Source organism: Paraburkholderia sp. GAS199 (assembly GCF_050436585.1).
Lineage (GTDB): Bacteria > Pseudomonadota > Gammaproteobacteria > Burkholderiales > Burkholderiaceae > Paraburkholderia.
The window spans coordinates 514057-571727 of the sequence record NZ_JBNDMM010000004.1; the positions used below are offsets into that span (position 1 = coordinate 514057).

A 57671-nucleotide genomic window follows, 5' to 3' on the forward strand; every position below is an offset into this window, starting at 1 on the left:
GAGTTCGGGCGGCGTCCGCGCGAAAATCAGAGCAATGGCACCGATCACGGCACGGTCGCGCCGCACTTCGTCACGGGCGGGCGTGTGCGGGGCGGCCTGTATGGCGTGGCGCCCGAACTCGCGCGGCTCGACGGCAATGGCAACCTGCCCGTGGGCGTCGATTTCCGGCAGCTTTACGCGACTGTGCTGGGACCGTGGTGGGGGCTGGACTCGTCGGCGATTCTGCAGCAGCGCTTCGAGCCTTTGCCGTTGCTGCGGGTGTAGCGTCTGTGCGCGCCGAGAGTTCTGCTGAACGGACGGGCGCCGGCACGGTCGCTCGAAAACAAAAAACCCCGTTAGTCAAAGACTTAACGGGGTTTTCCGCTGCAATCAGATGGTGCGAGGGAGGGGACTCGAACCCCGCCGCATACACGGTAAATCAAGGCTTTCCGGGGAGTGTGTCGTGTCACATCGCTGTCTAAATTGACACAGCCCTAAGCTTATCACGTGTCGGCGTCGGATGTTTGCTTAAGCAAAGCGCTTGTCGCGCCTGCGTCCGCTTTCGGCTTGCCAAGTCGGGAAAGCGCTTCGCTTGCCATATCCACTACTTTCCCAGCGAATCCAGGGACCGTCTTTGTCGCATCCTTAACGACGTCGGAAGATAGCAGTTCGTGCCACGGACTTCCGTGTGTAGCGGTCTCAACCAGCCGCAGCGGAAGCTCATCAAGGCGATTGAGCGCAGATGCGAGCAAACTCGCCTCTAGGTCGGTATCAATGCGTGCTGCTTCGCGTCGATACCCTTCGTAAGCCCGAGAGATTGACGCTTTGAATGCATAGTCCTCGGAAAGTCTAAAACGCTGCCCCACCTGTTTTGTCGCTAACCAAGCAAACCAAACAGGTGCCCCTACAGATAGCAGCGACAAGACTATATCGAGTGACAGTAGGCCGCCCTTGGTCGCCGGGTCTTTAATCAATTCCGACAATTGGTGCAGTTGTCTCGCTCCGAGAAGTCCACCCAACACAAGAGCTAGAACCAACCCGCCAACCCATGCCCACATAGACCTATCAAGCGTCTTTGAACGCTCCGCAAAAGCCGCTGCTAGCCCTTGGCTGGTTGCCGCTGAGTATGCGGACTCACATCGAGCAAGAACGGCGGCAGCCTCGTCTGCGTTTTCCTTAAGTTGGGTGCTGAGACCGTCAGCTTCCTCGCGAGCCGACGAAAGATGCGCTCGGTCCCTTTCCGATTCACGTAATAATTCTTGTACCTTTTGGCGGGACTCGGCCAAGGTCTCCAAGTCTGTCGGCAATTGATCGGCGGTGTTGTACGCGCTTTCGATGCGTTCCACCATGTCAGCAAGGGCCACAGACCTCGGCTCAAGACCTTTGACCCGCGCTTCCATCGCCCTTATTTGCGTTGCTAGACGCCTTACTGCCGCCGCATTTTCAAGGTTTGGATCATTAGTAAGTACTGGCAAAAGCGCACGCCGCAATCCGTCAAGCGTGAGCATATAGGCGGGAACACCTTGCGCGGGGCTTCCCCAAATGTTGGGAACGGTACTAGCCTTTAGAAACTGGAGTCGGCGAACGTAGTCGTTCAGTCTCGTTTCGTTATCCGCTACGGAATCCCCGCCTCGCTCGCGGATCATCGTCGCAATAGAGGCCGCTGCCTCCACTAATTCGGGCCGCGTTAGCGCCGCGAAACTCCAGTTCCCGTGCGCAATCCCAAACGGCTCATCATTTGGAATCGAACTTTTGACCTGTGCTGCCAGTTGATCTAACTCGACGCAAAGTGCCTCCAGAATCGCATGCATTTGGTACCCCCGGTTTAATGTTTTTAATCTCAGGCCGATTTGGGCGGCTCAGACAAACATTTTACAAGTAGACGTAAGTAATGCTGGAACTGAGGTCTGCAATACAAGTGGCCGCACAGTCTCTAGCTGATGAGGCGAAGCGTCATCAGGTCAAACGGGTCGTCCACGCGGTATTCGTCGCCGTCCCGCAACCCGAGCGCCAACGCCCCAACATCAAACCAGACTTCGCTGTCCGGGTGGTCTTTCCGAATGTTGCGGCGACGGCAACGAACACACCCGGACTCTTCGTCATACGCCCAGTCCGATCCGCAGAAGCCTTCGCCCATTAGTCGCTGATGGGTTTCCGTTCGAATTCGGACTGAGGCCGCAAGGTTTCGTAAAGGCACTAATGTCGTAGAGCCGGACCTGCGGAATTGCATTGCGGCATTGCGGCGACGGCGGGCGTTGAGGGCATCTCGCTTCTGCTGCGCTTCTCGCCGTTCGTCGCGCTCAGCCAAGTGCGCAGGGAATGCCTGAACCGATGGGAACCCTTCAGGTCTCCTGGCGGAAGCCCAGTGACTTCCCGGAATTTCAGAAACCATCTACCCGCGATGTCGCCTGGGGGATTTGCCCGCCCACAGAATGAGGGAAACGCTGGACCGGTCCCGCCTAAAGTGTTCGAGAGCCAAGCTGAGAACCAAGGGTTGTCCAAGAGGTGCTGCGCCAGCGGCGTAGTACGCTCCGACTCGGAATTCTTAATGTCCCCCGCTTCAACGGTGAACCGAAACGCAGTAAGGCCACTACGCCTGACAAAGTCTTCACGCCTTAATTGCGCCACTTCGCCAATACGTGCGCCCGTGTGAAGCAGTATGAGTAGAAGTGCTCTGCCGTCCTCGGCATCCACCTTCTGCCAGCGGGGGGTCTGGGCCATTTGGTCGGTGAATAGAGAACTGGAGAGCATCAGTTTCAACTCATCATCCGTCCACGGTTCGCGCTTTTGCGACCCTATCGTCTTGTCGAATGTGAGGTCGAAAGGGTTTGAGGCAAGGAGGTCGTCTTTCACCGCGACGTTCAGCATCGCCGTGATTGCTGCGGCAATGTTTGAGGCAGTCTTGCGCACGATCTTGCGCTCGGGGTCCAGCAGAAACCGAACGAACGCCGCCCCATTCGACTTGGTAAGGTCAGCCAGTGGCTTGACCCCGACCACCTGCTCAAACATCGTTACGGCCCTCGTCGCGCGTCGGATTGAGTCTTGTTTAGGCGTGTTGCGTGTAATCCAATTCGGGATCACATCACGCAGGGTAACGGGCTTCTCGGGCGCAATGACGGTCACGGGTTTCTTAGGCTCCACGGGCGTCGCTACGGCTTCCCCGCTGTCGCGGGCTTCCGCGCCTTCCCATGCCTTGAGGACCGCACGCATAACACGGGCGAGCGCCATGCGTGCTGACGGCTGCCCCCAATCTACAACAATGCCCAGCGACTTACAGGCTTGCTGCGCAGCGTGTTGTGCTGTGTCGAGTCGCCCCCTGCTCAGGTCGGCCCTGATGCCATAGACGATGGCGCGGTGGAGCGCCGCGAGGTGCTCGTATTGGGTATCTCCCAAGTAACTACCGATAGCATCCCAAGTCGTATTCCGCACCGGTACACCCGAAAGCCAGCCAGGCTTTGTTGGGCTTACTTGGCGCATCAATTGTGCAAACTCTTCGGGGTTGAAGCGCAGACCGTCGTCAAAGGCCAAGATGGTCCGCGTCTCACGGTCGCATATATAGGCGATGAGTTCGTCAGTGATCGGCGTGAATGGAGCGGGGCGCATGCCAGCCCGCTTGTCTTCAAACTGTCGCTTCAATTCCGCAATGACCGCGTGGGCCCTCGCTGCTGCTTCGTTGCGGTCTGAGGTCTTCAGGCTCGCCCGGTAAGCGTCCACGGCTAAGGAGCCGTCTTTGCGGCGCGGCCACAAGTGGCGTATGTCGTCAGGAATTCCGACGCGCAGGTGATAGACGGAACCGCGTAGGCGGACTCCGGTGGGTAGTGACGTCGGCATGGGTGGCATCTCGCTATTATTTCACAGCGAATTGACACACTCCAGAGACGCAGCCGGAAACGAGAAGGCCCGAAAAGCCTTATCAGCAAGGGAAACCCCAATGTCGACAAGCCTTCCGGGCCTTGATTTGTGGTGCGAGGGAGGGGACTCGAACCCCTACACCCTTGCGGGCGTCAGGACCTAAACCTGGTGCGTCTACCAATTTCGCCACCCTCGCAGCCGGGCTCGCCGTTACGCGAATTGCCCGATGTCCTGCATGCCTGCGAACACGTCGAATACCGCGTCCGAAAGCGTAAGCGCGAGATTCTAACCGATTGAATCGCGCTTGTCTGCATTTCACCGGCATCTCCGCGAGCGCCGTCGATGCTACAATTTTTGGCTATGCCGGCGCTCGCCGTGCACCCTCCACGCCAGCCCTCCCACATTTCAATCCCGTGAATTTCGACGAATACTGCCAGCAGAAAGCGGCGCCGCCCGGATCGAGCACTTACTATGCGCTCCGCCAGGCGCCGGCAGCAAGCCAGCCGCTGTTGACCGCACTGTTCGCGCTGCGCCGCGAGTTCGAAGAAACGGTCAAGGAAACGAGCGACCCGTCCATCGGTCGGACGAAACTCGCGTGGTGGCAGAACGAAATCGCGTCGCTGGCGGCGGGCACGCCTTCGCATCCGGTGTCGAAAGCATTGGCCGCCTATCTCGCCGACGTGCAAGCGGAGTCCCCGGCGTTGCAGGCCTTGCTCGCCGGCTACGAAACCGACCTCGACCAGGCGCGCTATCTCGACTATCCGAATCTGCGGCGCTACGTGCAAGGCGTGGGCGGCACCTTTGCGGCGCTCGTGGCGCGCGCGAGCGCGAAGGACAAAAACGCGGCCGCAGGCTGGGCCGCGCCGCTCGGTGACGCGCTGATGCTCGCGCAGTTCGTCGCCGAAACGGGCAACGACGCGCGCCACGGCCGCATTTATATTCCCGTCGACGAAATGCAGCGCTTCAAGGTGCCCGCCGCGGATCTGATCAACCGCAAATACACCGAGGCCTTTACGGAACTCATGCGCTTCGAGACGAAGCGCGCGCGCGACGCCGTGACCTCGGCGCGCGCCGCCATTCCGGCTGCCGAGCGCCGTTCACAGCGCACCTTGATCGCGCTTGCGGCACTTGCTCTCGCCTTGCTCGACGAAGTCGAACGCGACGGCTATCAGGTGCTGCATCAAAGCATCGCGCTGACGCCGGTGCGCAAACTGTGGATCGCCTGGCGCGCAAAATGACATGAACGCCGGAGCGGCGCATACGCCGCCCCGTCCCTCAGGCGTCCGGTGCCGGGGCTTGCGGTTCCGCGCCCGGCAATTCGGCTTGCGCGGCGCCTTCGAGAAAGCGGCGCGTCGAATCGAATGCCTGCAGCATCTGATCCGGCCACGGCGTTTGCAGCATGACCGCCTGATGGTTTTCGAATGCCGACGACAGCAGCTTCACCAGTTCGGGCGAGCGCAGATGACGCAGCAGCACGCTAACGGCAATCGCCGTTGCCTGACTTGCGCCGGCGGTCTGGAGTTCCGAGGCGGTGAGAGCCGCGACCTGTTTGTTGATGTCCACTGAAGCTTCCTTGAATAAAAAAACAGATAAATCGAGGCTTGGTGGCCCACCCGAATTCTGACATGCCCCGCGCGCCGCTGTGCGATCGACGACGCACCTCGGGCAGCCGGCACCCGTCATTTACATGGTATTCTGCGCGCCGATTTTCGCTCGTTTTTCGATACCTGGTCGACGCTTCATCCAGTTGAATTCCATCCGTGCCGTTAAACGGAAATCGCTATAAAAGACGATAAACAGGGGGATGCGATGCGCGTACTATTCACGCTGCTCGGTGCGGTGCTCGGCATGGTCGCCGCGCTGTCGAACGACTTCCCGGTGGGCATTGGCGCAGTCGCGGGCGCGGTGGCCGGCTTTGCGCTCGTCCGGTATCTGAGACGCAAACCGGATGCGTCGGCGCCCACCGTGCAGAGGGAGCCCGGCGCAGTGGATGGCGCCGGCGCACCGAAGCCGTCCGCCGATCTCAGCGTACGCGTCGCCTGGCTCGAACGCGAGATCGTGGCACTGCGCGAAGAAATTCGTCTGATGCGCTCGGGTGTCGCGGGACCGGCCGCCGCGGCCAGTGAGAATGCGCAGGCCGACGCACCCATAGGAGCAGGCACCGTCGCCGCTCCGGAACACTACGCGATAGCGCCGCAGGCCGCCGAAAGCGCGCATCAAACCGACGCCGTGCCGCGCATGCCGGTCTCTCCATCCGCACACGAACCGGACCTGCCGGCTCAACCCATTGCACCTCGCGGCCCGAACATCGGGCAACGTCTCTATCAGGCGGCGCGCGACTGGCTGGTCGGCGGCAACACGGTCGTGCGGGTCGGCATCATCGTGCTGTTCTTCGGTATCGCCTTCCTGCTCAAGTACGCGGCCGACAATAGCCTTCTGCCGATCGAATTGCGACTCGCCGGCGTCGCGCTCGCCGCCACGGTGCTGCTTGCGCTGGGCTGGCGCATCGGCGAGCGTCGACAGAACCAGCAAGCCTACGGACTCGTGCTGCAGGGCGGCGGCGTCGGCGCGCTGTATCTCACCGTGTTCGCGGCGACGCGGCTCTATCATCTGCTGCCCGTCGCCGCATCCTTGCCCATGATGATCGCGGTCTGCGCGTTGAGCGCGTTTCTGGCGGTCAGGCAAAACGCGGCGGCGCTGGCGTTCATGGGTAGCGCGGGCGGTTTTCTCGCGCCGCTCCTGCTCTCGACGGGCGGCGGCAGCCATGTGCTGCTGTTCGGCTACTACGCTTTGCTCAATGCCGGCATTCTCGCCATCGCCTGGTTCAAGGCGTGGCGTCCGCTGAATCTGCTCGGCTTCGTCTTTACGTTTTCGATCGGTGTGCTGTGGGGCGTGACGGCGTATCGGCCCGAGCTGTTCGCGAGCACCGAGCCGTTCCTGATTCTGTTCTTCCTGATGTACGTGGGCATCGCCTTGCTGTACGCCGTGCAGCGCGAACTCGCACTCCGCCATTACGTCGACGGCACGCTCATGTTCGGCACGCCGCTGGTCGTGATCGGCCTGCAGGCCGCGCTGATGAAAGGCACGGAGTTCGGCCTCGCGTGGAGCGCGGTGGCGTTCGCCGCTTTCTATCTCGCGATCGCCGCCTGGCTGCGGCGCGACCGGGCGCGCCTGCAGCTGTTGTTCGAAGCGACTCTCGCGCTCGCGATCATCTTCGCGACGCTCGCCGTGCCGCTCGCTTTCACCGGCCCAACCACCAGCGCCACCTGGGCCATCGAAGGCGCGGCCATCGTCTGGCTCGGCGTGCGTCAGCGGCGCCTGGTCGCGTTCGGTTTCGGTGTGCTGATGCAACTGGGCGCGGCCGGCGCGTTCGTTGTCGGCATGGTGCTGCCGTCCGGTGACGCGGCCGCGCTGCCGGTGCTCAACAGCGCCTACATCGCGACCGTGCTGATCGGCGTGGCCGGCATGTTCACGGGCTGGCGTCTGCATGGCCGCAGCGAGGCGCGTGCCTGGTATCCGTGGATGCCGGCGCTCGGCGCGGCCGCCGCGTTGTGGGGGCTCCTGTGGTGGATCGGCGGGGCGCTGAACGAGATCGACGTCTATACGTCGCGCCATGTCACCGGCGACCGCGCACACGCGCAGATTGCCGCCGTCGCGCTGTTTGCGCTGCTGACCGCATGGCTCGCGCACGGCGCGGCGCGCATGTTGCGGTGGCCGCTCGCGCAGTGGCCGGCCTTGGCGCTCGCACCGTGTCTCGCCTGGATGACGATCGGCTTGTACGCGCTGAACAGCGCGCCGCTTGCCGGCTACGGCTGGCTGGCAGCCGCGCTCGTCGCGGTGGGCGCTTACGTGCTGCTGTGGCGTCAGGAACAGGACGCCAGCGAGCGCGTGCTGGCGCCGCTGCATACGCTGATGTTCTGGACGGTCGGCGCGCTCGCCGCGCTCGAAGGTTTCTGGGGCCTGCGCGCGTACGTGCCCGAGGGCGCATGGAGCTGGAGCGCGTGGGCATACGGTTTCGGCGTGTTGCTGCTGTTGCTGGCAGGCGTCGGGCAACGCCTGCGCTGGCCAGTGGCGCGCTACCTGCGCGCCTATCAGTTGTGGGCCGCGGCGCCGCTGGCGGCGTTGCTGCTGGTGTGGAGCGTCGCCAGCGTGACCAGCGACGGCAGCGCCGCGCCACTCGTCTGGCTGCCGCTCGTGAATCCGCTCGACGTCGCGCAGATGCTGGTCTTCGTCGCCTGCGCGGTGTGGCTGCGACGCGTGCGCGAGCTGGACGTGCGCTGGCCATCACGGGCGTTCGAGGGCGTCATGCTGGCAACGCTGTTCCTATGGTTCAATGCATTGTTGCTGCGAACGTTGCATCATGGGTACGACGTGCCTTACCGGCTCGACGCCTTGTCGCACTCCATGCTCGTGCAGGCGTCGGTTTCGGTATTCTGGACGCTATGTGCGCTGGCCACGATGATCTGGGCGACGCGGCGCGCGCGCCGTTTCGTCTGGTTCGCGGGCGGCGGTCTGCTGGCGGCGACCGTGATCAAACTGTTCCTGTTTGACCTGTCGCACGTGACGGGCATCGAGCGGATCGTGTCGTTTATCGGTATTGGCGTGATGTTGCTGCTGGTCGGCTACTTCTCGCCTTTGCCCCCCAAGCTTGCGGTACTGGAAGTCGAGCAATGAAGCGTGTTCATCGTGTTCTGAATCTTGTCCTGATGGCGGCGCGGCGGCGTCTCGCGGCGGGTCTGCCTGCGTGTGTTGCGTGGGTCGGGCTGGCTGTCTGCGGGTGGAGCTTGCCCGTTCACGCCGCCACGGACGAGTTCGCGCAGCGTTTCACGTTCGACCTCGACAAAGGCGCCGCGTACTACAGCGTGACGCTGCCGGCCGTGGTCTACGCGGCCAGCCAGCGAGGCGATCTCGGCGACCTGCGCGTGCTGAACGGCGCAGGCGAGCCTGTGCCGTTCTCGCTCGACACGCCGCGCGAGCCGCCGCGCACGCGGCCCGTGCTGCGCAGCGTGCAATGGTTTCCGCTGCGACCGTCGAGTTCCGGCAACGGTGGTGCGACCGGCCGCAATGGCGTACCGCTCGGCGTGACGATCGCCGCCGACGGGTCGCTGCGCGCCACCGCCGCGCCGCCGGATCGCGAACAGCACGACACCGACCTGATCGACCTTGGCCGCATGACACCGGGCGCGGGCCAGCCGGACGCCTTGCTGGTCCATATTCGCGACGACAATTACCAGGGGCGCGTCTCGATCGAGTCGAGCGAAGACCTGCGTAACTGGCAAGCGGCCGGCGACGGTCAGCTGCTCAAGGTCACGTACAACGGCAGCACCTTGAGTCAGAACCGGGTCCCGCTGATCGGCTCGCCGGCGCGTTATCTGCGCGTCCATTGGCTCGACGGCGCGCCGTACATCGGCTCGCTCGAACTCGAAGTGCTCGCGGCGAACGCGGTCAGCACGCAACGCGAGGACGCGCAGCGCGAGTGGCGCGAAGGTGTCGTCGCGCGCAGCGGACCGAAACCCGGCGAATATTATTTCTCGACGGGCGGTCCTTATCCGGTCGATCGTCTGCGGCTGAACCTGCCGCAACCGAACACCGTCGCGCCGGCCGTGGTCTATTCGCGCGCGAGTCTCGATGCGCCGTGGCGGCAGGTCGGCAGCGCCACGCTGTACCGTCTGCACAATGGCGACGTGGAACAGAGCAATCCGCCGCTCGAACTCAAGGCCGATGTGGACCGGCAGTGGCGTGTGGTCGTCGATACGCGCAACGGCGGGTTGGGGGCGGGGGCGCTGACGGTTGCCGTGGGCTGGCGTCCGGCGACACTCACTTTCGTCGCGCGCGGGGACGCGCCGTTCACGCTGGCGGTGGGCAACGCCGGTCTGACGTCGACGGCGGTAAGCCGTGCTGATTTGCTGATGGGCGCGTCCGCGGCCGTGGTGCCCGCGCGTCTGGGCACGGCCCAGCCGGAAGAGCCGGACACCGGCGCGCTTTCGATGACCCGTCATCCGGAAGCGCTGCGCCGCTATCTGCTGTGGGCGGCTTTGCTGCTCGCGGTCGGCACGCTTGGCGCCATCGCGTGGCGGCTCGCGCGCGGTGCCCGGGCGCATGCGGCTCCGGCTGCGCAAGGCGCGCCGGGTGCGGGTGCAGGGGCGGGTTCCGGGGAAGGGGTTGCAGGTGTTGCTTCAGGTGCCGGTGCGGGCGCTGTTCCCAACACGGCGGTTGGTGCTTCGATCGCGACGGCAACCGCGCCGGCCGCCTCGACCGGGCCTCCAGCCGAGAGCAATGTACCGGGCAGCGGCAACGGCGGACCGGTTGCCGGCTAACTGTCGCGCGCGGCCATCGCGTCGATGATCTTGTCGAGCGCATGGCTGAAGGCGAGCTTTTCCTTTTCGTCGAGACAGTCGAACAGATCGCCGTTCCACTTGCGCGCGATCGGCATCACTTTCCGGTACAGCGCGCGTCCCTCGACGGTCAGCGACACCAGCACCACGCGGCCGTCTTCGGCACTCGGTTCGCGCTTCACCAATCCCTGTTTGATCAAAGCCTCGGCGGCACGGCTCGCCTGGCTTTTGTCGAGATTCGCGTGACGCGCGAGTTCCATGATCGAGAACGGGCCGAACGAACCCACCGAGGCAATCACACGGGCTTCCGGCAGCGTGACGCCGAGCCTGGCCTGATAGCGCTCGCCGATGCCACGTTCGGCGAGTTTGTTCAGGACATGCAGACGGTACGTGAGGAACTGCTCGAGACCGGCTTTGGCTGAGTCCTTCATGGTCTTCCCGTGATGAAAGATCGATCGTGGCGCTGTGATTGTTGCCGCAACCGTTGCGCCGGTCAACGCGCGCCGTACTTCAGGCGCGTGAGTTGTTCGGCTGCGTCGGCAAGCAGGCGCGCGGCGTCGCTGATGGCAACGTCGAGCGTGATCGGGCCGGGCGCCGGCGAGAAGCAACCGGCGAAATGCTCGGCGAGGCGCGGCAGGGCGGCGGAGTCGACCGCGCCGGACAGCAGCGTGGCCGGAACGCCCGCCGCGCGCGCGTGCTGGCAGGCGATGAAGGGCGCCTTGCCGTGCAGCGTTTGCACGTCCGAGCGGCCTTCGCCGGTGATCAGCCAGTTCGCACCTTCGAGCGCATCGTCGAGGCCGATTTGCCGCGCGACGGTTTCCGCGCCCGGCTCGAACTGTGCGCCCAGCATATGCAGCGCGAAGCCGAGTCCGCCGGCGGCGCCCGCGCCCGGCAGATCGCGCGCCTTGCGCCCAAGCGCGGCTTCGAGCAGGTCGGCGAAGCGGGCGAGCGCGGCGTCGATGCTCGCCACCTGGTCCGGTTTCACGCCTTTTTGCGGACCGAACACGGCTGTCGCGCCGTGTTCGCCGGTGAGCGGATTGTCGACGTCCGACATGCCGACGAACGATGTGTCCGCGAGCCGCGCATCGAGCCGCGACGCGTCGACGCGCGCCACGCGGCCGAGTTGCTCGGGCGTCGGTTCGAGTTCGTTGCCTTGCGCGTCGTACAGCTTCAGACCGAGGCCGCAGAGCAGGCCGGCGCCGCCGTCGTTCGTGCTGCTGCCGCCAAGGGCGACGAAAAAGCGCCGCACGCCGGCGTCGAGCAGCGCGCCGATCGCTTCGCCCATGCCGCGCGTGCTGCGCGATTCGACCGGCACGCCCATGCCCACCGCATCTGTAATGCCGACGATTTCCGCCGTTTCGACGATCGCGCTGCCGTCGGCCAGCAAGGCCGTCAGCGCATCGCGCACCGGACCGGCCGCGCCGCGCACGCTCAGCGTGCGACGTTCGCCGCCGCGCGTGAGCATGGCGTCGAGCGTGCCTTCGCCGCCGTCGGCCATCGGGCAGATGCGCACGTCCGCATCGGGCCGCGCCCGCTTGATGCCGGACGCGATTGCCTGCGCGACCTGCTCGGCGCTGAGCGAACCTTTGAAGGAGTCGGGAGCGATGACGACGACTGGCGAGGACGGCTGATTCGGCATGGTGTCTCTGAATGGTTGGAGTCGTGGCGAGGGCGGACGGCTGGCGCCTACACGTGCGCAGCCCCGGATGCGACCGTTAGCTTAGCAGCATGGCGGCGCGCGCTGAATATGTCGAAAGGCATAGCCGGCATCGCCCGGCGGCTGCAGCCGGGCCGCGACGCGCAAGCCGGCAAGCGGGAGCCCGTACGGTCCACAAAGATGTGGAAAATGGCCCCGAAACGCACTGGAAAACGGATAAAAGGACGGCAGATCACGGAATCCCGGCTAAGCGCGCAAATAGTTTGCTAAAATATTCGGCTCTTTGGACCCAACCGTGCTGCCGGCGGCCTGCAAGCCCGCGGCGCAGGCGCGCAATCGATGCCAAGCCAACGCCTCCTGTGCGTCAATGCGGCATCGAACGGCGGCGCGGAGAAGATAACTGATTCGCTCGAATAATTTTAGGACGATTGAAGCCATGGCTAACGTTGTTGAAAACCTCGGCAAGCTCGAACGCCGCGTAACGATTTCCCTGCCGAAGGATGCCGTGCAGAAGGAAGTGGACTCGCGTATCCGCCAACTCGCGAAGAACGTGCGCATGCCGGGTTTCCGCCCGGGCAAGGTGCCGCTGAAGATGGTGACGCAACAGTACTCGGGCCAGGTGGAAGCCGAGGTGCTGAGCGACAAGGTCGGCAAGGAATTTTTCGACATCAGCCGCGCAGAAAACCTGCGCGTTGCCGGTCAGCCGAGCTTCGCGCCGAAGGCCGACGCAACCGAAGGCGACTACGCGTTCGACGCAACGTTCGAGGTGTACCCGGAAGTGAAGCTGGGCGACGTCGCCACGGCTGAAATCGAGCGCACCACCACGACCATCAGCGAAGGCGAGATCGACCGCACGCTGGACATCCTGCGCAAGCAGCGCGTTCACTTCCACGCTCGCGGCGAATCCGGCGAGCACGGTGACGGCGGCGCAGACACGGCAGCCAAGGATGGCGATCGCGTCACGGTCGACTTCGTCGGCAAGATCGAAGGTGAAGTGTTCCAGGGCGGCAGCGCCGACGACTTCGCATTCGTGCTCGGCGAAGGCCGCATGCTGCCGGAATTCGAAAAGGCAGCGGCAGGCCTGAAGGTCGGCGAGTCGAAAGAATTCGACCTGGCTTTCCCGGCCGACTACCACGGCAAGGACGTCGCAGGTAAGACGGCTCAATTCACGATCACCATGAAGAAGATCGAGTGGCCGCACCTGCCGGAAATCGACGGCGAATTCGCGAAGTCGCTCGGTATCGAAGACGGCGATCTGACCAAGATGCGTGCCGAAATCAAGGATAACCTCGAGCGCGAAGCCAAGCGCCGCACGCAAGCCATCGTCAAAAACCAGGTGATGGACGCGCTGCTGAAGATTTCGGAACTGGACGTGCCGAACGCGTTGATCGAACAGGACCAGGAACGCCTCGTCGGTATGGCGCGTCAGGATCTGGAGCAACGTGGCGTGCCGAACGCCAAAGACGCACCCATCCCGGCTGAAATGTTCAAGGAACAGGCAGAGCGTCGCGTGAAGCTGGGTCTGGTGCTGGCCGAGCTGGTCAAGGCCAACGACCTGCAGGCAAAGCCGGAACAGATCCGCGCCGAAGTCGACGAGTTCGCAAAAAGCTACGAGGACCCGAAGGAAGTCGTCCGCTGGTATTATTCCAACCAGCAACGTCTGGCTGAAATGGAAGCGTACGTCGTTGAAGCAAACGTCGTCGATTTCGTCCTCGGCAAGGCCAAGGTGACGGACAAGGAAGTAAGCTTCGAAGAACTGGCAAGCGCAACGGCGCAAGCGTAAGCGTCGCTGCAACGGCGTGCCGGCTGTCGGAGCGACGGCCCGCACGCCGTTTTTTTGTGTAGTGAATGTGTATTGCGTTTTGCATGTCGTTGCGCGGCGCGTGTGCACTGGTCGCTCACTTGAAACCGGGCTCGTCGACCACACCTGTCTAGCATCTAATATTTAGAATATTTCCAGACAAGGATCCATTGCATGACCTTTCGCGCCCAAATGCTGGACACGTTGACCTCCCAGTCGTCCCGGGATCTCGAAGCGCAGGCGCTCGGACTGGTGCCGATCGTCGTGGAAACGAGCGGCCGGGGTGAGCGCTCGTATGACATCTACTCGCGCCTGCTGAAAGAGCGCATCGTGTTTCTGGTCGGCGAAGTGAACGACCAGACGGCGAATCTCGTCGTCGCGCAGATGCTGTTCCTCGAAAGCGAAAATCCGGACAAAGACATCAGTTTCTACATCAACAGCCCGGGCGGTTCGGTCTCGGCGGGCATGGCGATTTACGACACGATGCAATTCATCAAGCCGGACGTTTCCACGCTGTGCATGGGCCTCGCCGCCAGCATGGGCGCGTTCCTGCTCGCAGCCGGCGCCAAGGGCAAGCGTTTTGCTTTGCCTAACTCGCGCGTGATGATTCACCAGCCGCTGGGTGGCGCGCGTGGTCAGGCGTCGGACATCGAAATTCAGGCACGAGAAATTCTGTACCTGAAGGAGCGTCTGAATCACCTGCTCGCGCATCACACGGGTCAGCCCGTCGAGCGTATTGCACGCGATACCGACCGCGACAACTTCATGTCCGGCGACGATGCGCAAGCTTACGGTCTGGTCGATCAGGTGGCGCACAAGCGTCCTTGATCTGGTGCAGATTTGCCCCATAACGGGGCAAATCTCTCGCCGGGTCTTTGTGAAATAATCAAGAATCGTCCGAGCGCCTGCGGCAAACGCCGTTATCCTGGCTCAAGCTCTGCCGCGCCCAAACTGCGAGGCAGGGACAAACGGCGTATCATGTAATCGAGTGTCCGGAGGCTCACACATCTATGGCGGACAAGAAAGGTTCTAACAGCGAAAAGCTGTTGTATTGCTCGTTTTGCGGCAAGAGCCAGCATGAAGTGAAGAAGCTGATTGCCGGCCCGTCGGTGTTCATCTGCGATGAATGTATCGACCTGTGCAACGAAATCATTCGCGATGAGGCAGCTGGCGCGGGTATCGAGGCGGGCTTGTCCAAGTCCGATCTGCCAAGCCCGCAGGAAATCCGCGAAATTCTCGACCAGTACGTGATCGGTCAGGAACGCGCGAAGAAGATTCTCGCGGTCGCGGTGTACAACCACTACAAGCGCCTCAAGCATCTCGACAAGAAAGACGAGATCGAACTGTCGAAGAGCAACATCCTGCTGATCGGCCCGACCGGCTCCGGCAAGACCCTGCTCGCGCAGACGCTCGCCCGTCTTCTGAACGTCCCGTTCGTGATTGCCGACGCAACCACGCTGACGGAAGCCGGCTATGTCGGTGAAGACGTCGAGAACATCATTCAGAAGTTGCTGCAGAACTGCAACTACGAAGTCGACAAGGCCCAGCGCGGCATTGTCTATATCGACGAAATCGACAAGATCAGCCGCAAGTCCGACAACCCGTCCATCACCCGCGACGTATCGGGTGAGGGCGTGCAGCAGGCATTGCTGAAGCTGGTCGAAGGTACGATGGCGTCGGTGCCGCCGCAAGGCGGTCGCAAGCACCCGAATCAGGACTTCATCCAGGTCGACACCACGAACATTCTGTTCATCTGCGGTGGCGCATTCGACGGTCTCGAGAAGGTGATCGTCGATCGTACCGAGAAGACCGGTATCGGCTTTGGCGCAAGCGTGAAGAGCAAGCAGGACCGCGACGCCGGCGAAGTGCTGCGCGAAGTGGAACCGGAAGATCTGATCAAGTTCGGTCTGATTCCCGAACTGATCGGCCGTCTGCCGGTGGTTGCCACGCTCGGCAAGCTCGATGAAACGGCGCTGATGAAGATCCTCGTCGAACCGAAGAATGCGCTCGTGAAGCAGTATCACAAGCTGTTCAACATGGAACGCGTCGAGCTTGAAATTCGCCCGGCCGCGTTGCAGGCTGTGGCGCGTAAAGCCATTCGTCGCAAGACGGGTGCGCGTGGTCTGCGCTCCATCCTGGAACAGGCGTTGCTTGATGTGATGTACGACTTGCCGCAGATGAAAGGCGTTAGCAAGGTCATCATCGACGACAACGTTATTGACGGCGACGGCAAGCCGCTGCTGATCTACGAAGACGCGCCCAAGGTCGCGGGTTCGAACTGATCGGCTTCGGGAAATGCAAAAAAGCCGTTCATGGCGACGTGAACGGCTTTTTCGTTTATCGTGTGGTCAAGGAAGCTTGTTTTCACAATGGAGTCACTGAACCTTCGGAGTCACTGAACTTTTCCCACACGCGGAGGCTTGCAATCTTTTCTGCTGGCCTCACCTATCGAACGAACTGATTCCACTCATGGGGAAATGAAATGTCAGGAACCCAACTCCTTCCGCCGGAACGCATTACGCTCCCGCTGCTCCCGCTGCGTGACGTAGTCGTCTTCCCGCACATGGTGATTCCGCTCTTCGTAGGCCGCCCGAAGTCGATCAAGGCTCTCGAAGCAGCGATGGAAGGCGGCAAGCACATCATGCTCGTCGCCCAGAAAACGGCTGCGAAAGATGAGCCGACCGAAAAGGACATGTACGAAGTAGGGTGTATCGCCAACATCCTGCAAATGCTGAAGCTGCCGGACGGCACCGTGAAGGTGCTCGTCGAAGGCTTGCAGCGCGCGAAAACGCTTTCCATCGAAGAACAGGAAACGCAGTTCTCGTGCGAAGTCATGCCGCTCGAACCCGACCACGCCGACAGCGCTGAAACCGAAGCGTTGCGCCGCGCGATCGTGTCGCAGTTTGATCAGTATGTGAAGCTGAACAAGAAGATCCCTCCGGAGATCCTGACGTCGCTGTCGGGTATCGACGAAGCGGGTCGTCTGGCCGACACGATCGCGGCGCATCTGCCGCTCAAGCTCGACCAGAAGCAGCACATCCTTGAGATGTTCCCGGTCATCGAGCGTCTCGAGCATCTGCTCGCGCAACTCGAAGCCGAGATCGACATCCTGCAGGTCGAAAAGCGCATCCGTGGGCGTGTCAAGCGCCAGATGGAGAAGAGCCAGCGCGAGTACTACCTGAACGAGCAGGTCAAGGCGATCCAGAAGGAACTCGGCGAAGGCGAAGAAGGTGCGGATCTCGAAGAACTCGAGAAGCGCATCACGGCTGCCCGCATGCCGAAGGAAGCCAAGAAGAAGGCCGACGCCGAGCTGAAGAAGCTCAAGCTGATGTCGCCGATGTCGGCTGAAGCGACGGTCGTGCGCAACTACATCGATACGCTGATCGGCTTGCCGTGGCGCAAGAAGAGCAAGGTCAACAACGACCTCTCGAATGCGGAACGCGTGCTCGACGAAGACCACTTCGGCCTCGAGAAAGTGAAGGAACGCATTCTCGAGTATCTCGCGGTCCAGCAACGTGTCGACAAGGTCAAGGCGCCGATCCTGTGCCTCGTCGGGCCTCCGGGCGTTGGTAAGACGTCGCTGGGTCAGTCGATCGCTCGCGCTACGAACCGCAAGTTCGTGCGTATGGCGCTCGGCGGTGTGCGTGACGAAGCCGAGATTCGCGGCCATCGTCGTACGTACATCGGTTCGATGCCGGGCAAGATTCTGCAGAGCCTGACCAAGGTCGGCGTGCGCAATCCGCTCTTCCTGCTCGACGAAGTCGACAAGATGGGTCAGGATTTCCGCGGCGATCCGTCGTCGGCCTTGCTGGAAGTGCTCGATCCGGAACAGAACCACACGTTTGCTGATCATTACGTCGAAGTCGACTTCGATCTGTCGGACGTTATGTTCGTGGCAACGTCGAACTCGCTGAACATTCCGCCGCCGCTGCTCGACCGGATGGAAGTGATCCGCCTGTCGGGGTACACGGAAGACGAGAAGGTCAGCATCGCGCAACGTTATCTTTTGCCCAAGCAGAAGAAGAACAACGGCCTCAAGGATGGCGAGGTCGATGTGACGGAAATCGCGATCCGCGACATCATTCGTTATTACACGCGTGAAGCGGGCGTGCGTTCGCTCGAGCGTGAAGTGTCGAAGATCTGCCGCAAGGTCGTGAAGATGCTTCTGCTGAAGAAGGCGGAAGGCGCGGTGAAGGTCGACGGCAGCAACCTCGACACGTTCCTCGGCGTGCGCAAGTACGACTTCGGTCTGGCCGCCAAGGAAAATCAGGTTGGTCAGGTCACGGGTCTGGCGTGGACGGAAGTGGGCGGCGATCTGCTGACCATCGAAGCCGCAGTGATGCCGGGTAAGGGCAACGTGATTCGCACCGGTTCGCTCGGCGACGTGATGAAGGAATCGGTCGAGGCAGCACGCTCGGTGGTTCGTTCGCGCTCGCGCCGTCTCGGTATTAAGGACGAAGCCTTCGAGAAGCAGGACATTCACATCCACGTGCCGGAAGGCGCGACACCGAAAGACGGTCCGTCTGCCGGTATTGCGATGACCACCGCGCTGGTGTCGGTATTGACCGGTATTCCGGTGCGCGCCGACGTCGCGATGACGGGCGAAATCACGTTGCGTGGTGAAGTTCTGCCGATCGGCGGCCTGAAGGAAAAGCTGCTCGCGGCGCATCGCGGCGGTATCAAGCTGGTGCTGATTCCGGAAGAAAACGTTAAGGATCTGACGGAGATTCCGGACAACGTGAAGAACGCAATCGAAATCGTGCCGGTCCGCTGGATCGACAAGGTGCTCGAACTTGCGCTCGAACGTGTACCGCAGGCTTTGCCGGAAGAAGAGCCGAAGCCGGCAGCGCCGGTTGCAGCTGAACCCGGCAAGGACGGCGCAGCGACAGAAGTCGTCAAGCACTAAAGCGCTTCGTATCTAAAGCGTCTGCTGGAAAAAAACCCGCGGCTCAGGCCGCGGGTTTTTTCTTGGCTGGAACATGTCGAGTCATCGGGTCGCGTCTGATCTTCCCAACTTTTTTGAGCATTGCCTTCGGCAGATCATCAATGACTTGCTCGCGTCTTCGAGGCTGCAAGAATTGGTGACAATCGAGGCTTCGCGAAAGCGTCCGAATCAGGCTCAACCCCGCTTGACACAAGGGTTTCGGCCCATTCTAATGAGGCGGCTAGGCGTTACCCGCCAGCCGCGTGATATCAGGCGCTGAAAAGCGCCGTCACGATTGCCATAACATTCTCGGGGGTTAGGAATGAACAAGACGGAATTAATCGATCACATTGCACAGCAAGCGGACATTTCGAAGGCTGCGGCGGGCCGTGCATTGGATGCTGTGATCGGTGGCGTCAAGGGTACGTTGAAGAAGGGCGGTTCGGTTACGCTGGTTGGTTTCGGCACGTTCGCAGTCGGCAAGCGCACGGCACGCACCGGACGCAATCCGCGCACCGGCGCAGCAATCAAAATCAAGGCGGCCAAGGTTCCCAAATTTAGGCCTGGCAAAGCTCTGAAGGATGCGCTAAACTAATGGGCTTGCTGCTTGAGGAATTCAGGCAGTAAATGCAGAAGCACGCTGAATAGTGAAACGGGTGCTTAGCTCAGTTGGTAGAGCGGCGCCCTTACAAGGCGTAGGTCGGGAGTTCGAGCCTCTCAGCACCCACCAGTTTCAGATTCAGGTCAGTGTTTCGGCGCAGCGCAATTGCAGTATTAGGAGTGGTAGTTCAGTCGGTTAGAATACCGGCCTGTCACGCCGGGGGTCGCGGGTTCGAGTCCCGTCCACTCCGCCAGTATCCTCGAAAGGCGAACTCCGGTTCGCCTTTTTTATTGCCCGCTGTTGTAAGATCGGGCGTTCTGTTTTTGGCACCCCTTACGCATGCTCGATTTTTTCCGTAATCACAAACGCCTGATGATGTTCATGCTCATCCTCGTCATTGTGCCGGGGTTGGGTTTTGTCGGTATTCAAGGCTTCCGCGGCTTCTTTGACGAAAGCGCAAACGTCGCGAGCGTGAACGGCCACAAGATTACCCGTGCAGAGTATGACGACGCGATGCGTCAGCAACTCGATCGCGCTCGTCAGATGCTCGGCGCGCAGTTCGACATGAAGTCGTTCGATACGCCGGAACGTCGCAGCGAAATGCTCGACGGTCTCATCGAGCAGCGCGTGCTGGCCGATGAAACGCAGCGTCTGCATCTCACGGCTTCCGACGACGCAGTACGTCGCGTGCTGCTAAACGATCCGGTTATCTCGTCGCTGAAAAACGCCGACGGTTCGATCGACGTGGACCGCTACAAACAGTTGCTCGCCATGCAAGGCATGACGCCCGATCAGTACGACGAACGGGTTCGCTATAGCATCGCCACGCAGCAACTGCCGGCTTCCATTCAGGGCAGCGCATTCACGTCGAAGACGTTGGCGCAGCATCTCACCGAGTTGGCCGAGCAGCAGCGCGAAGTGCAGGGCATCGCGTTCCATCCGCGCGACTACGCAGCAAAAATCCAGCCGACCGACGCGCAACTGCAAGCCTATTACGACGCTCATCGCAACGAATTCGCGACGCCCGCGACGGCAAGCATCCAGTATCTGGTGCTGTCGCCGGCTACGTTGTCGGCTAACGTGCAGCCGAGCGACGCCGATCTGAAGAAGTACTACGACGACAACATCGCGCATTACCGCACGGATGGTCAGGTGCGCGCGAGCCACATCCTGATCGCCGCGCCGAAAGACGCGAGCGCCGCCGATAAAGCGAAGGCCAGGCAGAAGGCCGAAGACCTGCTCGCGCAGATCAAGGCGCATCCGGACCAGTTTGCGCAGATCGCCCAGCAGAATTCGCAGGATCCCGGTTCGGCGTCGAAGGGCGGTGACCTGGGTTACTTCGGGCGCGGCATGATCGCCGGCGGTCAGGCTTTCGACGACGCTGTTTTCGGCCTCAAGAAAGACGAAGTCAGCGGCATCGTGCAGACGGATTTCGGCTATCACATCGTCAAGGTGACGGACGTGAAGCCGGCGGTCACGAAGCCGTTCGACGAAGTGAAGGACCAGATCGCGAAGGACGTGAAAACGCAGCAGGCCGGCAAGGCATTCAGCGACGACTCGGAAGGCTTCACGTCGCTCGTCTATGAAAAAGCGAAGAGCTTGCAGCCGGCAGCCGACAAGTACAAGTTGCAAGTGCAGACCGCCACGGTCTCGCCGCAACCGGACCCGAAACTGCCGCCTGACAGCCCGTTGAACAATGCCAAGTTCCTTGCCGCGGTCTTTGCAAACGACTCGGTGACGGCGCGCAACAACACGCAAGCGGTCGACGTCGGCGGTAACACGCTGATCGCGGCGCACGTGACGGACTACAAGGCCGCGGCCGTGCCGTCGCTGGACGCGGTGAAAGACGCCGTGCGTCAGAAGGTGATCGCCGCGCAGTCGAACGAAGCGGCGCATAAGGACGGCATTGCCAAGCTGGCCGATTTCGAGAAGTCGAAATCGACGGCGGGATTCTCGTCGCCGCTGAAGGTGTCGCGCAACGACGCGCAAGGCGTTCCGCCCGCAGCACTGAGCGCAATCTACAAAGCGGATGCGCAAAAATTGCCGGCTTACGTGGGTGTCGACCTCGGCGACGACGGTTACGCGATCTATCGCGTGAATTCAGTCGTGGCAAGCGCGCCGACCGATCCGCAGCGTCTTGCGGCGGCGCAGCAGCAGATCGCGCAGGTCGAGTCGCAGTCTGAAGCCGAAGCCTACGTACAGGCAGTGCGCGCGCGCTCGAAGGTCAAATTCTTCGGCTCGCTGGACAGCAGCAATGCACAGGCAAGCGGCGACTAAGTTGCCGTGATAGGCCAGAAACAGAAAAGCCCCGCAATTGCGGGGCTTTTTTGTTTGACGGCGCGAATCTCACGCCGTCAAAGACTTGCTGCGGATGCGTCTTCGGAATGCCTTACAGGCAGCCGCTGATCGCGCCCGTGGCATCGCTGCCGGCACCGCCGTTGGCGCGGAAGCCAACCCAGGTGCCCTTACCGGAATACGACGGACGAACCACCGCGGCTGCGCCGTTAGGCGGTTGCTGGCCCGGAACGTAGACGTCCATGGCCTGGTCGTTGGCAAGCGTATCTTGCGAGACCACTTGCTGCTGCGAATTGTCGGCCCATTTCTGCGCGATGCAGGTTGCGACGGCCTTCGGGGGTTGCTGGCTTTGGCCGACCGACTGGACGCCAGCGGGCGGTTGAGCGGCGCAGGCGGAAATTGCCACGGTCAAAGCGATTAACGGTAGGTATTTCACGTTATCTCCTCAGAAGTCGCTCAAATTCGAGCTGGGGTCGCGGGATTTGGACAGTCTGATCGACGGTGCCGATCCGCGTCCCCCAATTACTGGAAACAGGCCGACGCGCGGTTAATGCGCAGAACCTGTTGTGCGAAGGAGTGGCTTGACGGCTGGCCACACGTTGTTGAGTAGCACTGGCTGTGCCTGCTGGGTCGGATGAATCTGATCGGCCTGAAACATGTCGGGTTTGTCGGCGATGCCGGCGAGCAGAAACGGCACCAGCGGCACGCGCAATTGCTGGGACAACTGGTCGTACACGCCATGGAACTTCTGCGTGTAGTCCGGGCCGTAATTAGGTGGTACATACATGCCCACCAGCACGACCTTCGCGTGACCTTGCTGGGCCTGCTCGATGATCGTGCGCAGGTTGTCTTCGGTCGTGGAGAGCGGCACGCCGCGCAGAGCGTCGTTGGCGCCCAGTTCGACGATCACGATGCTGGGCTTCAGACGTTGCATCAGGGCCGGCAGACGGGCGCGTCCGCCGCTCGTGGTGTCGCCGCTGATGCTTGCATTGGCGACGCTATAATCGATTCGCTCGTCGGTGAGACGCTGGCGCATCAGTGCAACCCAGCCGGTGTCGCGGGGCAGGCCGTACTCGGCCGAGATGCTGTCGCCGAGCACGACGATCACCGGCCTGGCTTGCTCGGGCGTGTTGGCTGCCCGCACGGCGAGGGGCAATGAAAAGAGGGTTGCGGCCAGCACGGCCGAGCCGATTGCCGTAGTCAGCGCCGTGGCGCGAGACCTGTCGGCGCGCATGTTCAACCTACGCTTCACCATGCTAAACAAAACTGATCCAGTCATTGAAGTGCGGGGCTTGTGTAAGAAGGTTAAGGATGCAACGGGCGAACTGACAATTCTCGACAACATCGATCTTGCCATCGAGGCAGGCAGCAGTGTGGCGATCGTCGGCGCGTCCGGCTCGGGCAAGTCTACGCTGCTCGGCTTGCTCGCAGGATTGGACAGCGCGAGCTCCGGCTCGGTTCGGTTGCTCGGGCGCGAACTCGGCGAGTTGAACGAAGACGAGCGCGCGGCGCTGCGCAGCGGCTCGGTGGGCTTTGTGTTCCAGTCGTTCCAGTTGATGCCGCATCTCACCGCGCTGGAGAACGTCACGTTGCCGCTCGAATTGCAAGGCGGCGTCGGTACGCGTGAGGCGGCCGAGCGGGCGCGCGGTTTTCTGGAGCAGGTGGGCCTGGGTCAACGCACGGGCCATTACCCCAAGCTGTTGTCCGGCGGCGAGCAGCAACGTGTCGCGCTTGCACGCGCCTTCGTCACGCATCCGGCCATTCTCTTTGCGGACGAACCCACGGGCAGTCTCGATGCCGCCACGGGCCATGCCGTCATCGATCTGATGTTCCAGATGAATCGCGCGAACGGCGCAACGCTCATTCTGGTCACGCACGATATCGAACTTGCGCGACGTTGCGATTCCACGGTCACGATCGAAGCAGGACGCCTCGCGTAAAAAAAGCGGACCGCAAGGGTCCGCTTTCTGTTTGCCCCGATCTACCTATCGGGGCGCGCGATCAGGCACATCGCGGCATCACTTCTTCAATGCCGCCCGTGCGCGCGCGATCAGCGCCGAGGTCGACGAGTCGTGCTTCTTTTCGTCGACGCTGGCGGCGGTCAGATCGGCCTCGACTACTTTGCCGAGAATCTTGCCGAGTTCCACGCCCCACTGATCGAACGGATTGATGTTCCACACCGACGCCTGCACCAGCACCTTGTGCTCGTACAGCGCGATCAATGCGCCCAGCGAGCGCGCGGTCAGCGCGTTCACGATCAGCGTGCTGGTGGGACGATTGCCCGGGAAAACCAGGTGCGGAGCAAGCTCGGGCTTGTCGGCGCCGGCCACTTTCTTCGCTTCCTCGAGCGTACGGCCGAGCATGAGCGCTTCGCTTTGCGCAAAGCAGTTGGCCAGCAGTTTGGCGTGATGGTTGGCGAGCGGATGCTCCGGCGTCAACACGGCAATGAAGTCGATCGGGACGATGGTCGGCCCCTGGTGCAGCATCTGGAAAAATGCATGCTGACCGTTCGTGCCCGGTTCGCCCCACGTCACGGCAGCCGTCGGATAGTCGACCATCGCGCCGTCGAGTCGCGCCGACTTGCCGTTGCTTTCCATCTCCAGTTGTTGCAGATACGACGGCAGGAAGTGCAGTGCTTCAGAGTACGGCGCGACGAGATAGCTTTGCGAGCCGAAGAAGTTGCGATACCAGATGCCGATCATGCCGAGCAGTACCGGCAGATTCTTCTCGAGCGGTGCGTCGCGGAAATGCTGATCCATCTCGTTGGCGCCGGCCAGCAGTTCGCCGAACTGCTGCGGTCCGATCGCGATCATGATCGACAGACCCACCGCCGACCACAGCGAGTAGCGGCCGCCGACCCAGTCCCACATCTCGAACACGTTCTCTTTGGCGATGCCGAACTTGACCACCTCGGCCGGATTCGCCGACACGCCCACGAAGTGCTTCGACAACGCGTTTTCCGGACAGCCTTTCTCGACGAACCAGTCGCGCAGCGAGCGCGCGTTGGTCATGGTTTCGAGCGTGGTGAACGTCTTGGAGACGATGATGGCGAGCGTTTCTTCCGGATCGATCTGCTGCAACACGTTGTACAGATCGGCGCCATCTACGTTCGAGACGAAATGCGTGGTGATCTCCGGCGTGGCGAGGTGATGCAACGCATGCACGACCATCTTCGGACCGAGGTCCGAACCGCCGATGCCGATATTCACGACGTAGCGGATGCGCTTGCCGGTGTAGCCCGTCCATTCGCCGCTGCGGACCTTGTCGGCGAAGGCGGCCATTTTGGCGCGTTCGGCCTGCACCTGCGCATGGAAAGGTGCTTTCGGGTCGGTGGCGCGCAGGGCCGTGTGCAACGCGGCGCGGCCTTCCGTCGGGTTGACGACCTCGCCCGCGAACATGGCGTCGCGGCGTTTTTCCACGCCGGCTTCGCGCGCGAGTTGCACGAGCAGCTTCAGGGTTTCGTCGGTGATGCGGTTCTTCGAGAAGTCGGCGGTGAGACCGCCACCTGCGAACGCGAAGCGTTCGGCGCGGGTGGGCGCGGGATCGTTCTCGGGGGCGAACCAGTCGCGCAGATGCGCATCGCGAATCTTCTCGTAATGCGTTTGCAGCGAGGACCAGGTGGGGAGCGAGTTCTGCGTCATAGCGTCCGTCTAACGAAGAGGCATGAGAAAGGCGTGCGCGTGAAGCGCGGCCGAGGATGATGCAACGATGCTGTTAGAGCGATGCCGCGCGGCCAGGTTCGCTGCAGATTGCGGCGAACGTCGCGAGCCGGTTCCGTGACGAACGGGCGTGCTGGAGTTCGTGGCAACCCGCGGCAGACAATGACGCGCGGCGCAGTCAACCAGTATAGCGGCCTTGCGTGACAGGCGGCAGCGGTTTGGACATCGCGCGCACAGTGTGGGACGCGCGGTCCGCTCAATCCACTGAAGGATAGAACAGCCGGTTGAGCAGCGTGCGGACCATGGGCGCGAGTTCGCCCGCGGTGAGACCGGCGGGGCCGTCGCCTTGCGCGCTCAGCGTGTCGGCGGCGAGGCCGTGCAGATACACGCCGGCGAGCGCGGCCTCGAACGGCGGCAGGTGCTGCGCGAGCAGTGCGCCGATGATGCCGCCGAGCACGTCGCCGGTGCCTCCGGTCGCGAGTGCCGCGTTGCCGGTCGGATTGACCACGAGGCGTCCGTCCGGGGCGGCGATGATCGTGCCCGTGCCTTTCAGCACGATGACACCCGCGAAGCGTGCCGCGAGCGCGCGTGCCGCGGCGAGACGGTCGCGCTGCACGCCGGGCGCGTCGGTGCCGAGCAGACGGGCGGCTTCGAGCGGATGCGGCGTCAGCACGCACGGATCGCCCTGCACGCCACGCGCTGTGACTGCGGCGGCGAGCGAGGGGTCTTTCGCGATCAGGTTCAGCGCGTCGGCGTCGAACAGTTTGGGGACGTCGAGCGGCAGCACGTCGTGCATGACCTGGGTGGCGCGCTCGCGATGACCCATGCCGCAGCCAACCGCCAGCGCGTCCATTTTGTCGAGCGGCAAAGCGTCGATAGCGTGCAGCATCAGTTCCGGATGCGGCGGATCGTAAGGCGGCGCGCCGTCGCCCAGCAGCGCGACGTGCACCTTGCCGGCGCCGGTGTAGAGCGCGGCGCGCGATGCCAGAATCGGCGCGCCGCACATGCCGGTGTCGCCGCCGACCACGGCGAGGCTGCCGAAGCTGCCCTTGTTGGTGGCGAAGTCGCGCGGCGGCAGGAACGCGGCGAAGAGTTCCGGCGCGTTGAGCTGGATGCCGGCGCGTGCGGTGCTGTCGATGCCGATCGGCGCCACGGTCACCGATCCGGCGAGATCGCGGCCTTGCGCGGTGAACAGGCCCGGTTTGGCGCCGATGAAGGTGAGGGTGTGGGTCGCCTTGACCGCATGGCCGTCGTTGCCGCTGACGCCGGCCGCCACCACCGTGCCGGTGTCGCCGTCGAGGCCGCTCGGAACGTCCAGCGCGAGGACGCCGCCTTTTCGCGGGCGCGTCGTGGCTCGTTGCGACAGTTGCCGCGCGACGCGGGCGAACACGCCTTCGAGCGGGCGCGCGAGGCCGATGCCGAACATACCGTCGACGAGACAGGTATAGTCGTCGAACGACGCGGGCGGTTCCGTCGCGATGACGACGCCCGCAGCGCGCGCCGTTTCGAGTGCCCAGCGGGCGTCGTCGGGTTTGACTTCGACCGGCATGCACAGCTCGACCGCGACGCCCGCCTCGTGCAGCAACCTGGCCAGGACGAGCGCGTCGCCGCCGTTGTTGCCGGGGCCGGCGATCAGCCAGACCTTATGTTTTGCGCGCTCGACCGAGGTGTCGCGGGTGATCTGTTCGAGCAGGAAGCTGGCGGCTGCCTCGCCCGCGCGCGACATCAGCGTATGGGGTGGCAGCGCCGCCGCCGCTTGCGTCTCGAGAATGCGCAGATCGGTTTGCGTGAGCAACGCAATAGCGCGGTTACGGGGAGACAGCAGCGTGGGCAGAGCAGGGAAGGCGGAGTCGGTCATGGCGGCCTGATGTCACCGTTGCACGGTGGGAGCATGTCGGAGCCACTATGTTAGTGCCGATGACGGTCGCGCGTGACGGCCGGACGGCAATGTGCGAGATAACAGCGGTTGTGGTGAATATGCCGGTGCAGGTCTGGCGCGAGTTCAGGTTGGGCGATTCACGCCACGTCCAGTTGCATCAGTCACGGTAAACGTGTCTGAGCGAGGATGCACGGGCCGCGCGCATGGCGCGCCCGGCCCGCCGTGCCTGAAGCGCTCAGAAGCGTTCAGAACCGGTCGGCGCGAAACGCGGCCAGCGTGTCCGCCGGCACATCCGGTGTGCGGCCCGACACGATTTCGGCGACCAATTTGCCCGCGCCGCATGCCACGCCCCAGCCCGCCGGACCATGACCCAGGTTCACGAAGAGCCGTGGATGCAGCGCGTTGCCGATCACGGGCAGGCCGTCCGGCGACAGCAGCTTGACGCCTTCCCAGGGCAGCGCCGCCGAAATGCGTGCGGCGCCCGGAATCCAGTCGTGGGTCGCCTGGCCGAGCAGCGCGAGGGCTTCTTTCGTCAGCGATTCGCCAAGCGGCTTGTCGATCTGGCTTGCACTTTGCAGCACGGCGCCGCCCGCGATGCGCAGGCGCTGGTTCATGCGGCTGATCGCGATCCGCTTGACCGCGTCGACAATGGCGACATGCGGCGCGCATTCCTCGTGCGCGATGGGCGCCACCAGGTTATGCAGACGCAGTGGATGCAGCGGCAGACGCAGACCCAGCCGTTCGAGCAGCGGCAGGCTGCCGTGGCCGGCCGCGACCACGACCGCGTCGCCATGAATCACATCGACTTCGCGGGAACGGGAAGCCGCGCCCGGACGCGGCGCCAGTTCCACCGAAGCGCGCTGGCCTTCGAGGCGTATGGACGAGACCTCGCAGCCGAACATGAACTGCACGCCGCCCTGGTTGTCGAGCGTCTGCTTGATGAGCTTGGCGAACAGCGGGCAATTGGCGGTGCGTTCCTGATCGAACAGGATGCCGCCGGCGAATTCCGGATCGGTCGGCACGGAGTGTTCGAAGGCCGCGCATTCGGCCGGCGTCAGCACGTGATGCGGCACTTCGTACTGACGCAGGATGTCCAGCGCCGGCTGCGTCTGTTCCCACTCGTGCGGCGAACGCACGAGGTAGAGCAGGCCGCTCGCCTGTTCGTATTCGAGCGCGAAACGCGCCTCCATGTCGGCCATCGCGTCGCGCGACAGCTCGATCAGCGGACGCAGCCGCGCGTACTGCCGCCCGAAAGCCTCGGGGTCCTGCAATTCGGTCAACTGTTTGATGAACTGGCGTGCCGGCCCATTGAAGCCGGGTTTGCTGATGACGCCGTTTTTCGCCGACTGTCGGCTCGCCATGAAGGTCGGGCCGAACCAGACGTCGAGCGGCGTGGGCAGCACGGTGCCGCCGTGGCCATAGGTTGCGCCTTGCGCGACGGTGGCGTGACGCTCGACGACGCATACCCGGTGACCGGCCGCGCGCAGTTGATAAGCGGTGGCGACGCCGACTATCCCGCCGCCAATGACGATGACATCCATGTTCTGATTCGATTTGCCGGCGGGACGCCGAGCTGCGCGTTCCCCGTCAAGCGTGGCATGCGGCGCGGTGGCCGTAACGGCCGGCCGATTCGCGCCGATCTGGTGAAAGGGCGAATGATAGCAGTCAAAGACGGCGCCCGGCCACGCAAGCGCGACCGCCGGGGCTTGCCGCGGCGCCCGGGCGAGCCGTCCGCGCAAGCCTCGCGGTCGCCCGAAAGCGCAGCGCCATGCCCGCTGGAGGCGCGTTCCCGGGTTATAATCTCGGACTTCCCTTCCGCCTCACGTCGCCTTCACGCGCGACTCATAGACGCAACGTCAAGTCCATGGCCCACTTCTCGTGTTTCCCCGGCGCTTCGGCCCTTTCCGATTTCCGTCAAACCCGCCTGCTCGACACGCTCACGCGCATCGACGCCAACATTACCGGCGTACGCGGGCAGTACCTGCACTTCGTCAACGCGCAGACTCCGCTGTCCGCGGAAGACAACGCCAAAATCGAAGCGCTGATGCATTACGGCGATCCGCTCGAAGAAACGAAAGAGCGCGGCACGGCTGAAACCTTCCTCGTGGTGCCGCGTTTCGGCACGGTGTCGCCGTGGGCCAGCAAGGCGACCGACATCGCCCATCTGTGCGGCCTCACGCAGGTGCGCCGTATCGAGCGCGGCGTCGAGTACACGGTCACGCTGAAAAGCGGCCTGCTCGGCGGCAAGAAGGCGCTCTCCGAAGAAGCGCGCGCGGCGGTCGTCGCGGCGCTGCACGACCGCATGACCGAGAGCGTGTCGCCTTCGCGCGATCACGCGCTGCATCTGTTCGACGAACTGCCGGCCAAGCCGCTGCAAACCGTCGACGTGCTGGGCAACGGCCGCGGCGCGCTGGAAACGGCGAACACGGAACTCGGCCTAGCGCTCGCGGAAGACGAAATCGAATACCTGGTGAACGCGTTCACCAAACTTGGCCGCAACCCGACCGACGTCGAACTGATGATGTTCGCGCAGGCCAACAGCGAGCACTGCCGTCACAAGATTTTCAACGCCGACTGGACCATCGACGGCGAGAAGCAGGACATCTCGCTGTTCAACATGATCCGCAACACCGAGAAGCTCAATCCGCAGGGCACGATCGTCGCGTACTCGGATAACTCGGCGATCATGGCCGGCGGCGTGGCCGAGCGCTGGTTCCCGCGTACGGCGGCCGAACTCGGCGAGCACGAACTGCCGGAACACTACCGTCGCAACGTCGAGCTCACGCACACCTTGATGAAGGTGGAAACGCACAATCACCCCACGGCCATTTCGCCGTTCCCGGGCGCCTCCACCGGCGCGGGCGGTGAAATCCGCGACGAAGGCGCAACCGGCCGCGGCGCGCGTCCGAAGGCGGGTCTGGCGGGCTTCACAGTGTCGAATCTGGAATTGCCGGACGGCGTCGAGGCATGGGAAAACGCGCGCGACGCCGCGCAACCACTTGCGCACCGCAATCCGAACGAGTCGCACGAAGCGTACGGCCGTCCCGATCGCATCGCGTCGCCGCTGCAGATCATGATCGACGGGCCGCTCGGCGGCGCCGCGTTCAACAACGAATTCGGCCGTCCGAATCTGGGCGGTTATTTCCGCGCTTACGAACAGAATGTCGCGGGTCTGGTGCGCGGCTATCACAAGCCGATCATGATCGCGGGCGGTATCGGCAACATCTCGGATCAGCACACTCACAAGCACGATCTGCCGGAAGGTTCGCTTCTGATCCAGATCGGCGGTCCCGGCATGCGCATCGGCATGGGCGGCGGTGCGGCAAGTTCCATGGCCACCGGCACGAACACCGCCGAACTCGACTTCGATTCGGTTCAGCGTGGCAATCCGGAAATCGAGCGCCGTGCGCAGGAAGTCATCAACGCGTGCTGGCAACTCGGCGAGAAGAATCCGATCCTGAGCATTCACGACGTCGGCGCGGGCGGTCTCTCGAACGCGTTCCCCGAAGTGGTGGACGGCGCGAGCAAGGGCGCGATCTTCGATCTGCGCAAGATCCAGCTCGAAGAGAGCGGTTTGTCACCGCGCGAAATCTGGTCGAACGAAGCGCAGGAGCGTTACGTGCTGGCCATCGCGCCGGCCGATCTGCCTGCCTTCGAAGCCATGTGCCAGCGCGAGCGTTGCCCGTTCGCGGTGGTCGGCACGGCCACGGCCGAGCGTCAGTTGAAGGTGCTCGATCCTGAAGCGGGCGAAGGCGTGGCTCACGAGCCGGTCGACATGCCGATGGAAGTGCTGCTCGGCAAGGCGCCGCGCATGCATCGCGATGTCACGCGCGTCGAGCAGAAGCTCGAGCCGGTGGACGTCACCAATATCTCGCTGCCGGAAGTGGCGGTGAGCGTGCTGCGTCATCCCACGGTGGCGAGCAAGTCGTTCCTCATCACCATCGGCGACCGCTCGGTGGGCGGCACCACCGCGCGTGACCAGATGGTCGGTCCGTGGCAGGTGCCGGTGGCGGACGTCGCCATCACCACGATGGACTACGCCGGTTTCCGCGGCGAGGCGATGACCATGGCCGAGCGCACGCCGCTCGCCGTGATCGACGCCCCCGCATCGGGCCGCATGGCGGTCGGCGAGGCGGTGACCAACATCGCGGCGGCGCCGATCGCGTCGCTGGACAAGCTGAAGCTGTCGGCGAACTGGATGGCCGCATGCGGCGCGCCGGGTGAAGACGCTGCCCTGTACGACACCGTCAAGGCGATCGGCATGGAACTGTGCCCGGCGCTCGGCATCAGCATTCCGGTCGGCAAGGACTCGCTGTCCATGCGTACCAAGTGGCAAGACCGCGGTGTCGCCAAGGAAGTGGTCGCGCCGGTCTCGCTCATCATTTCGGCGTTCGCGCCGGTCGAAGACGTGCGCCGTCACCTCACGCCGCAACTGCGTCGCGCAAGCGGCGCGGAAGGCGTGGGCGACTCCGTGCTAATCGCCATCGACCTCGGCCGCGGCAAGCATCGTCTGGGAGGTAGTATCCTCGCGCAGGTCACGCAACAGGTCGGCGACACGGTGCCCGACGTCGACGACGCCGAAGACCTCAAGCGCTTCTTCACCGCCATCCAGGCGCTCAACAGCGACGGCAAGCTGCTCGCTTACCACGACCGCTCCGACGGCGGCCTGTGGGCCACGGTGTGCGAAATGGCGTTCGCGGGTCACGTCGGCGTGTCGCTGAACGTCGACATGCTGGTGCTCGATCCGCATCACGAATCCGATTACGGCGACGCGAAAGACTGGGCCAAGCAGACCAGCGGCCGCCGCGAAGATCGCACCATCCGCGCGCTCTTCAACGAAGAACTGGGCGCGGTGATTCAGGTGCGCGCGGCCGAGCGCGATGTCGTACTGGCGGCGCTGCGCGAACACGGTTTGTCCACGTGCTCGCACGTGATCGGCAAGATCAACGACCGCGACACGATCGAAATCTACCGCGACGCGAAGAAGATCTACGAAGCGCCGCGCACGGAACTGCATCGCACTTGGAGCGAAGTGAGCTGGCGCATTTCGCGTCTGCGCGACAACCCGGCCTGTGCCGACGCCGAATACGACGCGCTGTCCGACGTGGCCGATCCGGGCATCTCGCCGGTCTTGAGCTTCGACCCGGCGGAAGACGTTGCCGCGCCGTTCGTCGGCAAGAGCGCGCGTCCGCGAGTGGCGATCCTGCGCGAACAGGGCGTGAATTCGCACCTCGAAACCGCTTACGCATTCGACCGCGCCGGCTTCGACGCGCACGACGTCCACATGAGCGACCTGCTGGCGGGCCGCGCCAACCTGGCGGACTTCGCCGGCGCGGTGGCTTGCGGCGGCTTCTCGTACGGCGACACGCTCGGTGCGGGCGAAGGCTGGGCGAAAGCCATCCGCTTCAATTCGCAACTCGCCGACATGTTCGCCGCGTTCTTCGGCCGCGAAGACACGTTCGCGTTGGGCATCTGCAACGGCTGCCAGATGATGAGCAGTCTCGCGTCCATGATTCCCGGCGCCGAAGCATGGCCGAAGTTCACGCGCAACAAGTCGGAGAAATTCGAGGCGCGTTTCTCGCTAGTGGAAGTGCAAAGCTCGCCGTCGATCTTCTTCGCCGGCATGGAAGGCTCGCGCATCCCGGTGGCCATTGCGCACGGCGAGGGCTTTGCCGACTTCTCGCAGCAGGGCGACGCGTCGAAGGTGGCGGTGGCAATGCGTTACGTCGATCACCGTGGTCAGGCAACCGAGCAGTATCCGTTCAACCCGAACGGATCGCCGCAGGGCATCACGTCGGTCACCACGCAAGACGGCCGCTTCACCGTGCTGATGCCGCACACCGAGCGCGTGCATCGCGCGGTGCAGATGAGCTGGCATCCGGAAGGCTGGGGCGAGGGCAGCACCGACGCAAGTCCGTGGATGCGCGTGTTCCAGAACGCGCGTCGCTGGCTGGGTTGATGGTTTGACGCGGCGGCTTGCCGCGCGATGACGCCTGCATCCTACGTGCAGTCATTCGCGCGGTAACCTGCCGAATAGCACAGCCGTTACCGCGGGCTGTTCTAACCGTTCCAACGACCACAGAAACAAAAAAACCGCCCTCGGGCGGTTTTTTTGTTTGCCGCGTAAAGAACGCTTACTGGATCTTGGCGTTCTTGCGCAGGCCTTCTTCGAAAGCTTGCAGCTTTTCCTGCTGGATCTGCTGCACGATCTGCGGACGCACCTGCTCCAGCGGCGGCGGCGTGATGTTGCGCACGTCGTCGACACGGATGATGTGCCAGCCGAATTGCGTGTGCACCGGCGTGTCGGTCATCTGGCCTTTCTGCAGATGCGTGGCGGCGTCGGCGAATTCAGGCACGTAGGCTTTCGGGTCCGACCAGTCGAGGTCGCCGCCGTTCTTGCCCGATCCCGGGTCTTTCGAGAACTGCTTGGCGAGGTCTTCGAAGCTCGCGCCGGCCTTGATCTTCGCGATCAGATCTTTCGCCTGCTGTTCGTTGTCGACGAGGATGTGGTGCAGGTGATATTCCTTGCCGCCCGCGTCCTTGATCAGCGCGTTGTAGCGCGCGGTGACTTCGGCGTCCGTCGGGGCGTTGTTCTTCACGAAGTCTTCGATCAGCGCGCGCAGCACGACGGTTTGTTGGGCGACGGCGACTTGCGCCTTGACGTCCGGGCGAGTCGGCAGACCGCGGCGCATCGCTTCCTGCATCAGGATTTCGCGATTCACGAGTTCTTCACGCACTGCCATTTGCAGTTGCGGCGTGTTCTGCTGGCCTTGATGAACCAGTTGATCGACCAGCGCGTCTGCGCGCGCTTTCGGAATCGGCGTGCCGTTCACGACGGCGATGTTCTGTGCGAATGCAGGAGCGGCCGCAAACGCAGCCAGCAATACCCAGAGGCGGGTTTTCTTCAAGGTCATCGAAAGGTTTCCTAGCGGGGCAACAAAGCGAATTCTTCGGGCGTATACGCCGTGATGGCAAGGGCGTGAATGCCGCGCTGCATGGCATCGGCCAGCGCATCATACACCATGCGATGCCGCGCCACGCGGGCCTTGCCGGCGAATGCGGCAGCGACAATCGTGACACTGAAATGACCGCCGGCGGAGGCGCCGGCGTGGCCTGCGTGCTGCGCGCTGTCGTCCGTGATCTGGATCGACGCGACCGGCGCGAGTGCTGCGGTGAGGCGCGCTTCGATCAGCGCGGCGCGCTCCGCCGTGGTGGCGTGCATGAATACGTCGCTCATCTCATTCTTCCTTCATGTACTTCGACAACCACAGACTCTGCCCGACGATGAACACGACGAGACAGCCGGTCGCGCCGAACAGCTTGAAATTGACCCACTGGTCGGTGGTGTAGTTGTAGGCCACGAACAGATTCACGAGACCCAGCAGCACGAAGAAGATCGCCCAGACGACGTTCAGCTTGCTCCAGATGGCGTGCGGCAGCGTGATCTGCTTGCCCATCATGGCTTCGATCAGGTTTTTGTTGAACGCCAGCTGCGAGACGATCAGCGCGACCGAAAATGCCCAGTACAGCACGGTCGGCTTCCATTTGATGAAGGTGTCGTTGTGCAGCACGAGCGTCGCGCCGCCGAACACGGTGACCACGCCGAGGCTGACCCACAGCATGGGATCGACCTTGCGATGGCGGAAGGCCACCCACGCGATCTGCACCAGCGTGGCGACGATCGCCACTGCCGTCGCCGTGAAAATGCCCCAGATCTTGAAGGCGACGAAGAACAGGATGATCGGAAACAGATCGAACAGGAATTTCATTTCTGGTCGGGAATTCGCAAAGTGAAGGGCGCCGCGAAGGCGCCCGGTGGCGTGCGTGCCGGAGAGTCGGTCGCGGCGGCTCGATGGCCGCCGGACCGGCGCTGCGTTACTTGGGCTCGAATTGTAACGCAGCCGAATTGATGCAGTACCGCAGGCCGGTGGGCGCCGGCCCGTCTTCGAAAACATGGCCCAGATGCGCGCCGCAGTTCTTGCATTGCACCTCGATGCGCAACATGCCGTGCGTGCGATCGGTTTTTTCGGCAATCACTTCGCCGTTGATCGGCTTGAAGTAGCTCGGCCAGCCGCAGCCGGCATCGAATTTGGTGTCCGATTCGAACAGCGGCGTGCCGCAGCACACGCAATCGTAAACGCCCCGGTCCCAGTGATCGTGATAACGGCCGGTGAACGGTCGCTCCGTGGCGGCGTGACGCGTCACCTGGTATTCGATGTCGGACAGCTGCTTGCGCCACTCGGCGTCGTCTTTCTGCACAGCGGGGGAGCCGGTGTTGAGATCGTCGGGCTTGTTCATGGTCGGATTCCTAAGGGGATACTGTGTCTCGGGATTGTTTGGAGAATGCGCTCGCCGTCACGAAGAGCAGCTCACTTCCAGCGAACTCGCCCAGTCCGGCGGCAAGCCCGCGTACGCCTCGTTTTCCGGCTGTTCGTCGAAGGGACGGCGCAGCACGGCGGCGAGCCGTTCCACTTCGGAGAAGTCTTTTTCTTTCGCGCGGCGGATCGCCGTTTCCGCCAGATGATTGCGAAGTACGAATTTGGGGTTCACACGGTTCATTGCAATGGCGCGCGCGGCGTCGTCGCGTGTTTCTTCGGACAGCCGCGCGCGGTAGTCGTTCACCCACGCATCGAACGCGGCGCGGTCGAGAAACAGGTCGCGCACCGGCGCGTCGCCGCTGGCGTCGTGCTTCGAAACACGGGCCAGATTGCGGAAGGTCAGGGTGAAATCCGCGCGATTGGCATGCATGACTTCGAACAAGCGGTTGACGAGCGTTTCGTCGCCCGCGCGTTCGGTGTCGAGGCCGAGTTTGGCGCGCATGCGTTTTTCGAGCGCGGGCGCGAAACGGTCCTTGAAGCCGCCGAGCACGCGTTGCGCGTCTTCGATGGATTTGTCGCCGCGCACGCTTTCCTCGTGCTTTTCGCCGATTAGCGGCAAGAGCCCTTGCGCGAGGCAGAAAAGGTTCCAGTAGGCGATCTGCGGCTGCATCTTGTAAGCGTAACGGCCCTGCGAATCCGAGTGATTGCAGATGTAGCCGGCGTCGAAGCCGTCCATGAAACCGAACGGACCGTAGTCGATGGTCAGACCGAGAATCGACATGTTGTCCGTATTCATCACGCCGTGGCAGAAACCCACGGCCTGCCATTCGACCATCAGATCGGCGCTCGACGCGACCGCCTCGCCGAGCAGCGCGAGATACGGGTCGTCGCTGTCGCGGCAATGCGGATAGAAACGGTCGATGACGTGATCGGCGAGCGAGCGCAGCGCGTCGACGCGATCGTTCGAATAGAAATGCTCGAAGTGGCCGAAGCGCACGAAGCTCGGCGCCACGCGCGTGACCACCGCGGCGGTTTCCACTTCCTCGCGCCGCACCGGCTGATCGGAACCGATCACGCACAGCGCGCGGGTGGTCGGAATGCCGAGGTGATGCATGGCTTCGGAGCACAGATATTCGCGGATCGACGAACGCAACACCGCGCGGCCGTCGCCCATGCGCGAATAGGGCGTGCGCCCGGCGCCTTTGAGCTGCAATTCCAGACGGCGGCCGTCGTGTTCGATTTCGCCGAGGCCGAGTGCGCGGCCGTCGCCGAGCTGGCCGGCCCACACGCCGAACTGGTGTCCCGAATACACGGAGGCATACGGCATGGCCGACGCCGGCCATTCGCGCGTGGCGTTGCCCGAAAACAGTTCGGCGAAGCCGGGGTCGTTCTGGATACCCGGCTCCAGACCGAGCAGCGCGGCTGTCTCCGAGGAAAAGCCGACCACGTACGGCGCGCCGAGCGGCGTGGCGGGCAGGCGCGTCAGAAACAGGTTGCCGAGCCGCGCGAACGCGTTTTCGGGCGGGCTGGCAAGCGCCTCGGAGAAGGCCGTCAAGGGCCCGGATAAGCCTGCAATGCTTGGGGAAAACGACATGTTGAGCGCCTCTGGATTAACCGATATTGTAAGTCCGCGCCCGCGGCCCTGCTGGCAGGCGGCCGGTGCGGCGCCGATTCCGGTGGCGGGTTTGACGACAACGACGCAAACAAGGCGAGGAGACCACGCTTTATGACGACGCCGCTGCTTGGCCAGATGATGGACGTGCCGCTCACCGTGTCTTCGCTGCTCGCGCATGCCGCGCGGCATTTCGGCGACACCGAGATCGTGTCGCGACGCATCGAAGGCGACGTGCATCGCTACACCTATCGCGACTGCGAAAAGCGCGCGAAACAACTGGCGCAGGCGCTGATCGCGCTCGGCGTCGAGCCCGGCGAACGGGTCGCGACGCTCGCGTGGAACGGCTATCGTCACCTGGAAGCGTATTACGGCATCACGGGTTTCGGCGCCGTGTGCCACACCATCAATCCGCGTCTCTTTCCGGATCAGATCGCCTACATCGTCAATCACGCCGACGATGCCTACGTGCTGTTCGATACGACCTTCGCGCCGCTCGTCGACGTGCTCGCGCCGCAGTGTCCGAAAGTGCGCGGCTGGATCGCGCTCGCCGACGAAGCGCATCTGCCCGCCATGCAGACACCCGCGCTCAGCTACGAAACGCTGCTCGGGGCGCAGGACGGCGAGTTCGCCTGGCCTGAACTGGACGAGCGTCAGGCTTCGTACCTCTGCTATACGTCGGGCACCACCGGCAATCCGAAAGGCGCGCTTTATTCGCATCGCTCCACCGTGCTGCATGCGTTCGGCGCGTCCTTGCCCGATGCCATGAGCCTGTCCGCGCGCGACGCCGTGCTGCCCGTCGTGCCGATGTTCCATGTGAACGCCTGGGGCATTCCGCACGCCGCGCCGCTGACCGGCGCCAAGCTGGTGTTTCCCGGCAAGGATCTGGACGGCAAGTCGCTCTACGAACTGATGGAGAACGAGCGCGTTACGTATTCGGCCGGCGTGCCCACCGTATGGCTCGGCTTACTCAACTACCTGCGCGAAGCCAAGGTGCGTTTCTCGTCGCTCAACCGGACGGTGATAGGCGGTTCGGCGTGTCCGCCTGCCATGCTGCACACCTTCGAAGACGAATACGGCGTGCAGGTGATTCACGCATGGGGCATGACCGAAATGTCGCCGCTCGGCACCTTGTCGAAACTGACGTGGGAGCAGAGTCAGCGCCCGGTCGCGGAACAGCGCAAACTGCTCGAAAAGCAGGGGCACGTGCTCTATGGCGTCGACATGAAGATCGTCGGCGAAGACGGGCGCGAACTGCCGTGGGACGGCGTGGCGTTCGGCGACCTGTACGTGCGCGGCCCGTGGGTGATCGACCGGTATTTCCGCAAGGACGATTCGCCGCTGGTGGACGGCTGGTTTCCGACCGGCGACGTCGCCACGATCGACCGCGACAGCTTCCTGCAGATTACCGACCGCTCGAAAGACGTTATCAAGTCGGGCGGCGAATGGATCAGTTCGATCGACATCGAGAACGTCGCGATCGCGCATCCGGCGGTGGCCGAAGCCGCCTGCATCGCCTGCGCGCATCCGAGGTGGACCGAGCGGCCGCTGCTGGTGGTCGTGAAGCGCGCGGGTTTCGACGTAACGCGTGAAGAACTGCTGGCGTTCTACGAGGGCAAGGTGGCGAAGTGGTGGATTCCCGACGACGTGGCTTTCGTCGACGAACTGCCGCACACGGCCACCGGCAAGCTGCAGAAACTCAAGCTGCGCGACACGTTCCGCGAGCACGTCCTGCCGTCCGCGCTGGAAGACGAAAAGAATTGCCCGCTCACGCCGCTTGCCAGGGGAAACCCCGCCTGACGATAAATTGAACGAGCGTGCTTTTTTGTGTATTCTGCCTGCTGACCCGGAATGATCGGACACGAAGCCGGTCGCGAAGTCGGACAATGAGCCGACCCGAACCACCGGACGGGCGGCGCGTCATGCGCCGCTTCATCGCATGGAGGCAGGCAGATGGCAGTGGACTACACAACCCATGACGGCGTGGCCGTCATCACGCTGAACAATCCTCCCGTGAACGGCCTCGGCCTCTCGACGCGCGCGGGCATCGTCGAGGGCGTCGAGCGCGCGCAGAACGACCCGGCGATCCGCGCGATCGTGCTGACTGGCGCGGGCAAAGCCTTCTCGGGCGGCGCCGACATCACCGAATTCAATACGCCGAAAGCCACTCAGGAACCGACGCTCGCCACGGTCATCAAGACCGTCGAGAACAGCGCGAAGCCGGTGGTCGCGGCCATTCACAGCGTCGCGATGGGCGGCGGCCTCGAACTGGCGCTCGGCGCCCACTACCGCATTGCCGCCGCCGGCGCGCAGATCGCGCTGCCCGAAGTGAAGCTCGGCATTCTGCCGGGCGCGGGCGGCACGCAGCGTCTGCCGCGCGCCATCGGCCTCGAAGCCGCGCTGAACATGATCGTCTCCGGGGCGCCCGTGATGTCCGAGAAACTCGCGGACTCGGGCCTCTTCGACGAAGTCGTGGAAGGCGATCTGGCCGCGGCGGCGCTCGCATTCGCTGTCAAAGTGGGCGCGCAGGCGGGCCCGCATCCGAAGGTGCGCGATCGCAAGATCGATCATCCGAACGCAGCCGGTTTCATCCAGTTCGCGCGCAATACCGTCACGGCAATGGCGAAGAATTTCCCGGCGCCGCTCAAGTGCATCGACGCCGTGGAAGCCGGTGTGCAGAACGGCTTCGACAAAGGTCTGGCGTTCGAGCGCGACTGTTTCGTGGCGCTGGTGCAAACGCCGGAGAGTCACGCGCTGCGTCACGCGTTCTTCGGCGAGCGCGCCGCGAGCAAGATTCCCGACGTGCCCTCCGACACACCGGTGCGCGACATCCAGCAAGTGGCCGTAATTGGCGCGGGCACGATGGGCGGCGGCATCGCTATGAACTTCGTCAACGCGGGCATCCCGGTCACGCTGCTGGAAACGAAACAGGAAGCGCTCGATCGCGGCCTCGCCACGATTCGCAAGAACTACGAAGCATCGGTGAAAAAGGGCAAGCTCAAGCCCGAGGCGCTGGAACAGCGCATGGCGCTGATCTCGCCCACGCTGTCCTACGACGACCTGAAGCGCGCCGACCTGATCGTCGAAGCAGTGTTCGAAGAACTCGGCGTGAAAGAGCAGGTGTTCAAGCGGCTCGACGAAGTGGCGAAGCCCGGCGCGATTCTCGCGTCCAACACGTCCACGCTCGACGTGGACAAGATCGCCGCTTTCACGAAGCGTCCGCAGGACGTGGTGGGCATGCACTTCTTCAGCCCCGCCAACGTGATGAAGCTGCTCGAAGTCGTGCGCGGCAAGGAGACCGCGAAAGACGTGCTCGCCACCGTCATGAAGCTCGCGAAGAAGATCAGGAAGACCGCGGTGGTGTCGGGCGTATGCGATGGATTCATCGGCAATCGCATGATCGAGCAGTACATCCGTCAGGCGCTCTTCATGCTCGAAGAAGGCGCGCTGCCGGCGCAGGTCGATCGCGCGATCGAGAAATTCGGCTTTGCGATGGGCCCGTTCCGCATGAGCGATCTGGCCGGCAACGACATCGGCTGGGCGATCCGCAAGCGCCGCTATCAGGAACAGCCGGACATGCATTACTCGAAGATCGCCGACCGCCTGTGCGAAACCGGCCGCTTCGGACAAAAAACCGGCGGCGGCTGGTACGACTACAAAGCGGGCGACCGTACCGCGTATCCGTCGAAAGTCGTCGACGACATGATCGGCGCCTATTCGAAGGACGCCAACACCGAACGGCGCAAGATCAGCGACGAGGAAATCGTCGAGCGCCTCGTGTTCGCGCTGGTGAACGAGGGTGCGAAGATTCTCGAGGAAGGCATCGCGTCGAAGGCGTCGGATATCGACATGGTCTATCTGACCGGCTACGGTTTTCCGCTCTATCGCGGCGGCCCGATGCTGTACGCGGACACGGTGGGTCTCTACAACGTGGAACGCGCGATTCGCCGTTATGCGTCGCGACCCAATGGCGACGCGTGGCATTTCGCGCCCAGCATCGTGGAACTCGCGGCCAAAGGCCGGGGCTTCAACGGCTGAATCGCCCACTCGATCGCCCGCTGAACCGGGTGAACTGACAGACGTGAGGCGCCGCCGATGGCCGGCGCGCTCACCATCGACATCTGCAAGCAGGAGACATGCATGACTGACGCCGTAATCGTATCGACTGCCCGCACGGGCCTTGCCAAATCATGGCGCGGCGGTTTCAACATGACGCACGGCGCCACGCTCGGCGGTCATGTGACACAGGCGGCCGTCGAGCGCGCGAAGCTCGATCCGGCGCGCGTCGAAGACGTAATCATGGGCTGCGCGAATCCCGAAGGCGCGACGGGCGCCAACATCGCGCGGCAGATTGCCTTGCGCGCCGGCTTGCCGGTGAGCGTGCCGGGCATGACGGTCAATCGCTTCTGCTCGTCGGGACTGCAAACCATCGCGCTCGCGGCGCAGCGCGTGATCGCGGGCGAGGGCGAGGTGTTCGTCGCGGGCGGCGTGGAGTCGATCTCGTGCGTGCAGAACGAGATGAACCGGCACATGCTGGCCGAAGGCTGGCTCAGCCAGCACAAGCCGGAGATTTACTGGTCGATGCTGCAGACCGCCGAAAACGTCGCGAAACGCTATTCGATCTCGCGCGAGCGTCAGGACGGCTACGGCGCGCGCTCGCAGCAGCGCGCGGCGGCCGCGCTCGAAGCCGGCAAGTTCAAGGACGAAATCGTCCCGATGACGGTGCTCGCCGGCGTCGCGGATAAAGCGAGCGGCCGTCTCTACACGAAAGAAGTGACCGTCAGCGGCGACGAAGGCATTCGCGCCGACACCACGCTCGAAGCGGTCTCGAAGATCCGCACGGCGCTGCCCGGCGGCGTCATCACGGCGGGCAATGCGAGCCAGTTTTCCGACGGCGCGTCGGCCTGCGTGGTGATGAACGCGAAGGTCGCGGAGCGCGAAGGCTTGCAGCCGCTCGGCATTTTCCGCGGCTTCGCGGTCGCCGGTTGCGAGCCGGACGAAATGGGCATCGGCCCGGTGTTCGCGGTGCCGAAACTGCTCAAGCAGGCCGGCCTGAAGGTGAGCGACATCGACCTGTGGGAACTGAACGAAGCCTTCGCCGTGCAGGTGCTGTATTGCGCGGACAAACTCGGCATCGACCACGACCGCCTGAACGTCAACGGCGGCGCGATCGCGGTGGGTCATCCGTATGGCGTGTCGGGCGCGCGGCTGACCGGTCACGCGCTGATCGAAGGCAAGCGGCGCGGCGCGAAGCTGGTGGTGGTGACCATGTGTATCGGCGGCGGCCAGGGCGCGGCGGGTCTGTTCGAAGTGGTGTGAGCGGAGTCTGACGCGCCCGACTCAGGGCGTCGCCATGCCCAGCGCGGGCAGGCTCAAGGTGCCCTGATTGACGAAGCGGGTGGTGCCGGTCAGGCCGCCCGCGAGTTTGCCGCGCAACTGGTACGGAATCTGACCCGACTGCGCGACATCTGCGAAGGCGAAGGCCTGGCGAACCGCGGCGAAGGCCGGCACGGTGAGCGGCACGTCGACCACGGTTTCGCCGTAACGCGGCACGGTGCCGCTCTGGTTGCTGACGCCGCTGGCAAACGGCTTGCCGTTCAGTTCGAGATCGAGTGCGATGCCGTTGAAGCTCACCTCGGATTCGTTCGGATTCTGCACGCGCAGTTTGACGTTGAAGCGCATTTCGAGCCCCTGGCCCGCGAGCGGTTCGATGCCCGCCACGTTCACGCGCAGTGGGTCGCCGCCGAAAAAGCCGGCACAGCCGCCAAGCGACAACGCAGCGAGGACGGCGAGGCAAACTGCAAGCAGCGCCGGCACGCGAGCGCCACGGCCGGAGAACAACGCGCGAAAGAAAGACATGACCGGCACCTCGCTGCAACGGGTTGGTCATGCATTGTAGCGGGCGGTTTCGTCGACGAACCGGTGTTTCAAACCGTGTGGCGCGGCCGGGTGTCGGTGCGGCGTCTGAAACGCGCGCCGAACCTGGCGGCAAGCATCTGCGCAGCGCGAGAGACGAAGCGCGGCAGGCCGCCGCTTGCGGCGGGTGCCTGCACGATGAACATGACGCCCGCCGTGGGGGTGGCGCGGATCGAGACAACGCCGCGCTGCGGCAGCACGTATCGGCAGCCTTCGTCGATCCTGTGCGACATGACAGGCGCGCTGTCGCCGAGCCAGGCCAGCGTGTGGTCGCTGAATTCGACGCGCAAATCGCCTTCTACGGCCACGATCGCGGTGTGCGCCGGCAGATCGTGCAGCGCGGTCTGACCCGCGCCGAGACGCGTTGCCGGCGCCGGGTCCATTGGACGAAGGGGAGCTTCACTGAAGGTCATGACCGGTTTTCCTCGAACGGTTTGGCATGCCATCCAGCTTATTGAGTCCGTCATCGTGAAAACAGACGCAGCACTTCATAATCTGAACCGGTACAGGGATGAGTTTGGTGTTGCTGTATCGGTTGTATTCAGGCCGATGTGTATCTGTCGTTCGCGCCGTTCTGTCTGCAAGATCGGTTCACGAACTGCCCGATGACCTGTCCGACCACCATGCCTGAGTACTCCATCGCTGATAGCCTCCCGCTGTATCGCCAGCTTGCCGACCAGTATCGTCGCGCCATCGACAACGGCGCGCTGCGTCCCGGCGACCGCATGCCGTCGATGCGTGTGTTCATGCAGCGGCATGGCGTGAGCCTGTCGACCGCCACCGGCAGTTACCGCGCGCTGGAACGCGAGGCGCTGATCGAAGCCCGGCCGCGCGCCGGATATTTCGTGCGCGCGCGGCTCGCGTCGGCGCTGCCCGCGGCGAGCGAGCCCGATCTCGCGCTGGTGCCGGGCGCCGCGCAGTTCGTCGGCATTCACTCGACAATCTCGACGATCGTGTCGAAATACCAGCGACATCCCCAAGCCCTGAATCTCGGCGGCGCGACCGCCAGTCCCGATCTCTATCCCAGCGACGCGTTGCAAAAAGCCGCCTTGCGCGCCTTGCGGCGCCGGCCGACCTTGCTGACGGCCGCCGGTCACGATCAGGGCGCCCCCGATCTGCGCGCGGTCATCGCCCGCCGCGCGCTCGACGCCGGCATTCAGATCGGCGCGGACGACGTGATCATGACGCACGGCGGCATCGAGGCCGTGAACCTCGCGCTGCGCGCCGTCACCCAGCCGGGCGACACCGTCGCCGTGGAATCGCCGTGCTTTTTCGGCTTGCTGCAGGCGCTCGAAAGTCTCGGCCTGCGCGCGCTGGAAATTCCCGCCAGTCCGACCTCGGGCATGGCGATCGAGGCGCTCGCTTTCGCGCTGCAAACGCAAACCGACATCAAGGCGGTGGTGGTCGTGCCGAATCTGCAGAATCCGCTCGGCAGCGTGATGCCCGACGCGCACAAGGCGCGTCTCGTGGCGCTGTGCTCGCAGGCCGGCATTCCGCTGATCGAAGACGATCCTTATCGCGAACTCGCCGACGCCGCGCAGCCGCCGAAGTCGCTGAAAGCCTGGGATACCGACGGCACGGTGATCCACTGCACGTCGTTCAACAAGACGCTCGCGCCCGGCATGCGGGTCGGCTGGGTCAATGGCGGGCGCTGGCATCCGCGAATCGGCATGCTGAAGTTCGCGCAGTCGCGCCACAACGAGCAGTTGTCGCAAGTCGTGCTGGCCGAATTTCTCGGCACGAACGCGCATCAACGGCATTTGCGGCGCCTGCGCGAGCAATTACGAATCCAGCGCGAACGGATGGCCGCGGCGGTCGCCGCCTCGTTTCCCGACGGCACGCGCTTCACGCCGCCGGCGGGCGGCATGTTCTTCTGGATCGAGTTGCCGCGCGAGGTGTCGTCGGACGCGTTCTTCGACGCCGCGCTCGACGACGGCATTCGCGTGATGCCGGGCACGGTGTTCTCGAACTCGGCGCGCTTCGATCATTTCATCCGACTCAGTTGTCCGAGCACCGACCTCGACCAGGCCGACGAAGCCGTGCGACGGCTGGGACGTCTCGCCGCGCGCATGGCGACGCATGCGGGCTGACCGACGCCATGCGCCTCGTGCGTGCCGGGTCCGCCGATGGCCGAACGGCATAGCGGGTATCATTTCCCGGCTTACTCGCGGCGCCGAGTGCGTACTGCCGCGCGGCGGCGCTGTTCCGCTCGTGCAGTTGCTCATCAAGCCGCTCATGTTCCCGATCACGCCATCCGACTACCGCTCATGACCGATTCGTCTTCCGCCCAGCCGGGCCACGCCACCTTGCCCGAAAGCCCGTTCGTCGACCGGCTCGGCGCGCAGTTGCTGAGCGCCGCCGACGGTGTCGCCGAACTCGTGTTGCCGCTGCAGCACGATCACATGAACACGTGGGACGTCGCCCACGGCGGCGTCACCATGACGCTCGCCGACGTCGCGCTCGCGATGGCCGCGCGCAGTCTCGCAGGCGACGGCGTCGGCGTGGTCACGGTGGAAATGAAGGTCAACTTCATGCAGCCGGGACGCGGCGAATTGCGCGCCGTCGGCCGCGTGCTGCATCGCTCGACCACCATGGCGTACTGCGAAGGCGAGATTCGCGATAGCGAAGGCCACTTCGTCGCCAAGGCGCTCGGCACCTTCAAGTACATGCGACGCCTCGCCGTGGGCCGCGACGTGACGCGTCAGCGCCTGCGCAGCGACCCGTCGGCGAAACCCGGTCCCAGCGACGGCTGACCGGCTGTACCGGCGTGCGGGCTGAGAGCCGCACGTGCTGTTAGAACTCAACGCCGAATCGATCGGCTATTCATGGAGACGTACCTCATGCCCCAGATCAATCGCCAACTCGTGCTGGCCTCGCGTCCGCAAGGCGCGGTGACGCCGGACAATTTCAGGCTCGTCGAAACGCCGTTCGCGCCGCTCGCCGAGGGCGAGATTCGCGTGCGCAATCATTTTCTGTCGCTGGATCCGTACATGCGCGGCCGCATGAACGACAGCAAATCGTACGCGGCGCCGCAGCCGCTCGATGAAGTGATGATCGGCGGCACGGTCGGCGAAGTCGTCGAATCGAAGAATCCGAAATTCGCGGCGGGCGACAAGGTCGTGGCCATGTTCGGCTGGCAGGAATATGGCATCTCGAACGGTGCGGGCGTGCAGAAGGTGGACGACACGCACGTGCCGCTGTCGGCGTATCTGGGACCGGTCGGCATGCCGGGCGTGACCGCGTGGTACGGCCTGAACCGGATCATCGCGCCGAAGGCGGGCGAGACCGTGGTGGTGAGCGCAGCGAGCGGCGCGGTGGGCAGCGTGGTCGGGCAACTGGCGAAACTGGCCGGCGCGCGCGCGGTAGGCATTGCCGGCGGCGCGGACAAATGCCGCTACGTGGTCGAGACGCTCGGCTTCGATGCCTGCGTCGACTACAAGGCGGGCAATCTGTACAAGGACCTGAAGGCCGTGACGCCGGACGGCGTGGATGGCTATTTCGAGAACGTCGGCGGCGACGTGTTCGACGTGACGCTCGCGCGCATGAACGCTTTCGGACGCATCGCGCTGTGCGGCTTCATCGCCGGTTACGATGGACAGCCTTTGCCGCTCAAGCATCCGTCGCTGATGCTCACGCAGCGTCTGCTGGTGCAGGGCTTTATCGTCAGCGAACATATGGAAGTCTGGCCCGAAGCGCTCAAGCAGCTCGGCATGCTGGTCGCACAAGGCCGGCTGCAGTATCGCGAAACCATCGCGCAAGGCCTCGACGCCGCGCCCGAAGCTTTCATGGGACTGCTCAAGGGCAAGAACTTCGGCAAGCAGCTCGTCAAACTGATCTGACGTTCGGCACGCGGGCGAGGCCGCGACACCGCGACACCGCGTCACTCGCCCGACCGATCACCACAATACAGGGAGACCCACGATGTTCCAGTTCGAAGGCAAGGTGGCGGTGATCACCGGCGCGGCCAGCGGTTTCGGCCGCGCGTTCGCGGAAAAGGGCGCGTCGCTCGGCATGAAGCTCGTGCTGGCCGACGTGAACCCGCAGGCGCTGGCGCAAACCGTCGACGCGCTCCGCTCCGGCGGCGCCGAAGCGATCGGCGTGCCGACCGACGTCGCCAGTCCCGCTCAGGTCGAAGCGCTGGCGCGCGCCGCGCTCGACGCTTTCGGCAAGGTGCATCTGCTGTTCAACAACGCGGGCGTCGGCTCGGGCGGCTTTTTGTGGGAGAGTTCGGCGAACGACTGGGCGTGGGTATTCAACGTCAACGTGATGGGCGTGGCGCATGGCGTGCGCGTGTTCACGCCGATCATGCTGCAGCAGAACGAGCCGGCGCATATCGTCAACACGGCGTCGGTGGCGGGGTTGCTGTCGCCGCCCGCGATGGGCATCTACAACGCGTCGAAGCATGCGGTGGTGTCGCTCACCGAAACGCTCCATCACGATCTGCAACTTGCCCAGGCCGGGCGCGAAGCGGGCGCCGAGGTGGGCTGCTCGCTGTTGTGTCCGGCGTTCGTGCCGACCGGGATCGCCGAGGCGGAGCGCGCGCGTCCCGACGCGTTGCGCAACGACACGCCGCCGACGCGCTCGCAGATCGCCGCCGGCAAGCAGTTGCAGCGCGCGGTGCAGTCCGGCAAGCTGACCGCCGCGGATGTCGCCGATATCGCTTTCGAAGCGATCGCCGCGCGGCGTTTCTACATCGTCACGCATCCGGGCATCATGGCGACAGTCAGATTGCGTCACGAGGACATCGAGCATCTGCGCAACCCGACCGATCCGCTTTCGCTCAAGCCGGAAGTGAAGAACGCAGGCTAGGTTCGTGGCGAGTCGCACGCTGCGGGGTTCACAACCATGCGTGCGCCTGCGCCGCGCCTGTCCGTTTCCATGTCCGCTTTGATGTCCGGTTTGTTATCCGCTATCCGATGCCTTTGAATCCGAAAGTCGCGCAGGTGCTCGACATGATCGCCCGCGCCAAGCGTCCCCAGCTTCACGAGATGTCGGCGCAACAGGCGCGCGCGTCGTACGAGAAAAGTGCGCCGATTCTGGAAATCGCGAGCGCGCCGATGTTTTCCGTGGAAGATATTCGGGTGCCGACGCGCGACGGCGCGGCGATCCGTGCGCGTCTTTATCAGCCGGTCGAGCCGGGCTGGACGGATCCTTTGCCGGCGCTCGTGTACTACCACGGCGGCGGCTTCACGGTCGGCAGCGTGGCGACGCACGATGCGCTCTGCCGCATGTTCGCGGGCGACGGTCACTGCGCGGTGCTCTCCGTCGACTACCGGCTCGCGCCGGAATTCAGGTTTCCCACCGCCGTCGACGACGCGTTCGACGCCTTGAGCTGGTTTCACACTCACGCCGCCGAATTCGGCGTGGACGCGACGCGTCTCGCGGTGGGCGGCGACAGCGCGGGCGGCACGCTGGCCACCGTTTGCGCGGTGCTCGCGCGCGACGCCGGCATCGGTCTCGCTCTGCAACTGCTGATCTATCCCGGCACGAGCGGTTATCAGCAGACCGACTCGCATTCACGACTGGCGTCGGGCTATCTGCTTTCGGGCGAGACGATTCAATGGTTTTTCGAGCAGTACGTGCGCAGCCGCGACGATCGTGACGACTGGCGCTTCGCACCGCTCGACGGCAAGCACGGTGCGCCGTCCTTTGAAGGTCTGGCACCCGCGTGGATCGCTACGGCCGAATACGATCCCTTGAGCGACGAGGGCGAGGCGTACGCGGAGAAATTGCGCGCGGCGGGCAACCGCGTCACGCTCAAGCGCTATGCCGGCATGATCCACGAGTTCTTCAAGATGGGCGGCTACGTGCCCGAGGTTGCCGAGGCGCACGCGGATGCCGCGGCTGCATTGAGTAAGGCATTCGGAACGGATTGAGCGGCGCGCTCAGTCCGTTCCGCCCAGTTTTTTCAGCCTGCTTCGCGTTCGACGTTGAAGGCGAAGCTGCGCTCGAAGTCGCCCGGACGCACGATCCGGTGCGAGCCGTTGTCGTCGCTGCGTTCGGCAACGGCCACGTTGACGACTTCGCCATGCGAGGTCACGCGCAGCGCCGTCGTGCCGCGCGTGCCGTATTCCGGCGTTTCGATGAAGGCCGCCGACAGCGCCCGTTCGCGTTCCAGCGGAATGCCGGTGGCCGGCAGTTCGTCGTCGCGGGCGAGGCGCGGGTCGCGCATCAGATCGATCAGGCGTTCGAGCGGCGGCATCGCGTCGCGCGCGAGTATCGCGGCCAGTTCCGCGCGCTTTTTCACCAGCTTAGGCCAGGCCGTGTCGAGCACGGCATTCGAGATGCCGTGCGTGCCGGGCGCAAGCAGCGCGGGCGCCCTGTCCGAGCGATTGCAATACCAGCCGAGTTCGCGGCGCGTCCAGTCGCCGACCAGCAGATTGAAGCCGTTGTAGATGTCGCCGGTTTGCGCCACGCGCTGCAGATAGGCGAGCGGCGTGTCGTTTTCGCCGCCATGGTTCCTGCTTGCGTTGCCGTTCAGCCAGTCGCCGACCAGCGTGCCGCGGGTCGGCGCGTCGGCGCGCATTTCGTGAGGCGCGCGGTAGTTGGTGAGCGCGGCAAAGCGGCCGTCGCGCGACATGCCCAGCCACGTGCCGCCGCCCACCAGATCGCGGCCCGCCAGCACGCCCGGCGCATCCTGCCACCAGCCGACCGGTTCGGCCGTGCGTCGAAAAAACTCATCGCGATTGGCAGCGAGCGTGAAAAGTGGACCATCGGCCGCGTCGGGCCGCCAGTCGAACACGATCAGGCACATCGGGTGGGTCTCCGCAGGAGAGTGGCGTGTCGCCGACGCCAGGCGGGCGTGCGGGCGAGATACGCAGGCAGGGCGCGCGGGCCGATGCGCGGGCGGTCGAGCATCCAGACGCTCGGCTTGACGCGCATTCCGGCGCTCAACTTGACGCTCAACCCGACGCGCCAGCCTGCGCGCAAATGAAAAGCGGCGCTGTTGTGCGCCGCTGCGTGCTGGACTGTCAAACTTCGGTCGGCAGGCCGTAGGGCAACGCGAGAAAGTGCAGGGCGGGACCGTCGGCGGCGCCCAGATGCACGGAGCCGTTTTCCAGTGCGGCGAGCTTGATTTCCACCAGCACGTCGATACCGCCTTCCGGCGCCGACGCCGCGTTGACCACCATGCCGCACGGCTGGCCGGGGTCGTCGGAGTGGAACAGTTCCACGCCCGGCTTCACGGTGTCCAGATCGCCCGCCACGTTGGCAAGCGAAGTGCGGCGCTTGATCGTGCCGCGATACTGGCTGCGCGCCACCACTTCCTGGCCCGGATAGCAGCCCTTGCGGAAATTGACTGCGCCGAGCACGTCGAAATTGACCATTTGCGGGACGAACTGCTCGACCACCGGCTGCGTGATACGCGGTTCGCCGGCGCGGATGTCGAGCCAGTCCCACACGGCCGGCGACACGCGTTCGAGCTTTCCGTCGAGCGCGGACAGGTGCGCTTCGACCACGGCCTTCGGTCCGATCCACAGATAACGCAGACGCTCGAGCGCGTCCGGCACGCGGATCAGCGAACCGGCGGCGCCGTCCACCTTGACGTGCACGCCGTCCGGCAAGGCGTCGAACACGCCGGACAGCGCCTTGCGCACGTCGCCCGCGAGGCCGATCACGGCGGTCTCGCCGCTGGCGTCCGCGAGTTTCGCCTTGGCGCGCAGGATGAACATGGACAGACGCTTCTGCACCGCGGCCTGCACGTCCTTCGACACCAGCAGACGGATGGTCTCGCCGCTGCGCCAGGTCAGGAACGACGCCAGCAGGCGTCCCTTGGCCGAGCAGTAGCCGGCCAGACGCGCGTTGGCGGCGTCGAGATGCTGGGTGTCGTTGGTCAGCTGGCCGTGCAGGAAACTCGCCGCGTCGTCGCCGCTTGCGTCGATCACGCCGAATTGCGTGAGCGGCATGTAGGCGCCGCGCTGGATCGCCGCGTCGAATTCACCGGCCGCGGGCAGCGGCAGCGTGGGTAACGCAGACTGCGCAGCCTGCGCGGGTTGTGCGTTGGAAACCGGGGATGTGCCTGAAGCAGTAGCGAGCGGTGTGTTCATGGATTCCGGGAACAGTCAATTCTGACTTTAGCTAAGGCAAACAAGTATTATATGCAGTCCACCCCACGTACGTTCCGCATGTCCCTTTTGAGAAAATGTTTCGTCGCCGGCACGATCGTCGTCGTGCTGGCCGCAGCCGCAATCGCAGGCGGATATCACTGGGCCAACAGCCCGCTCGATCTGAACCCCGCGCAGCTCGACGTCACCGTCAAACCGCATAGCAGCCTGCGCAGCGTCACGCTGCAGCTCAATCGCGGCGGCGTGCCCGTGGAACCGGAGCTATTCGTCATCATGACGCGGCTGCTGGGTTTGCAGAGCGAGCTGAAATCGGGCAACTACGAGTTCAAGAGCGGCGTGACGCCGTACGAGGTGCTGCAGAAAATCGCGCGCGGCGACGTGAACGAGTACGTGGCAACCATCATCGAAGGCTGGACCTTCAAGCGCATGCGCGCCGAGCTCGACGCCAATCCCGCGCTCAAGCACGACACCGCCGGCATGAGCGACGCCGACCTGATGAACGCGATCAACGCGCCGGAAGCGTCGATCGGCAACGGCGAGGGGCTGTTCTTCCCCGATACGTATCTGTTCGACAAGAACACCAGCGACCTCGACATCTACCGCCGCGCCTACCGTCTGATGCGTTTGCGTCTGGACGAAGCGTGGACCGCGCGCGCGCCGAACCTGCCGTACAAGACGCCGTACGACGCGCTCACCATGGCCTCGATCATCGAAAAGGAAACCGGCAAGAAGTCCGACCGGCCGATGGTCGCCGCAGTGTTCGCCAACCGTCTGCGGGTGGGCATGCCGCTGCAAACCGATCCCACCGTGATCTACGGCATGGGCGACAGCTACGCGGGGCATATCCGCAAGAAAGACCTGCAGACCGACACTCCCTACAATACCTATACCCGGATGGGCTTGCCGCCTACGCCCATCTCGCTGCCGAGCGTCGCCTCCTTGCAGGCGGCCATGAATCCGGCACAAACCACCGCGCTGTACTTCGTGTCGCGCGGCGACGGCAGCAGCATTTTTTCTGACACACTCGGCGATCACAACAAGGCCGTGGACAAATACATTCGAGGTCAATGATGGCGCGGGGCAAATTCATTACGTTCGAGGGCATCGACGGTGCCGGCAAGACGACTCATCTCGCGTGGTTCCGCGAGCGCCTCGAACAGAAAGTGGCGCGCACCGGCCGTTCGGTGGTGATGACGCGCGAGCCGGGCGGCACCACGCTCGGCGAGCAGATTCGCGAGATCGTGCTGCATCAGAAAATGGACCTCGAAACCGAGGCGCTGCTCATGTTCGCGCTGCGCCGCCAGCATCTGGCCGAGATCATCGAACCGGCGCTCGCGCGCGGCGACTGGGTGCTGTCCGACCGCTTCACCGACGCGACTTTCGCCTATCAGGGCGGCGGCCGCGGCCTGCCGCGCGACAAGCTCGAAACGCTGGAGCGCTGGGTGCAAGGCGGCTTCCAGCCCGATCTGACGGTGCTGTTCGACCTCGCGCCCGAGATCGCCAGCGAACGGCGCAGCGCGGCGCGCGATCCGGATCGCTTCGAGAGCGAATCGGAGGCGTTTTTCAACCGCACGCGCGCCGAATATCTGCGGCGTGCCGAAGAGGCGCCGTACCGGTTCGCTATCATCGACTCGTCGCAAACCATTACGTCGATTCAGAAAAAACTTGAAGAACTCATCGCAGTTCTTTGATTTTAAAAGAATATAAGGTTGCGTCATATCGCGGCGAAGTTCGGGTGATGTCTTACGAGATGTTGCTAGTCAATTGAATTGAAAGAGAAAACATGATTTATCCGTGGCAAGCCGACGACTGGAGCCGCCTGCAGCAATTGCGCGGGCATTGGCCGCATGCGCTGCTGCTGCACGGGCAAGCGGGCATCGGCAAGTTGCGCTTCGCGCAGCATCTGGCGCAGGGGCTGCTGTGCGAATCGCAGAAGCCCAACGGCGAGCCGTGCGGCACCTGCGCGGCTTGCACCTGGTTTCTGCAAGGCAATCACCCCGACTACCGGATCGTGGTGCCGGAAGCGCTCGCCGCGGAAGCGGGTGTCGGCGGCGCGGCGGATGAAAAAGCCGACAAATCCGACGGCGACGAGGGCAAGAAAACGCGCGCGCCCAGCAAGGAAATCAAGATCGAGCAGATTCGCGGTCTGCTCGATTTCGTCGGCGTGGGCTCGCATCGGGGCGGCGCGCGGGTGGTCGTGCTGTATCCGGCCGAGGCGCTGAATATCGCCGCGGCCAACGCCTTGCTCAAGACGCTCGAAGAACCGCCGGCCGGTGTCGTGTTCCTGATGGTGTCGGCGCGCATCGACCGGCTGCTGCCCACCATCATCAGCCGCTGCCGCCAGTGGCCGATGAGCCTGCCGTCGCCGCAAGCGGCCACGGCCTGGCTCGCCGCGCAAGGCGTGGCCGACGCTCCCGCGTTGCTGGCGGAAGCCGGCGGCGCGCCACTCGCGGCCCTCGCGCTGGCGAGCGACGAAAACCGCGCGCTTCGCGACTGGACGCTCAAGCAACTGGCGGCCGGTCCGGGCTGCGACGCGTTCGCCTGCGGCGAGGCGCTGCAGAAGCTGCCGGTGCCGCTGGTGCTGGGCTGGCTGCAGCGCTGGATGTACGATCTGCTCGCGCAGCGCACCGCGGGTGCGCCGCGCTATTTCCCGCAGGCGTCGGCGGCACTCGTACGATGCGCGTCGCAGGCCGACGCCAGCGCGTTCGCCCGCTTCATGCGCACGGTGACGCGCCAGCGTGCCGTCGAAAACCATCCGCTGAATGCGCGCCTTGTGTTTGAAGAACTGTTTATCGGCTATCGCGAGTTGTTCGCTTAAGCCTTTGTCCTGCTTCTGAGTGGCATGGCGCCACGCCGGCTGCCCGAAGCTCAGGGCGGCCGTTTTCCCCGAGTTCCTGCCTCCCATTTTTTACGTTCGAACCGCCATGAGCCTTTCCTACCGCGATGCCACACTCGACGACCTGCCCGCGATCGTCGCCATCTATAACTCCACTGTGCCGTCGCGGCAAGTCACCGCGGACCTCGAACCGGTCAGCGTCGAAAGTCGTCTCGCCTGGTTTCACGCCCACGGTCCGCAAAAACGCCCGCTGTGGGTGGTGGAAGACGAAGATGCGCCCGGCCGCGTGATCGCGTGGCTGAGCTTTTCGGATTTTTACGGTCGCCCGGCCTATCTGCGCACGGCCGAAGTCAGCATCTATCTCGACGAAAGCGCGCGTGGCAAGGGCCTCGGCAAGCGCCTGCTGGCGGCGTCGCTGGAAGTCGCGCCGTCGCTCGGGATCGACACCGTGCTCGGATTCATCTTCGGCCACAATGATGCAAGCCTGCGCCTGTTCCGCGGCTTCGGCTTCGACACCTGGGGCTCGCTGCCGCGCGTCGCGGTGCTGGACGGCGTGGAGCGCGATCTGATCATCGTCGGCAAACGACTCGACGCCGCGGCGGCCTGATCTGCCTTTGTCCCGGCGTTTTGCCTGACCCGAGCCCCGACGGGCTCATCGGCCTCAACCTGCAGGATTCACCATGTTTGTCGACTCGCACTGCCATATCAACTTCGAAGGACTCGCCGACCGCCTGCCGCAGGTGCTCGAGAACATGCGCAGCCATTCGGTCACGCATGCGCTGTGCGTTTCGGTCGATCTGGAGACCCTGCCGTCGGTGCTGGACATCGCCAGCCGGCACGAGAACGTGTATGCGTCCGTCGGCGTGCATCCGGATCACGAGGACATGCGCGAGCCGAGCCTTGCCGAACTGGTCGAACTGGCCGCACACCCGAAAGTGGTGGCGATCGGCGAGACCGGACTCGACTACTACCGGCTGGAAGGCCGCTCGATTGCCGACATGGAATGGCAGCGCGAGCGTTTCCGCACCCACATTCGCGCCGCGCACGCGACGAAAAAGCCGCTGATCATCCACACGCGCTCGTCCTCGGAAGACACGCTGCGCATCATGGCCGAAGAGCGCGCGAGCGAGCCCGGCGGTGTGATGCATTGCTTCACAGAGCCGTGGGCAATCGCCGAGCAGGCGCTGGCGCAAAATTTTTACATTTCGCTGTCGGGCATCGTGACCTTCAAGAGCGCGGTGGACGTGCAGGACGTGGCGCGGCGCGTACCGCTCGACCGTCTGCTGATCGAGACCGACTCGCCGTACCTCGCGCCGGTGCCGTATCGCGGCAAGCCTAATGAACCTGCGTACGTAAGTTATGTCGGACGCTTCATCGCACAACAACGCGACATGCCGGATACGGCGCTGGCCGCCGCGACGACACAAAACTTTTTCCGGCTCTTCAAGATTCCTGCGCCCGCGAGCGTCTGAGTCGTAAAGTCGAGAAATATCAAAAGGATAGGGAAGTTTCCTAAAGCAAAATATGATGATGAATCCGATTTCGATTTTCTCCGCGACGTCTGCCGTGCAAACCACGGCTGGCGCGGCACGCCGCCGTGTTTCGCGGGTCGCGATGAATGCCGCGCTGGTGTGCGCCGCGTTCGCTTCGCTCTTCGCCAGCACGGCGCAGGCCGCGCCGATCGATTCGCTGATCAAGTCCGTCAAGTTCGACGACGTCGACGGCGTCAACAAACTGCTCGCCAAGGGCATGGACCCGAATAGCGTCGACAATCAGGGCTATCCGCTGCTGGTGATCGCGGCGCGCGAGAAGTCCGACAAAGTGGGCGCGGCCCTCGTCGCGAATCCGAAGACCAACATCGAAATCCAGGACAAAGCCGGCGAAAACGCCATGATGATGGCGGCGCTGAACGGCGACCTCGACTTCGTCAACCTGCTGATCGCCAAGGATGCCGAGGTCAACAAGCACGGCTGGGCGCCGCTGCACTACGCCGCCGCAAACGGTCACGACGACGTGGTGAAAGTGCTGCTCGACCATTCGGCCTATGTCGACGCGGGCTCGCCGAACGGCACGACGCCGCTGATGATGGCCGCGCGCGGCGGTCATGTGTCGACGGTCAAGCTGCTGCTGGACAACGGCGCGGATCTGACCGTCAAGAACCAGATCGGCATGACCGCGCTCGACTTCGCCAAGACGTACAAGGAGCCGGACGTGGTGGAAGGCCTGACGGCGCGTCTGCAGCAGATGCCGCAGAAGTGACGCAGAAGTGAAGTATTCGCGAAGCAAGCCGACGAGCCGGTGGCCACCGGCTCGCGGCTGTTTCGCTCCGGGCGCAGGCGGCCATCGGCATAGATGGCGGGGCGCCCTGAAATTTGCCTGAAGATAGCGTACGCCGGCACGACTGCCGGTTCGCAAAACAGTGCAGAATGACGATATTGGCGCGCCGTGTTGGCGTGCCGCCCGGACGCGGCGCAAGACCGCCCGATAAACGACCCTGGAAAGGAACACCATGCTGCGGGCTTTGATTTTCGCCAGCGCGCTTGCCGCACCGCTTTCGGCATTCGCGTTTACGGGAGGCGACCTCAACAAGCTGTGCACGAAAACCGATGTAGCTTCGCGCAGCGCCTGCGCGGCCTATATCGAAGGCGCCGCCGACGGCATCTTCAACACGATCGACGCGATCGGCGGCACCACTGGGCCGCGCGTCGGCCAGTATTTCTGCTTGCCGCAAGACGCGCGTTCGGCGCAGCTCACCGACGCGGTGCGCAAGTACATCGCGGAAAATCCGATCGTCGCGGGCTATAACGCGAGTACGGCGATCTCGCTGGGTCTGGGCAAGGCCTTTCCCTGCAAGAGCGGTAACTAGTCCCGCGCGCGGGTTCAGCGGGTCCGGTTGCCGGACCCGTCGCGGGCTCGCCATTGACGAATCGATGCGTCGGTCCGTCGTGCCTTGTTTTGCGGCCGTGGCGTGCCGGCAGGTTTGTGCGTGAGCGGGCGCATCGAGCGTCAACGGACGTGTCACGCAATGCGCCGCTCGAGGCGCTTATAGTCCGCTTATTGTCCGCCTATAGTCTGCTTATGCGTCGCTCAGGTAGCGCTCAGGTAGCGCCCACGTAGCGCTCAAGCAGCATTCCGGCAGAGTTTGAGTGCCGCGTGAACATCGTCCCGCCCGAGCCAGTAACCGCGTGACATACCGGCGCATCGGGACACTGTGCTGGTTTCCTGTCGAGGCCGGCCGCAGCGTCCGACGCGGCTTCGAGCCTTCATCGGCCAGCCCCAATTGCATCTCCGAAGGCGCCGCAGTGCGCCGCCCGCGCTTCACGTCGCGGGTTTCAGCTTCGGCGTTCTGTTCGCCGCTTCGTTCACCCGCCAGCCACGAGGAAACGTCTTCCATGCCAACTCTCGACGAACTCAGCCGGATTGCCGAAGCGCCGCTGCATAGCTGGCTGGGCGCGCTCGCGGTCTCGGCCATCGCCGTGCTGCTCGCCATGGGCGTCCATCGCGTCGGCGCGCGAATCGTGACGCGTATCGCGCGTCCTTATCCGCTCACCAGCGTCGTCTTGCGCTACATCGACAAGCCCTCGCTGTTCGTGCTCGTGATCCTCGCGCTGGAAGCGATCGGCTGGGAAGCGCCGGACACGCTCAACTTCATCGGACCGCTGCGCGACGCGGCGGCAATCGCGCTGATCGGCGGCATCACGTGGCTTTCGGTGCGCTCGGCGGCGGCCATCGGCGAGGCGATCGTGCAGGCGCATCCGCTCGACACCGCCGACAATCTGCACGCCCGCCGCATCCACACCCAGGCGCGCGTGCTGGCGCGCACGGTGATGCTGGTGATCGTGATCGTCGGCGTGGGCGGCGCCTTGATGACCTTCCCGAATGTCCGGCAGATCGGCGCGAGCCTGCTGGCGTCGGCGGGTGTGGCCGGTCTGGTCGCGGGTATC

General features: G+C 64.0%; 48 protein-coding genes and 3 tRNA genes (2 of these 51 only partly in view). 30 read left to right on the forward strand and 21 right to left on the reverse strand.

Annotated elements, in window-relative coordinates:
- Positions 1–264, forward strand: the 3' portion of a protein-coding gene (locus tag P3T18_RS19220) for a DUF1501 domain-containing protein (protein ID WP_429301530.1). Its footprint begins 963 nt before the window's first position; the window shows 264 of its 1227 coding nt (coding positions 964–1227); its start codon lies beyond the left edge, outside the window; it ends in the stop codon at positions 262–264.
- Positions 265–482: 218 nt separating this feature from the next.
- Here P3T18_RS19220 and P3T18_RS19225 read toward each other — a convergent pair whose 3' ends face one another.
- The 4 genes from P3T18_RS19225 to P3T18_RS19240 all read right to left on the reverse strand — a co-directional run bounded on the left by P3T18_RS19225 (position 483) and on the right by P3T18_RS19240 (position 4027).
- The gene (locus P3T18_RS19225) at positions 483–1790 is read right to left on the reverse strand and encodes a hypothetical protein (RefSeq protein ID WP_429301531.1); all 1308 of its coding nucleotides are present in this window, start codon (positions 1788–1790) and stop codon (positions 483–485) included.
- A 122-nt stretch (positions 1791–1912) separates the two neighbouring features.
- Positions 1913–2116, reverse strand: a complete 204-nt coding sequence (locus tag P3T18_RS19230) for a hypothetical protein (RefSeq protein WP_429301532.1) — start codon at positions 2114–2116, stop codon at positions 1913–1915.
- Between the two features lie 59 nt (positions 2117–2175).
- Complete coding sequence (locus P3T18_RS19235; protein ID WP_429301533.1) at positions 2176–3819, reverse strand: DUF6538 domain-containing protein; 1644 nt, start codon at positions 3817–3819, stop codon at positions 2176–2178.
- A gap of 121 nt (positions 3820–3940) precedes the next feature.
- Positions 3941–4027: transfer RNA gene (locus P3T18_RS19240), tRNA-Leu, on the reverse strand.
- 217 nt (positions 4028–4244) lie between these two features.
- Between P3T18_RS19240 and P3T18_RS19245 the strand changes: the two genes are divergently transcribed.
- Entirely contained in the window at positions 4245–5069 is an 825-nt protein-coding gene (locus P3T18_RS19245; RefSeq protein ID WP_429301534.1) for a squalene/phytoene synthase family protein, read from the forward strand.
- Positions 5070–5106: 37 nt separating this feature from the next.
- On the opposite strand, the gene P3T18_RS19250 is transcribed toward P3T18_RS19245, so the two are convergent.
- Positions 5107–5394, reverse strand: a complete 288-nt coding sequence (locus P3T18_RS19250) for a hypothetical protein (protein ID WP_429301535.1) — start codon at positions 5392–5394, stop codon at positions 5107–5109.
- Between the two features lie 246 nt (positions 5395–5640).
- Between P3T18_RS19250 and P3T18_RS19255 the strand changes: the two genes are divergently transcribed.
- Together P3T18_RS19255 and P3T18_RS19260 are read left to right on the forward strand one after the other, a co-directional pair.
- Positions 5641–8505 carry a DUF2339 domain-containing protein gene (locus tag P3T18_RS19255; RefSeq protein ID WP_429301536.1) on the forward strand — a complete coding sequence of 955 codons (2865 nt, stop codon included), beginning with the start codon at positions 5641–5643 and terminating at the stop codon, positions 8503–8505.
- A gap of 32 nt (positions 8506–8537) precedes the next feature.
- The gene (locus P3T18_RS19260; protein ID WP_429301601.1) at positions 8538–10148 is read left to right on the forward strand and encodes a DUF3999 domain-containing protein; all 1611 of its coding nucleotides are present in this window, start codon (positions 8538–8540) and stop codon (positions 10146–10148) included.
- On the opposite strand, the gene P3T18_RS19265 is transcribed toward P3T18_RS19260, so the two are convergent.
- Together P3T18_RS19265 and P3T18_RS19270 are read right to left on the reverse strand one after the other, a co-directional pair.
- Positions 10145–10597, reverse strand: coding sequence for a MarR family winged helix-turn-helix transcriptional regulator (locus tag P3T18_RS19265; RefSeq protein ID WP_429301537.1), 453 nt, complete (start codon positions 10595–10597; stop codon positions 10145–10147). The genes P3T18_RS19260 and P3T18_RS19265 overlap by 4 nt on opposite strands.
- 62 nt (positions 10598–10659) lie before the next feature.
- Positions 10660–11805: a glycerate kinase gene (locus tag P3T18_RS19270; protein WP_429301538.1), complete on the reverse strand. Its 1146-nt coding sequence runs from the start codon at positions 11803–11805 to the stop codon at positions 10660–10662.
- Positions 11806–12259: 454 nt separating this feature from the next.
- Here P3T18_RS19270 and tig point away from each other — a divergent pair, with 454 nt between their 5' ends.
- The 8 genes from tig to P3T18_RS19310 all read left to right on the forward strand — a co-directional run bounded on the left by tig (position 12260) and on the right by P3T18_RS19310 (position 21426).
- Entirely contained in the window at positions 12260–13606 is a 1347-nt protein-coding gene (tig, locus tag P3T18_RS19275) for a trigger factor (RefSeq protein ID WP_429301539.1), read from the forward strand.
- Positions 13607–13798: 192 nt separating this feature from the next.
- Positions 13799–14452, forward strand: coding sequence for an ATP-dependent Clp endopeptidase proteolytic subunit ClpP (gene clpP / locus P3T18_RS19280; RefSeq protein ID WP_007182010.1), 654 nt, complete (start codon positions 13799–13801; stop codon positions 14450–14452).
- Positions 14453–14634: 182 nt separating this feature from the next.
- Positions 14635–15906 (forward strand): ATP-dependent Clp protease ATP-binding subunit ClpX, encoded by a 1272-nt coding sequence (gene clpX / locus P3T18_RS19285; protein WP_020065906.1) that lies wholly within the window; start codon positions 14635–14637, stop codon positions 15904–15906.
- A gap of 200 nt (positions 15907–16106) precedes the next feature.
- Positions 16107–18530: an endopeptidase La gene (lon, locus tag P3T18_RS19290; RefSeq protein ID WP_429301540.1), complete on the forward strand. Its 2424-nt coding sequence runs from the start codon at positions 16107–16109 to the stop codon at positions 18528–18530.
- A gap of 340 nt (positions 18531–18870) precedes the next feature.
- Positions 18871–19143 (forward strand): HU family DNA-binding protein, encoded by a 273-nt coding sequence (locus P3T18_RS19295; RefSeq protein WP_007585907.1) that lies wholly within the window; start codon positions 18871–18873, stop codon positions 19141–19143.
- 59 nt (positions 19144–19202) lie between these two features.
- Positions 19203–19278: transfer RNA gene (locus P3T18_RS19300), tRNA-Val, on the forward strand.
- A gap of 47 nt (positions 19279–19325) precedes the next feature.
- Positions 19326–19402 (forward strand) — tRNA-Asp (locus tag P3T18_RS19305).
- An 86-nt stretch (positions 19403–19488) separates the two neighbouring features.
- Positions 19489–21426: a SurA N-terminal domain-containing protein gene (locus P3T18_RS19310; protein ID WP_429301541.1), complete on the forward strand. Its 1938-nt coding sequence runs from the start codon at positions 19489–19491 to the stop codon at positions 21424–21426.
- Positions 21427–21538: 112 nt separating this feature from the next.
- Here the strand turns inward: P3T18_RS19310 and P3T18_RS19315 are convergent, their stop codons facing one another.
- Both P3T18_RS19315 and P3T18_RS19320 read right to left on the reverse strand, forming a co-directional pair.
- On the reverse strand, positions 21539–21880 hold the full coding sequence (locus tag P3T18_RS19315; RefSeq protein WP_429301542.1) for a hypothetical protein: 342 nt from the start codon (positions 21878–21880) through the stop codon (positions 21539–21541).
- 111 nt (positions 21881–21991) lie between these two features.
- Positions 21992–22678, reverse strand: a complete 687-nt coding sequence (locus P3T18_RS19320) for an arylesterase (RefSeq protein ID WP_429301543.1) — start codon at positions 22676–22678, stop codon at positions 21992–21994.
- 19 nt (positions 22679–22697) lie between these two features.
- On the opposite strand from P3T18_RS19320, the gene P3T18_RS19325 reads away from it, so the two are divergent.
- Positions 22698–23384: an ABC transporter ATP-binding protein gene (locus P3T18_RS19325; RefSeq protein ID WP_429301544.1), complete on the forward strand. Its 687-nt coding sequence runs from the start codon at positions 22698–22700 to the stop codon at positions 23382–23384.
- A 78-nt stretch (positions 23385–23462) separates the two neighbouring features.
- Here the strand turns inward: P3T18_RS19325 and pgi are convergent, their stop codons facing one another.
- The 3 genes from pgi to P3T18_RS19340 form a co-directional block, all read right to left on the reverse strand.
- On the reverse strand, positions 23463–25085 hold the full coding sequence (gene pgi / locus P3T18_RS19330; protein ID WP_429301545.1) for a glucose-6-phosphate isomerase: 1623 nt from the start codon (positions 25083–25085) through the stop codon (positions 23463–23465).
- Between the two features lie 274 nt (positions 25086–25359).
- Positions 25360–26961 (reverse strand): NAD(P)H-hydrate dehydratase, encoded by a 1602-nt coding sequence (locus tag P3T18_RS19335; protein ID WP_429301546.1) that lies wholly within the window; start codon positions 26959–26961, stop codon positions 25360–25362.
- 266 nt (positions 26962–27227) lie between these two features.
- The gene (locus P3T18_RS19340; protein ID WP_429301547.1) at positions 27228–28523 is read right to left on the reverse strand and encodes an FAD-dependent oxidoreductase; all 1296 of its coding nucleotides are present in this window, start codon (positions 28521–28523) and stop codon (positions 27228–27230) included.
- A gap of 323 nt (positions 28524–28846) precedes the next feature.
- Between P3T18_RS19340 and purL the strand changes: the two genes are divergently transcribed.
- A complete protein-coding gene (purL, locus tag P3T18_RS19345; protein WP_429301548.1) occupies positions 28847–32941 on the forward strand; it encodes a phosphoribosylformylglycinamidine synthase in 4095 nt (1364 codons plus the stop codon).
- Positions 32942–33116: 175 nt separating this feature from the next.
- On the opposite strand, the gene P3T18_RS19350 is transcribed toward purL, so the two are convergent.
- From P3T18_RS19350 to P3T18_RS19370, 5 genes are all read right to left on the reverse strand, one after another.
- Positions 33117–33896: a peptidylprolyl isomerase gene (locus P3T18_RS19350; RefSeq protein ID WP_429301549.1), complete on the reverse strand. Its 780-nt coding sequence runs from the start codon at positions 33894–33896 to the stop codon at positions 33117–33119.
- 11 nt (positions 33897–33907) lie between these two features.
- Complete coding sequence (locus tag P3T18_RS19355) at positions 33908–34219, reverse strand: BolA family protein (RefSeq protein WP_408501824.1); 312 nt, start codon at positions 34217–34219, stop codon at positions 33908–33910.
- A gap of 1 nt (position 34220) precedes the next feature.
- Complete coding sequence (locus tag P3T18_RS19360) at positions 34221–34751, reverse strand: septation protein A (RefSeq protein WP_429301550.1); 531 nt, start codon at positions 34749–34751, stop codon at positions 34221–34223.
- A 106-nt stretch (positions 34752–34857) separates the two neighbouring features.
- Positions 34858–35280, reverse strand: coding sequence for a peptide-methionine (R)-S-oxide reductase MsrB (msrB, locus tag P3T18_RS19365; RefSeq protein WP_429301551.1), 423 nt, complete (start codon positions 35278–35280; stop codon positions 34858–34860).
- A gap of 57 nt (positions 35281–35337) precedes the next feature.
- Positions 35338–36894 (reverse strand): protein adenylyltransferase SelO, encoded by a 1557-nt coding sequence (locus P3T18_RS19370; RefSeq protein ID WP_429301552.1) that lies wholly within the window; start codon positions 36892–36894, stop codon positions 35338–35340.
- A 132-nt stretch (positions 36895–37026) separates the two neighbouring features.
- On the opposite strand from P3T18_RS19370, the gene P3T18_RS19375 reads away from it, so the two are divergent.
- From P3T18_RS19375 to P3T18_RS19385, 3 genes are all read left to right on the forward strand, one after another.
- Entirely contained in the window at positions 37027–38712 is a 1686-nt protein-coding gene (locus P3T18_RS19375) for a 3-(methylthio)propionyl-CoA ligase (protein WP_429301553.1), read from the forward strand.
- A gap of 153 nt (positions 38713–38865) precedes the next feature.
- Positions 38866–40950: a 3-hydroxyacyl-CoA dehydrogenase NAD-binding domain-containing protein gene (locus P3T18_RS19380; RefSeq protein ID WP_429301554.1), complete on the forward strand. Its 2085-nt coding sequence runs from the start codon at positions 38866–38868 to the stop codon at positions 40948–40950.
- Between the two features lie 102 nt (positions 40951–41052).
- Positions 41053–42231: an acetyl-CoA C-acyltransferase gene (locus P3T18_RS19385; RefSeq protein ID WP_429301555.1), complete on the forward strand. Its 1179-nt coding sequence runs from the start codon at positions 41053–41055 to the stop codon at positions 42229–42231.
- Positions 42232–42252: 21 nt separating this feature from the next.
- On the opposite strand, the gene P3T18_RS19390 is transcribed toward P3T18_RS19385, so the two are convergent.
- A complete protein-coding gene (locus P3T18_RS19390; protein ID WP_429301556.1) occupies positions 42253–42771 on the reverse strand; it encodes an LEA type 2 family protein in 519 nt (172 codons plus the stop codon).
- 68 nt (positions 42772–42839) lie between these two features.
- Positions 42840–43241: a hypothetical protein gene (locus P3T18_RS19395; protein WP_429301557.1), complete on the reverse strand. Its 402-nt coding sequence runs from the start codon at positions 43239–43241 to the stop codon at positions 42840–42842.
- A gap of 192 nt (positions 43242–43433) precedes the next feature.
- Here P3T18_RS19395 and P3T18_RS19400 point away from each other — a divergent pair, with 192 nt between their 5' ends.
- The 5 genes from P3T18_RS19400 to P3T18_RS19420 all read left to right on the forward strand — a co-directional run bounded on the left by P3T18_RS19400 (position 43434) and on the right by P3T18_RS19420 (position 48704).
- On the forward strand, positions 43434–44918 hold the full coding sequence (locus P3T18_RS19400) for a PLP-dependent aminotransferase family protein (protein ID WP_429301558.1): 1485 nt from the start codon (positions 43434–43436) through the stop codon (positions 44916–44918).
- Between the two features lie 177 nt (positions 44919–45095).
- Complete coding sequence (locus P3T18_RS19405; protein WP_429301559.1) at positions 45096–45581, forward strand: PaaI family thioesterase; 486 nt, start codon at positions 45096–45098, stop codon at positions 45579–45581.
- Positions 45582–45668: 87 nt separating this feature from the next.
- Positions 45669–46667 (forward strand): NADP-dependent oxidoreductase, encoded by a 999-nt coding sequence (locus tag P3T18_RS19410; RefSeq protein ID WP_429301560.1) that lies wholly within the window; start codon positions 45669–45671, stop codon positions 46665–46667.
- Between the two features lie 82 nt (positions 46668–46749).
- Positions 46750–47637, forward strand: coding sequence for an SDR family oxidoreductase (locus P3T18_RS19415; protein ID WP_429301561.1), 888 nt, complete (start codon positions 46750–46752; stop codon positions 47635–47637).
- A gap of 107 nt (positions 47638–47744) precedes the next feature.
- Positions 47745–48704, forward strand: a complete 960-nt coding sequence (locus P3T18_RS19420) for an alpha/beta hydrolase (RefSeq protein ID WP_429301562.1) — start codon at positions 47745–47747, stop codon at positions 48702–48704.
- A gap of 32 nt (positions 48705–48736) precedes the next feature.
- On the opposite strand, the gene P3T18_RS19425 is transcribed toward P3T18_RS19420, so the two are convergent.
- Positions 48737–49582 carry an NRDE family protein gene (locus P3T18_RS19425; protein ID WP_429301563.1) on the reverse strand — a complete coding sequence of 282 codons (846 nt, stop codon included), beginning with the start codon at positions 49580–49582 and terminating at the stop codon, positions 48737–48739.
- Positions 49583–49799: 217 nt separating this feature from the next.
- Positions 49800–50873, reverse strand: coding sequence for a YgfZ/GcvT domain-containing protein (locus P3T18_RS19430; protein WP_429301564.1), 1074 nt, complete (start codon positions 50871–50873; stop codon positions 49800–49802).
- A 78-nt stretch (positions 50874–50951) separates the two neighbouring features.
- On the opposite strand from P3T18_RS19430, the gene mltG reads away from it, so the two are divergent.
- The 8 genes from mltG to P3T18_RS19470 form a co-directional block, all read left to right on the forward strand.
- On the forward strand, positions 50952–51962 hold the full coding sequence (gene mltG / locus P3T18_RS19435; RefSeq protein ID WP_429301565.1) for an endolytic transglycosylase MltG: 1011 nt from the start codon (positions 50952–50954) through the stop codon (positions 51960–51962).
- Positions 51962–52582, forward strand: coding sequence for a dTMP kinase (gene tmk, locus P3T18_RS19440; RefSeq protein ID WP_429301602.1), 621 nt, complete (start codon positions 51962–51964; stop codon positions 52580–52582). Before mltG ends, tmk begins: the two co-directional genes overlap by 1 nt.
- 92 nt (positions 52583–52674) lie before the next feature.
- The gene (locus P3T18_RS19445) at positions 52675–53709 is read left to right on the forward strand and encodes a DNA polymerase III subunit delta' (RefSeq protein WP_429301566.1); all 1035 of its coding nucleotides are present in this window, start codon (positions 52675–52677) and stop codon (positions 53707–53709) included.
- Positions 53710–53815: 106 nt separating this feature from the next.
- Positions 53816–54334, forward strand: a complete 519-nt coding sequence (locus tag P3T18_RS19450) for an N-acetyltransferase family protein (protein WP_429301567.1) — start codon at positions 53816–53818, stop codon at positions 54332–54334.
- A 73-nt stretch (positions 54335–54407) separates the two neighbouring features.
- A complete protein-coding gene (locus P3T18_RS19455) occupies positions 54408–55199 on the forward strand; it encodes a TatD family hydrolase (RefSeq protein ID WP_429301568.1) in 792 nt (263 codons plus the stop codon).
- A 58-nt stretch (positions 55200–55257) separates the two neighbouring features.
- A complete protein-coding gene (locus P3T18_RS19460) occupies positions 55258–55986 on the forward strand; it encodes an ankyrin repeat domain-containing protein (protein WP_429301603.1) in 729 nt (242 codons plus the stop codon).
- Positions 55987–56236: 250 nt separating this feature from the next.
- The gene (locus P3T18_RS19465; protein WP_429301569.1) at positions 56237–56593 is read left to right on the forward strand and encodes a Rap1a/Tai family immunity protein; all 357 of its coding nucleotides are present in this window, start codon (positions 56237–56239) and stop codon (positions 56591–56593) included.
- Positions 56594–57119: 526 nt separating this feature from the next.
- Positions 57120–57671: the 5' end (the start) of a mechanosensitive ion channel family protein gene (locus tag P3T18_RS19470; RefSeq protein ID WP_429301570.1), read on the forward strand. It continues 672 nt past the right edge of the window; only the first 552 of its 1224 coding nucleotides appear in the window; its start codon is at positions 57120–57122; its stop codon lies beyond the right edge, outside the window.

Coding starts and splice junctions, on each gene's coding strand:
- P3T18_RS19225 (WP_429301531.1), bottom strand. CDS start 1,790: ATGCATGCGATTCTGGAGGCACTTTGCGTCGAGTTAGATCAACTGGCA.
- P3T18_RS19230 (WP_429301532.1), bottom strand. CDS start 2,116: ATGGGCGAAGGCTTCTGCGGATCGGACTGGGCGTATGACGAAGAGTCC.
- P3T18_RS19235 (WP_429301533.1), bottom strand. CDS start 3,819: ATGCCACCCATGCCGACGTCACTACCCACCGGAGTCCGCCTACGCGGT.
- P3T18_RS19255 (WP_429301536.1), top strand. CDS start 5,641: ATGCGCGTACTATTCACGCTGCTCGGTGCGGTGCTCGGCATGGTCGCC.
- P3T18_RS19260 (WP_429301601.1), top strand. CDS start 8,538: ATGGCGGCGCGGCGGCGTCTCGCGGCGGGTCTGCCTGCGTGTGTTGCG.
- P3T18_RS19265 (WP_429301537.1), bottom strand. CDS start 10,597: ATGAAGGACTCAGCCAAAGCCGGTCTCGAGCAGTTCCTCACGTACCGT.
- P3T18_RS19270 (WP_429301538.1), bottom strand. CDS start 11,805: ATGCCGAATCAGCCGTCCTCGCCAGTCGTCGTCATCGCTCCCGACTCC.
- tig (WP_429301539.1), top strand. CDS start 12,260: ATGGCTAACGTTGTTGAAAACCTCGGCAAGCTCGAACGCCGCGTAACG.
- clpP (WP_007182010.1), top strand. CDS start 13,799: ATGACCTTTCGCGCCCAAATGCTGGACACGTTGACCTCCCAGTCGTCC.
- clpX (WP_020065906.1), top strand. CDS start 14,635: ATGGCGGACAAGAAAGGTTCTAACAGCGAAAAGCTGTTGTATTGCTCG.
- lon (WP_429301540.1), top strand. CDS start 16,107: ATGTCAGGAACCCAACTCCTTCCGCCGGAACGCATTACGCTCCCGCTG.
- P3T18_RS19295 (WP_007585907.1), top strand. CDS start 18,871: ATGAACAAGACGGAATTAATCGATCACATTGCACAGCAAGCGGACATT.
- P3T18_RS19310 (WP_429301541.1), top strand. CDS start 19,489: ATGCTCGATTTTTTCCGTAATCACAAACGCCTGATGATGTTCATGCTC.
- P3T18_RS19320 (WP_429301543.1), bottom strand. CDS start 22,678: ATGCGCGCCGACAGGTCTCGCGCCACGGCGCTGACTACGGCAATCGGC.
- P3T18_RS19325 (WP_429301544.1), top strand. CDS start 22,698: ATGCTAAACAAAACTGATCCAGTCATTGAAGTGCGGGGCTTGTGTAAG.
- pgi (WP_429301545.1), bottom strand. CDS start 25,085: ATGACGCAGAACTCGCTCCCCACCTGGTCCTCGCTGCAAACGCATTAC.
- P3T18_RS19335 (WP_429301546.1), bottom strand. CDS start 26,961: ATGACCGACTCCGCCTTCCCTGCTCTGCCCACGCTGCTGTCTCCCCGT.
- P3T18_RS19340 (WP_429301547.1), bottom strand. CDS start 28,523: ATGGATGTCATCGTCATTGGCGGCGGGATAGTCGGCGTCGCCACCGCT.
- purL (WP_429301548.1), top strand. CDS start 28,847: ATGGCCCACTTCTCGTGTTTCCCCGGCGCTTCGGCCCTTTCCGATTTC.
- P3T18_RS19350 (WP_429301549.1), bottom strand. CDS start 33,896: ATGACCTTGAAGAAAACCCGCCTCTGGGTATTGCTGGCTGCGTTTGCG.
- P3T18_RS19355 (WP_408501824.1), bottom strand. CDS start 34,219: ATGAGCGACGTATTCATGCACGCCACCACGGCGGAGCGCGCCGCGCTG.
- P3T18_RS19360 (WP_429301550.1), bottom strand. CDS start 34,751: ATGAAATTCCTGTTCGATCTGTTTCCGATCATCCTGTTCTTCGTCGCC.
- msrB (WP_429301551.1), bottom strand. CDS start 35,280: ATGAACAAGCCCGACGATCTCAACACCGGCTCCCCCGCTGTGCAGAAA.
- P3T18_RS19370 (WP_429301552.1), bottom strand. CDS start 36,894: ATGTCGTTTTCCCCAAGCATTGCAGGCTTATCCGGGCCCTTGACGGCC.
- P3T18_RS19375 (WP_429301553.1), top strand. CDS start 37,027: ATGACGACGCCGCTGCTTGGCCAGATGATGGACGTGCCGCTCACCGTG.
- P3T18_RS19380 (WP_429301554.1), top strand. CDS start 38,866: ATGGCAGTGGACTACACAACCCATGACGGCGTGGCCGTCATCACGCTG.
- P3T18_RS19385 (WP_429301555.1), top strand. CDS start 41,053: ATGACTGACGCCGTAATCGTATCGACTGCCCGCACGGGCCTTGCCAAA.
- P3T18_RS19390 (WP_429301556.1), bottom strand. CDS start 42,771: ATGTCTTTCTTTCGCGCGTTGTTCTCCGGCCGTGGCGCTCGCGTGCCG.
- P3T18_RS19395 (WP_429301557.1), bottom strand. CDS start 43,241: ATGACCTTCAGTGAAGCTCCCCTTCGTCCAATGGACCCGGCGCCGGCA.
- P3T18_RS19400 (WP_429301558.1), top strand. CDS start 43,434: ATGACCTGTCCGACCACCATGCCTGAGTACTCCATCGCTGATAGCCTC.
- P3T18_RS19405 (WP_429301559.1), top strand. CDS start 45,096: ATGACCGATTCGTCTTCCGCCCAGCCGGGCCACGCCACCTTGCCCGAA.
- P3T18_RS19410 (WP_429301560.1), top strand. CDS start 45,669: ATGCCCCAGATCAATCGCCAACTCGTGCTGGCCTCGCGTCCGCAAGGC.
- P3T18_RS19415 (WP_429301561.1), top strand. CDS start 46,750: ATGTTCCAGTTCGAAGGCAAGGTGGCGGTGATCACCGGCGCGGCCAGC.
- P3T18_RS19420 (WP_429301562.1), top strand. CDS start 47,745: ATGCCTTTGAATCCGAAAGTCGCGCAGGTGCTCGACATGATCGCCCGC.
- P3T18_RS19425 (WP_429301563.1), bottom strand. CDS start 49,582: ATGTGCCTGATCGTGTTCGACTGGCGGCCCGACGCGGCCGATGGTCCA.
- P3T18_RS19430 (WP_429301564.1), bottom strand. CDS start 50,873: ATGAACACACCGCTCGCTACTGCTTCAGGCACATCCCCGGTTTCCAAC.
- mltG (WP_429301565.1), top strand. CDS start 50,952: ATGTCCCTTTTGAGAAAATGTTTCGTCGCCGGCACGATCGTCGTCGTG.
- tmk (WP_429301602.1), top strand. CDS start 51,962: ATGGCGCGGGGCAAATTCATTACGTTCGAGGGCATCGACGGTGCCGGC.
- P3T18_RS19445 (WP_429301566.1), top strand. CDS start 52,675: ATGATTTATCCGTGGCAAGCCGACGACTGGAGCCGCCTGCAGCAATTG.
- P3T18_RS19450 (WP_429301567.1), top strand. CDS start 53,816: ATGAGCCTTTCCTACCGCGATGCCACACTCGACGACCTGCCCGCGATC.
- P3T18_RS19455 (WP_429301568.1), top strand. CDS start 54,408: ATGTTTGTCGACTCGCACTGCCATATCAACTTCGAAGGACTCGCCGAC.
- P3T18_RS19460 (WP_429301603.1), top strand. CDS start 55,258: ATGAATCCGATTTCGATTTTCTCCGCGACGTCTGCCGTGCAAACCACG.
- P3T18_RS19465 (WP_429301569.1), top strand. CDS start 56,237: ATGCTGCGGGCTTTGATTTTCGCCAGCGCGCTTGCCGCACCGCTTTCG.